The sequence below is a fragment of the Lentimicrobiaceae bacterium genome (assembly GCA_023227965.1).
GTDB lineage: Bacteria > Bacteroidota > Bacteroidia > Bacteroidales > JALOCA01 > JALOCA01.
Genome location: JALOCA010000006.1, coordinates 57672 through 115282 on the forward strand (window position 1 = coordinate 57672; position 57611 = coordinate 115282).

Genomic DNA, 57611 nt, shown 5'->3' on the forward strand with positions numbered 1-57611 from the left:
ATCATATTTCTTTGGTAAAACCGAAAAAGAACCCTGGACAGTATAATTTACTGATAAATCTTTACCACCTTTTTTTGTTTCGATGATAATTACCCCGTTAGCAGCCTTTTCTCCATAAATAGCTGTTGCAGAGGCATCTTTCAATACTGTACACAATTCGATGTCGTTCGGGTTAAGATAAACCTGGCTATTATCCAAAACCACATCATTCACAACGACTAAAGGAGAAGAAGGATGAAAAGAACCATTAATTCCGTGATTTTGAATATTATAAACATTTCCAGGTTCGCCGTTTTCAGAACTTATTAACAGACCGGGAACTTTTCCTTGTATTAACTCATGGACTGAGATAAAGAAACCTTTATTAAAATCTTCTTTATTAATTATAACAATATTCCCTGTTACATTATTTTTATCAACAGTTTGATAACCAATATTAATTTTTTGGGTTTCCTTAATTGTGAGAGAATCTGTATTTTGCTGTGTTGACGTTGTTTTCTGTCCTGATACTACTGTAACCATCATACCAAACAAAACCAGACAAATAATTCGAGAAAATAGTAAGTTTTTTATCATATTATAAATAATTTTACTGTTTTTTCTAAAAATTGCTACTCATTGCCAATGAAAAAATAGCCCTAAGAGTTGGTAAAGTTATTTAATAATTTTTAATATGACCAAAAAAACAATAAAATTCTACAATAAAATTTTACATTAGTTTGTTACTGAATGATAGAAATTAACGATACAGTTACAATAATATGCAACCGTAGAAATTTGTAAAAAGGGAAAAGGGTAATCTACATGCAAAAAATTATTCCTGTTTCAAGATTAAAAAAATAAATTTGAATTGCTTTTTTCCGTTCAGCAAAGACTGTTAATTAAATGCAAAAAATATTCTTAATGATCTAATTTATGCAATAGGAAGTTGATATCACTACCTGGTGCAAATTCCCTGGGTTCTAAGCCAAACTGGAAAAATCGTAACGGGCGTTTTCCCAACAGGGAAATGGTAGCTTTTTCCACCATAAAAGCAGTAGCTTCGCGCAATCCTACAACAGAAACGCTTGGGTTAGCGGTAAGGAATTCCATTATACGGTCTTCGCGGGTTTCGCCTCCATGTCCATCGGGATGAGCATCAAGATAATGAGGGTTTATCTGGAAAGGAACCAAATTCAGGCATGAAAAATCGGGTGGCTGCACTATCGGCATATCATTAGTAGTTTTCAGCGATGGGCAGGCAACATTGGAACCAGCACTCCAGCCTACATAGGACATGCCTTCCAGTGCACGCTTTCGAATGGCGTCCATCAGTTTTTGGCGATGCATCTGGTCAACAAGACTAAAAGTATTTCCGCCACCAACAACCACAGCCTGAGCTTTTTCAACAGCTTTTACCGGCTCAGCCTTTTCGTGAACGGATTCGAGTTCAAATCCGAGTGTTTTAAAAATAGTTCGTACCTTTTCGGTATAAGCATCATAAGTGATTGTAACACCGGCATAAGGAACAAAAAGCACTTTTTTTACTCCAAATTTATCTAAAAAGCTTTTAATAATTTCTCTCGGCCAGCCAAGATATTCTTCGCCGGCATTGGTTGAATTACTTATCAATAAAAGATTACGTAGCATAGAAAATATTTTTAACAAAGGAAAGAAAAAATGGAGTAACCATCAACAAAGATGCGATATTTTGGCAAATCCTTTTTAAAACGAAATAATTTCAAAAACATATGAAAATAAAAAAACCTCTGTAAAACAGAGGCTTCGTTATACCTTCAGTACCCAAGACAGGACTTGAACCTGCACAGCCGTACGGCCACTAGTCCCTGAAACTAGCGTGTCTACCAATTCCACCACTTGGGCGTGGCAATAATCATTGTAACCAAGATTGGTTTCTTCATTAAAAGTGCCCAGGACAAGACTCGAACTTGCACATCCGTACGGACACCAGCCCCTCAAGCTGGCGTGTCTACCAATTTCACCACCTGGGCAAATGGGAGTGCAAATGTATAAATTTTATTAATATTTAAAATTTTCGCAGACTTTTTTACAACTAAAATTTTTTATAGTTTTGGGAAGATAAAAAACCAATCCTTCAAACTATGTTTACTGATATTGATAAGCAGCAATTTGAAAAGCAGAATATCCTTTTAACAACCATCGAAAAACAAATTGTACATTTCAAAAAAGGGTTTCCTTTTATCATTCTCGACCGTCCGGCGACGGATGACGACGGGATAAAAGCCTTTACGGAAAAAGAAGTCCATTTTTTTGCCTCTTTTTTTGAAACCATAGTTAAAAAAATTGATATCGTGAAGTTTGTACCGGCTTCGGGTGCTGCAAGCCGTATGTTTAAACACCTTTTTGAGTTCAGGGATAAGTTTAAAGGCACCGAAGAAAATATCCGTACATACTTTGCAGATGCTGGATTTAATTCCGTGTTTAACTTTATTGATCAGATAGAAAATTTTGCTTTTTACCAGGATTTGGAAACCGTTATGGCTTCCGCCGGACTCGATCTGAAGAAGAATATTAAAGATGGAAATTTGGTTCCTGTAATTTCATTTTTATTAGACGACAACGGCTTGGGCTATGCGAACCTTCCTAAAGGCTTGCTGAAGTTTCACCGCTACGGAAATTATTCCCGTACTTCCCTGGAAGAACATCTTGTGGAAGGAGCTAATTATTGTAAAAACAACGACAACACCGTTAAAGTACACTTTACCGTTTCGCCTGAACACCGGAAAAAGTTTGAAGTAAAGGTTGCTGAAGTAAAAAATACCTACGAAACGATGTTTCACTGCCAACTGGAGGTATCTTTTTCCGAACAAAAAACTTCCACCGATACCATCTCTGTGGATATGAATAACGAGCCTTTCCGCGAAAGCGATGGCAGCCTGCTTTTCCGTCCAGGTGGACATGGCGCACTTATCGAAAACCTGAATGACCTTGACGGGGATCTGATTTTTATTAAAAATATTGACAATATCGTTCCCGACAGGTTAAAAGCCCCGACTTTTCTTTACAAAAAAGCACTTGCTGGCTACTTGTTACAACTGCAGGAAAAGGCTTTTGAATACCTGGAAATACTCGATGATGGAAATGTGAATGAAGACGAGCTGGTATGTATGGCCTTGTTTGCAAGGAAAGATCTGAATATTGACTTGTGTGATGCTTTCGCAGAAATGGAATTCACAGAAAAAATTGATTATCTTTACACTATGTTCAACCGTCCGATGCGTGTTTGTGGCATGGTGAAAAACGAAGGAGAACCAGGAGGCGGACCTTTCTGGGTAAAAAACAGCGCTGGAGAAGTCTCATTGCAAATTGTGGAATCGTCGCAAATTGACTTGCAAAATCCTATACAAAAACAAATTGTAGATAAAGCCACTCATTTTAACCCAGTGGATATGGTTTGCTGCATCAAAGATTTTCGGGGGAAAAAATTTAATCTCCCCGACTTTGTGGATCCGGAAACGGGCTTCATCTCCATAAAATCCAAGGATGGGCGTAACCTTAAAGCTCAGGAACTTCCAGGTTTGTGGAATGGTGCTATGGCTGATTGGGTTACCATTTTTGTGGAAACACCCATCATTACTTTTAATCCGGTAAAAACGGTAAACGACTTGTTGCGCAAAGAGCATCAGGAAATAAACTAAATGATTTCATTCCTTTTTACTTATCATTACAAAATTATTTACTAATATTGCAACTTCGTTTGGTATAAATAATGAAGTGGTTTGCTTGCATATTAAGTTTTTACGTCATATTTTCATGTACGCTCTCGTGTGTGGACGATATTGTTCCATGCAGCAAAACCAAACATGCCACCGAAAGCCAAGCAGCGCACAGCCATAACTACCATGACCAGTGTTCTCCTTTTTGCGTCTGCGCCTGCTGCGGAACCATCGTAGAAGTCAATGCTTTAGCCTCACTTCCTTCTCCGGTAGAACAAATCATCTACTCCTCTTACATACTAAAAGAGAAAACTCTTTCCCCTGTAAGCTTCTCTATTTGGCAACCGCCTAAATTTTAAGCTGATAATATTTTATTTGTTTTGCATTATTTTCAGCGAAAGCTGGAATAAGTATTTTATTTATTAGCTTAAAATAAGTTTATTATGATAAATCGTATCATTGAATTTTCCATTAAAAACAAAATAATTATTGGGCTTTTTACCTTAGCCTTGATTGGCTGGGGAATATATTCACTTACCCGGCTTCCGGTGGATGCAGTCCCCGATATTACAAATAATCAGGTGCAAATCATTACAATAACGCCAGCACTTGCCACTCAGGAAGTTGAAAAGTATGTAACCGCACCCATAGAAATTTCGGTAGCAACCATTCCGGGGATCATCGAACTGCGTTCCATCTCTCGTTTAGGACTATCCGTTGTAACCGTGGTTTTTAAAGATAACGTGGATGGGTTTAAAGCCCGTCAGCAAATCAACGAACGGCTAAAAGAAGCGGAAGAACAAATTCCGGAAGGTGCAGGCACTCCTACCCTCGCACCAGTTTCTACCGGACTTGGAGAAATTTACCAATATGTTTTAAAAGTAAAAAAAGGCTACGAAAGCAAGTATAATCCAATGGAATTGCGAAGCATACAGGATTGGATTGTAAAACGGGAACTGCTTGGCACCGTGGGCGTAGCCGAAGTGAACAGCTATGGCGGTTTTGTTAAGGAATACGAAGTAGCCGTCAATCCAGAACGGTTGAAAAGCATTAACATCACCATTCCGGAAATTTTTGATGCCCTTGAAAAAAATAACGAAAATACCGGCGGTGCTTACATTGATAAAAAGCCCAACGCCTATTTTATCCGAGGAATCGGGATGGTATCTTCTTTTGAGGATATTGAAAAAATAGTGGTAAAAGCCAACCCTGACGGGATGCCCATTCTGATTCGCGACGTGGCAACAGTACAAATTGGACATGCCAACCGTTATGGTGCTTTTGTAGTGGATACCACCGGCGAGGGTGTGGGCGGAGTCGTCATGATGCTGAAAGGCGCAAACGGTTCGCAAGTTATTAAAAATGTGAAAGAACGCTTTGAGAAAGTAAAAAAGTCCCTTCCGGAAGGCGTTTACATTGAATCGTACCTCGACCGTACCGACCTGGTAAACCGTGCCATAGGAACTGTTTCCCGCAACCTGCTGGAAGGAGGCCTGATAGTGGTTTTCATACTGGTTTTGATGCTGGGAAATTTCCGTGCAGGACTGGTAGTAGCCTCCGTTATACCACTTTCTATGCTGTTTGCCGTTTCCATGATGAATCTTTTTGGCGTAAGCGGAAACCTGATGAGCCTCGGTGCTATTGACTTCGGGTTGATTGTGGATGGAGCGGTAATCATCGTAGAAAGTGTCGTCCACCGGATTACCAAAAGTAAAACCCATCACCAGGGAATGTTAAAACTTCCTATGGCAGAAATGGACCAGCAGGTAATGCAATCGGCAAAAAGAATGATGAGTTCGGCTACTTTTGGTCAGGTGATTATTTTGATAGTTTACCTTCCGATTTTGACCCTGGTGGGCATCGAAGGAAAAATGTTCCGTCCGATGGCTCAAACGGTTTCTTTTGCCATCCTCGGTGCTTTGATACTCTCGTTGACCTACGTTCCGGTAGCATCCACCTTGTTTCTGAGCCGAAAGCCCAAAATTAAAAAAGATATTTCCGACAAGATAATGGAAGTTATCCAAAAGGTTTTCCATCCGCTTGTAAGCTTTGCTTTGCGCAAAAAACATACAGTTGTTTTCATTTCTATTGCATTGCTCATTGGCAGCGTGTTCCTGTTTAACCGTTTGGGAGGTGAATTTATTCCAGACCTGGAAGAGGGCGACCTCGCTGCAGGGGTGATGACACTACAGGGTGGCTCGCTTACCAATACCGTGGAAACCGTAGAAAAAGCCAACGCTATCCTGATGAAAAACTTCCCAGAGGTGGAGCACGCCATCTGTAAAATTGGTTCTGCCGAAATTCCTACCGATCCTACGCCCATGGAAACAGGCGATTACATAATCGTTATGAAGCCAAAAAAAGAATGGACAAGTGCCAAAACCCGCGAAGAAATGACAAAAAAAATGGAAGAAAAACTTTCTGCATTAGCAGGTGTGGATTTCTCGTTCCAACAGCCGATTCAAATGCGATTCAATGAGTTGATGACCGGATCGAAACAAGATGTAGCCGTAAAAATTTTTGGTGATAATCTCGATTCACTGGTTAACGAAGGCAAAATGATTGAAAATCTGATATATAATATAAAAGGAATCGAAGACATTCAGGTTGAACAGGTTACCGGAGCACCACAGATTCATATCACCTACAACCGGGATAAAATTGCCCAGTATGGCTTAAACATAAGTGATATCAATCAGGTGGTTCGAGCTGCTTTTGCCGGAAGTGTTGCCGGAGTAGTTTTTGAAGAAGAAAAGCGCTTCGACTTGGTTGTGCGTTTCGAAAAACCGTTTCGCGAAAGCCTGGATAATGTTAAAAATATGTATATTCCTTTGTCTTCCGGAAAACAAATTCCGTTGGAAGAAGTAGCAACGGTAGAAATAAAAAATGGTACAGCCCAGGTTTCCCGTGAGGATACCAAAAGGAGGATTACCGTAAGCTTTAATGTCCGCAACCGGGATGTGGAGTCTATTGTAGCAGATGTTCAGAATATTATTGATAAGAAAGTGAAACTTCCACCAGGATACTATATTACTATAGGCGGAGAATTCGAGAATCTTATTGCTGCAAGAGCAAGATTATTGCTTGCCGTTCCTATTGCCCTTTTACTTATTTTTATTTTATTGTTCTTTACATTTCACTCACTAAAACAAACTCTTCTGATTTATTCAGCAGTGCCGCTGGCAGCCATTGGCGGTATAGTAGCACTCTACCTCAGAGGAATGAATTTCAGCATTTCGGCAGGAGTTGGGTTCATTGCGCTCTTCGGAGTAGCAGTACTCAACGGCATTGTGTTAATTGCCGAATTCAACCGGCTGGAAAAAGAAGAGGGAATTTCAGACATTTACGAACGGGTTTGGAAGGGCATCCGGGTACGTTTGCGCCCTGTAATCATGACAGCAGCCGTTGCCTCGCTTGGTTTTTTGCCCATGTCGATCTCAACGTCTGCCGGTGCCGAAGTACAAAAACCATTGGCTACTGTAGTCATCGGAGGGCTAATTTCTTCCACACTCCTTACTATTATCGTACTCCCGGTTCTTTACATTTTGTTTTCCAACAAGAAAAGTAAAAGAAGAAATATTCCCGGAATAGCCACCTGTATTTTGCTAATTGTAGGATTTTTCTTTTTTAGCCCTTCTGCTTTTGCTCAGAAGGCTCCTAAAGCTTACACTTTACAACAAGCAATAAATCAGGCAATAAATAATAACGGGAATGCAAAGGCAGCCGGTTTGGAAGTAAAATCGCAAAAAGCACTGAAAAAGACAGCCTGGGAAATGGGAAACACGCAGATTGATTATACTTATGGGCAAACCAATTCGGCAAAAAAAGATGATGAATATTCGCTTTCGCAAAGTTTTCATTTTCCGGCAGTTTATGCCACTCAGGTTCGCCTGGCAAATACCGGGATAACTTCCGCAGAAATCAAACAGGCAGCAACCAACGCAGAAATCATTTACCAGATAAAATCAACATACTATCAATTAGCCTTTTATCATTCAAAATTACAACTTCTGCGTAATCAGGATAGTATCTTCCTTGCGTTTGAAAAAGCCGCCCGTCTGCGTTTCGAAAAAGGAGAAACCAATCTTTTGGAAAAAATGAATGCAGAAACACAGGTTTTTGAGGTGCAAAATCAAATTAAACAGGCAGAATCCGACATCGAAATTTATAGTCTGAAACTGCAAACCCTTTTGGGTGAAAATCAACAGATAACAATTTTAGAAACAGAATTGCCTCATCTTCAAATTCCAGCGTCTGCAGACAGCACTTTACTTGACCAAAATCCGGATTTAGCCTATATGAAACTGCAAATTGAAGCAAAAAAACTGCAAATCAACGCAGAACGTTTTAAGCTGTTCCCGGAAATTTCCGTTGGATATTTTAACCAGTCCAACAAGGATATTTCGTCAGGCGAACGTTTTACCGGCATACAGGCAGGTATTTCCTTCCCTTTGTTTTTCTTTTCTCAACAGGGGAAAATTCAATCGTCGGCGATTAACCGCAACATTGCAGAAATAAATTACAATCAGGCATATACGGCTTTACACAATGATTATCAGATACTTATTCGTGAATATTGTAAAAACCTCAGCAACCTGCAATTGTATGAATCCAAAGCAGTGCCACAGGCTAAACAGATTATCATTCAGGCAGAAAAAGCTTATAAATCAGGAGAAATCGGATATATGGAATACGTTCAGAACCTAAAACAGGCATCAAACATAAACTCCTCTTATTTAGAAACTTTAAATGCCTGCAACCAATCTGTCCTTAGCATTGAACTTCTAACCGGAAAAATTAATTAACACTAAATATTTTATCATATGAAAACATATTTTTTTAATATACTTATAATTGCAGCATTTATCCTCTCATTCTCCTCTTGTAAAAATTCTACCGAGAAAGAGGAAAAACATGCAGAACATGAGGAACTTCCTGCAAACATAGTGGAAATGAATGAAGAACAATATGCTACAGCCGGTATCCAACTTGGCTTGGCGGAAGAACGTTCACTAAGCAACTTACTGAAAGTGAACGGTAATATCAATGTAACCCCGCAAAGCCTTGCTACGGTATCTGCTCCATTGGGCGGTTTTATTAAAAATACCAATCTTATTCAAGGCAGTCTGGTTACCAAAGGGCAGACACTGGCACTTATCGAAAACATCGAATTTGTAAACCTTCAGCAAAGTTATTTGGAAACAAAGGCAAAGTTTTCGTATATTACATACGAATACGAACGGCAAAAAGATTTGTATAAAGAAAATGTTAGCTCTGCCAAAAATTTCCAGCAAACAGAATCTGAATATAAAACGATTAAAACACAATTAAATGCTTATCAGCAAAAGCTAAGTATGCTTGGAATAGACGCATCCAAACTTAGGGAGGACAACATTAAAAACGCCATTTCGATTTGTTCACCAATAAATGGTTATATAAAAAATGTGAATGTAAACATTGGCAAATTTGTTAATCCATCGGATATTTTATTTGAAATTGTTAACACACAAAATCTTACCCTTGAACTAATTGTTTTTGAAAAGGATGTACAAAAAATATCTAATGGTCAGAAACTTAGCTTCTTTACGCCTGGAAAACCGGACATTCGCCACGAAGCAATTATTTATCAGGTTGGTAAAGCATTGGACGACGATAAAACCGTTACTGTTTACGCATCCATCAATCAGCCTTCAAAAGACTTAATTGCAGGCATGTATGTAAATGCAGAAATTGAAGTAAAGAATAACCAGGCACTTGCACTTCCTTCGGAAACCATTGTGCAGTTTGATGAAAAATTTTATGTGTTTGCATTTAAAGGGAAACGTATCGAAAATGGCAAGCAGATAAATGATTTTGAAGTGATAGAAGTAAAGAAAGGCATGGAAAACAACGGTTTTACCGAAGTTATCCTTCCTCAGGGTTTTGATTATAAAAATCGGAAAATTGCCATAAAAGGTGCTTATAGTTTGCTCTCGAAGCTAAAAAATTCGGGTGAAATGAGTTGTTAAATTCAACAAAAAAGATTGTTCCCTGGAAAATTTTTTCAGGGAGCAAGTCTTTGCAATTCCCAGCCATCCGGAATTTTTACATAAACAATCCTGTCGTGCAACCGGTTTGCCCTCCCCTGCCAGAATTCTATTTTCTCAGAAACCAGTATAAAACCGCCCCAAAATACCGGGCGATAATATGGTGCAGAGTGCGTTGACTGAAAAGCAGTTGCAAGGTCTTCAAGGTATTTCCTGTTTGGAACCACCTGGCTCTGTGACGAAACGATAGCACTTACCTGGCTATCAGAAGGTCGTTGGGCAAAATAGTCGTCGGAAGCCGTTTCCGAGAGCTTCTCTACCCTACCATCAATGCGAACCTGCCTTTCCAAAGCAGGCCACCAAAAAAGCAGGGAGGCATAGGGATTTGCTACAATTTCTGCCCCCTTCTGACTTTGATAATTTGTAAAAAATTGAAAACCTTTTTCATCAACTTTTTTAAGTAAAATCATTCGTACAGAAGGTTTTCCATCAGATGAAGCAGTGGACAAAGCCATTGCATTCGCTTCCCTTTTTTCTGCAGTAAAGGCTTCGGCAAACCATTCCTTAAACAATTCCATTGGGGCTGCTGGCAACTTTTTTTCATCTAAAACTCCCTTATTGTATTCTTTGCGTAATGCAGATAACATCATTTTTACTATTTTTGAAAATAATAACACAAAAAACTGCTCCTGGTTTTTAAAAACCGCTTTTTTATGAAAATACCGTTATGGAACCGAAAAATGCGTACAAGACTTACTATTTGGGGTAAACTGCTTGTAATCTTAATATTATTCTTACTATTTTATATCTGGATGAGAAATATCCATCCTTTTCTTTCAAAAAATAAACCCGTGCAGGCTGATATTTTGGTAGCTGAAGGCTATATCCCTGATTATGCAATGAAAGATGTGATAAAAGAATTTAATAAAAACCATTACCACATACTTGTAGTTTCCGGAAACCCAGTTGATTATGGCTTTTATTACACCAAGTTTGGAAACACTGCAGATGCAGGAAGGGTAACCCTGATAAAATTAGGCATGGACAGCACCAAAGTTTTCAGTGCACCTGCACCTTATTCCAAACGTGATAGAACTTATGCTGCAGCGCTATCAGTAAAACATTTTATGGATTCTATCCGTGTAAAATCCAAAGCAATAAACTTGTATTCATTTGGATGCCATGCACGCCGTAGCTGGCTTTTGTACAAAAAAGCTTTTGGACATGAATATCAGGTAGGGGTACTTTGCTCTTACAAAAACACCTATGATCCAAATAGATGGTGGCGCTGGAGTGATGGTGTCCGTGAAATTACAGACGAAAGTGTAGCTTTTATTTATGCTTCTATATTTTTCAGAAAATAAAAAAAGCCACCCTGCAAGGATGGCTTTTTAAAAAATTTTGGGGGAAATTAATCTTTAACCGATTCCACGATAGCTTTGAAAGCTTCAGGGTTATTCATTGCCAGGTCGGCAAGAACTTTACGGTCAATCTGGATATTTTTTTCATTCAGCTTTCCGATAAAAACGGAGTACGATAAGCCATACTGGCGAACCCCTGCATTGATACGCGCAATCCATAAGCTACGGAATGTGCGTTTTTTGGCGCGACGGTCGCGATAGGCATACACCTGCCCTTTTTCATAAGCATTTTTGGCTACCGTCCAGACGTTTTTTCTCCTTCCGAACTGTCCTTTTACCTTCTTCAGGATTTTTTTCCTTCTTTGTCGCGAAGCGACTGCATTTACACTTCTAGGCATTTTACATCTGATTTTTTACTTCAGCGATCCCGGTTTAACGGAATACTTTCCGGCTGAGAGTAAGGTTAATACTAAAAATTTAACATTGAAGCATTGCTTTTACATTTTTCACATCGGCAGTATCTACCGTGGCAGTATGCGTAAGATTACGTTTGCGTTTGGTAGATTTTTTTGTCAAAATGTGACTTTTGTAAGCATGCTTCCGTTTGATTTTACCTGTTCCGGTAAGGGTAAACCTTTTTTTGGCACCGGACTTGGATTTCATTTTTGGCATTTCAATTAATTTAACAGGTTAATAATCTATTGGGAATTAATAATTTTTATTTTTTTGAAGTAAGTATCATAATCATTCTTTTTCCTTCGAGCTTAGGTAAGCTTTCCACCTTGGCACATTCTTCAAGTTCAGAAGCAAATTTAAGTAGGATTATTTCGCCTTTTTCCTTGTAAACAATGGAACGCCCTTTAAAAAAGACTTCTACTTTTACTTTTGCTCCTTCCTGCAGAAATTTTTCGGCATGCTTTAGCTTAAAATTAAAATCATGATCATCGGTATTGGGACCCAACCTGATCTCTTTTACAATAACCTTTGCGCTCTTGGCTTTAATTTCTTTCTGCTTACGTTTTAATTCGTAGAGAAATTTCTTATAATCAGTTACCTTACAAACAGGAGGGTTGGCATTAGGTGAAATTTCCACCAGATCAAGATCGAGGTTATGGGCTATGTCAAGTGCTTCCTTGATATTATAAATTCCCTGCTGGATGTTTTCTCCTACTACCCTAACCACAGGCCATCGGATATTTTCGTTGATTTTATAAATTTCTTCCTTCTTGCGGGAATTTCCGCCATATACGCGTAGGTTTTGAACAGGTGTTGCTATAACTTACTCCTTTCTTTTAATGAATAATTACAAGCCAAAAGTTTATTCTTCAAGCATTGCGTTAATTTGATCATTTACTATTTGCACAAAAGTTTCGATTGGGAAGGTACCCAAATCACCTTCTCCCTGACGACGGACAGAAACAGAATTGCTAAGTTCTTCTTTTTCGCCTACGATAAGCATGTAGGGAATTTTCTGTAATTCAGCATCCCGAATCTTTTTTCCGGTCTTTTCGCTTCTTTCGTCAATTTGGGTGCGAATTTCGTAATTATTTAGCAAATACAAAACTTTTTTTGCATAATCGTGATATTTTTCACTGATTGGCAGAATTATAGCCTGTTCCGGCGTTAACCAGAGCGGGAACTTCCCTGCACAATGTTCTATTAAAACAGCTACAAACCGCTCCATCGAACCAAAGGGAGCACGATGGATCATCACCGGACGATGTTTTTGGTTATCGTTGCCAATATACTCTAATTCAAATCGTTCAGGCAAATTATAGTCCACCTGGATAGTTCCAAGCTGCCATTTTCTTCCCAGGGCATCCTTCACCATGAAGTCCATCTTGGGTCCGTAAAATGCAGCTTCACCATATTCTACCACTACATTGGGAAGTTGCTTTTCTTCTGCTACTTCGAGGATGGCACGTTCGGCTTTTTCCCAGTTTTCGTCGCTTCCGATGTATTTTTCGTGGTTATTTGGGTCGCGAAGCGAAATCTGTGTGATGAATTCTTTAAAATCCAATGCTTTGAAAATATGCATCACGATATTAAGCACACCGATAAATTCTTCTTTCACTTGGTCGGGACGGCAGAAAATGTGGGCATCGTCCTGCGTAAAACTACGAACCCGGGTCAAACCGTGTAATTCGCCGCTTTGTTCGTAACGATAAACGGTACCAAACTCGGCAAGGCGAACAGGCAAATCTTTGTATGAATGGGGTTTACTATTATAAATTTCGCAATGGTGCGGGCAATTCATGGGTTTTAGCATAAATAACTCGCCTTCCACCGGCGTAGAGATAGGCTGAAATGAGTCTTTGCCGTATTTTTCATAATGTCCAGAGGTTACATACAGGTCTTTATGAGCAATGTGCGGAGTAATCACCTGTTGGTAACCTGCTTTTTTCTGTGCACGTTTTAAAAATTGTTCCAGCCGTTCGCGAAGCGCAGCACCTTTGGGCAACCAAAGTGGCAGACCTGAACCTACTTTTGCCGAAAATGTAAACAGTTCCAGTTCTTTTCCCAGTTTGCGATGGTCGCGTTTTTTGGCTTCTTCGAGCAGAAAAATGTAGTCATCAAGTTCTTTTTGTTTGGAGAACGTGATTCCATACACACGGGTCATTTGTTTGCGTTTTTCGTCGCCACGCCAATAAGCGCCTGCAACGTTCAGCAGTTTAATGGCTTTGATAGAGCCTGTATCGGGCAGATGAGGTCCACGGCAGAGGTCAGTAAAATTTCCGGAATGGTATAATGTAATGCTTCCATCTTCCAGTTCATTTATCAGTTCGAGTTTATATTCGTCACCTTTGCGGGTAAAAAATTCAATAGCATATTTTTTTGAAACTTCTTCCCGTTGAAAGGATTGTTTCTGCCGTGCAAATTCAAGCATTTTTGCCTCGATAGCCGGAAGGTCTTCCGACGATAGTATTGTGTCGCCCAAATCAATGTCATAATAAAAGCCATTTTCAATGTTTGGACCAATGCCGAATTTCACCCCCGGATAAAGGAACTCTATGGCTTCTGCCATAAGATGGGCTGAAGAGTGCCAGAGAGTAGATTTTCCTTCCTCATCATTCCATGTCAACAATTTAACCTTTGCATCCTTATGTATCGGACGGGTAGCATCCCATATTTCTTCATCCACTTTTGCCGAAAGCACATTACGGGCAAGCCCTTCGCTTATGCTTTTGGCAATATCGAGCGCTGTTACACCTTCATCGTATTGTCTCACCGAATTATCGGGCAATGTAATGTTTATCATTGCTTGTCGTTTTATAAAAATAAGCTGCAAAAGTAGTAAAAATATTTATTCCCGGAACGAAAAGCCCGGAAATGAATGGAAAGTTACAAGTAAACTTCCAATGAAACATGTACAAATTTTTACAGGCTAAACCCTTTGAAAGATACTTGTAACTGCCCATTACGTTGAATGTGTGGTTCTGGCTACAAACCGATATTGTATTAATGTGCTTTATGTTCCGGGTCGTCTGGTTTTTTGCAACAGGGAGGCAGGTTTTTGTATGCTTTGGGGTCGGCTGTTACGCCATCGGCATCGTAACCGGTTTTGGATAATGCCAGGCAGATTTTATCCGGGGTGGTTTTATCCGGCTTGTAGGTAACGGTAACAATCTTGGTTTTCAAATCAAGATTGGATTTTGTTACACCTTTTTCATACGCCAGCATGCGTTCAATTCTGTCCTTGCACTGTTCGCATTGTGCCGACGTTTTAATACGGATGGTTTCCGTCTTTTTCCCCTGGGCAGATGCAATGCTTCCGATTAAAATGGTAGCAAACAGGACTAGTACTATTCTTTTTAAAGCTTTCATATTGATTTGATTTATTTGTAAAACGATTATTTATTTATGATTATTTCAAAGTATAACGCAAACCGGCATATACGAGAGCACCTGTAACTGGTCCCCATACCATAGAACCATCGAAATGGGTATGATACGGTTTCCAGTATTCTACAATCAGATCGTCTTGAATGTAACCGGTAAAATTTTCACCACCAAGGTAAGCATCAAAGTACTTGAATTTTCGGGTAATCTGAGCCAACAGGTTGAAATATTCCGGCGAATGTGTTGTCCGTTGCAGCTTTGCAGGCATTTTGTAGGTGTCGGGCAAGCGAGCACTACCATTGAACTGTCCGGTAATATCAAACTTCCATTTATCGAAATGGGTGGCATAGGATAAGGTAATCAATCCTTTGTAGTTGTTGGTAAAAGGCTTGTCGCGAAGTCTGCCGCCAATTTCCATTTTCACATCATTTCTCCGATAAGCCATCGTTACGGAAAGGTTTTTCAGAGGCGAAAAAGTGAGTTGCGCCTGCAGGCTGTTGGAATAGGACTTCCCGTCAAGGTTATAAAAATATGCCGCATTGGGCATGCTGTCCATATCCGTAATCACCTGGTGGACAAAACTGGTACGATAGGCATCAATGCTAAACTCGGCAGTACGGGTAAACAGCTTGAACTCTCTGGTAATGTTTGTTCCGAAGTTCCAGGCTTCTTCCTGATCGAGCTTTTCCGAAAAAACAAGTTTTCGCTGGCTGATAAAGATGCCACTGTTTTCGGACAATACGTTAGCGGTACGGTAACCTTTGCCTGCCGAAGCCCGGAAAGTAGTTTTGGTATCAGGTTTGTATCTCAAATGGAACCTTGGTGTAACAAAAAACCCGTAGTCGTTGTGGTAATCGCCACGCAAGCCGGCAATCAACGTAAGTTTGTCCTTGTAGTCAAAAGTGTATTCGGCAAAGGCTCCCGGGACACGTTCCGTACGATTCAGATAGTAAGTAACCTGTTTATAATCAACGAGTGTAAACAAATCATAGTCTGTGCCTCCCCCATTAATCTCATAAAGGTAGGTAAGCTGTTTCTGCTTGTAGTTTTCGATGTAATCGTCGTACAAAAAGCTTAAACCGGCAGTAATTTTATGATTTGGATTTTTTATTTGTGTATTAAAAATCAGGTTCGCATACAGATTCTTTTCGTGCCCGTAATAATGATTGATGCCATAAAAACCTTTCTGTTCATGGTTTACACCCGATAGAACCAAACCAAGACTGGAGTTAGGATGATTGGGAAAGAAAAAACCGTTTTTCCAGAATGCTTCCACCCTCTTGGTACGGATGCTCAAGCCATAAGCCTTGGTGCCGACAGTAATTCCGGTGGTGTCGTCGGTAAAATTGCTTTTATCAAAATTAGTCTGTCCTCCATTACGGTCTTCGTCAATGTATTTTATCCCGAATTTGGAAGCCATTTTCCCAGGAAGGATGTAATCCCAGCGATTGAACAGGCTGTAAGTAGTGAGCTTTGGCAAGTCGAGAAAGCCATCGTCGTTACGGTCTATCTTATTTTGAAAATCATCGGCATGCACCAGTACCATCGTACTCAGTTTGTCGTTGAGTTTTACAGCGGAGTTTACGTTGGCTTCCAGCCGTCCGTTGCTGTTTCCATAAAGGTTTACAAACAGTTTTTCGCTGTTTTCCGGCTTCTTGTATTCCACATTTATCTGTCCGGTAATAGATTCGTAGCCATTCACTACCGAAGCAGTTCCCTTAGAAATCTGAATGGATTCCATCCACGATCCGGGAATATAATTTAAACCATAAGCTTGTGCCAAACCACGTACCGAAGGAAGGTTTTCTGTCATTATCTGGCTATAGATACCTGCCAAACCAAGCATTTGTATTTGTTTTGCCCCGGTTACAGCGTCGGAATAGCCTACGTCAACCGTAGCATTGTTTTCAAAGCTTTCTGAAAGGTTGCAGCAGGCAAGTTTTTGCAAACCGGCAGTGGTGATTACTTCTGTTTTTATGAATTTAAGTCCGGAAATGTAAGAGCCATTCACTCTTTCCCGGATTTCCACCGAGGCAAGTTCCCTGTCGGCAGTAAGTACAATATCAATTTTGGTTTGATTTTTCGAGATAAGCAAAGTATCAAACTTATATCCCACATAGCTAACTATCAGTTTTAAATCGCCAGCAGATGGTTTCCTCAGGCTGAATCGTCCGTGCTCGTCGGTAGTAGTGCCAGATTGTGTCCCCAGCCAGAAAACGTTGGCAAACAACAAGGGGGTTTTCTGATTGTTTTTGTCCAGTTCATTTACAGTTCCTTTCAGATAATTATTTTGTCCTGAAATATTAAGAACTGTAATTAAAAATATATTTGTCAACAGTATTTTTAATATCGTCTTCATTTTTTTCCAAATTAAATAAAAATAAACAATGGTTGAAACAAAGTTTCAGCGTTAATTAAAACATGGAAGAAAAGAAGAAATCACAAAAGCAATTGTGAAACAAAGGAAAGCAAGACTTTCCCCGATGGCAAAAGAAATTTGATGGGTGGTAGCTCTACCGTTGCAATTTTAATGCTGCTGAAAAGAGTTTCCGGGTGAAAAATGAATACAAGTTGTTGGAAAACGAACTTTATAACATTCAACACCTTGCTTAAAACGTATTGAAGATTAATTTTTAATGCTTTAACCGCATTGGTACAGCAATGAATAAATGGATTCGCATCCTTTGGGTTGCTTTTTACCATGTTGTTTTGAGCAACTTTTTCCGGAAGAATAGTTTCCGGTGTTTTTACATCTTTTTTGCAACAGGAGTCCTCCTTTGGAGATTCAGTAGATTCACATTGGTGCTTAAAAGCGTTGAAGCTGAATTGTGTAACATTCATCGCATTGCAACTATGCACAAACAATCTTATTCCCAAGGTGGAAAAGAGAAAATACCCGGCAAAGAATACAATTACTATTTTACCACTTACACTTTTCATGCTGCAAAAATATATGATAGAAACGAATTAAAACAATTTTTGTTTTTTTAACATAGATTTAACAAAAAAATATTTCGGAAAACGCCCATGAGTCAGGTTTTCCTTGCCGCAGTCAGTTATTCTGGAGAAGTTACATCAAAACAGCATTAATACGTAAACGTAATAAGCTAATATTCATAATTTTTATGAGGTTTGATCCGCTGGGAAATAAATATTGAATTGCTTTTTCGCTTTCCGGAGTTTGTGTGAAAATAAATTCTACCTTTGCAACCCCAAAACCCAAGCGGGAAAAAAATATTTTTCATGCAGAATATCAGAAACATTGCCATCATCGCCCATGTTGACCACGGCAAGACAACCCTTGTGGATCGCATTCTTTACCAATGTCAGCTTTTTCGTGAAAACGAACAAAAAGAAGAATTGATACTCGACAGCAACGATCTGGAACGCGAACGCGGTATCACCATCCTTTCCAAAAATGTATCCGTACGTTATAAAGATGTTAAAATAAATATCATTGATACTCCGGGACATGCCGACTTCGGCGGGGAAGTGGAAAGGGTGCTCAACATGGCTGACGGTGTTCTTTTACTTGTTGATGCTTTTGAGGGTCCTATGCCACAAACCCGTTTTGTGTTGCAAAAGGCACTTCAACTACATAAAAAGCCGATAGTTGTAATTAATAAGGTTGACAAACCCCACTGTAATCCCGACGACACGATGGAAGCGGTTTTCGACCTGATGTGCAATCTTGATGCTACCGAAGACCAGTTGAATTTTCCTATCGTTTTTGGCTCTTCCAAACAGGGCTGGATGGGTAGCGACTGGAAGACACCTACCAACGATGTTACCTATTTGCTTGATACCATTATACAACACATTCAGCCGGCACATTACGAAGAAGGAAGCACACAGATGATGATTACTTCCATTGATTATTCCTCCTACGTGGGACGCATAGCCGTGGGCAAACTTACCCGGGGAGTCCTCAGATGGGGCATGCCCGTATCGCTGGTAAAACGCGACGGTTCGGTTATTAAAACCAAAGTCCGCGAGCTCTATACTTTCGAAGGTCTTGGCAAGGAAAAGATGAAACAAGATGTACATCCGGGCGAAATAGTGGCGGTAATGGGCATAGAAAATTTTGATATTGGCGATACCCTTGCCGATTTTGAATTCCCGGTACAACTGAAACCCATCAGTGTAGATGAACCTACCATGAGTATGCTGTTTACTATCAATACATCGCCATTCTTCGGAAAAGAAGGCAAGTTTGTTACTTCGCGCCACCTGCGCGAACGCTTATACCTCGAAACGGAAAAAAATCTGGCATTGAAGGTTGAGGAAACAAGTTTGGCAGATGCCTTTACAGTATTTGGCAGAGGTGTGTTGCACCTGTCCATCCTCGTAGAAACTATGCGACGCGAAGGATACGAGTTTCAGCTTGGTCAGCCAAACGTCATCATTAAGGAAATAGAGGGCGTTAAACATGAGCCTGTGGAACTGCTTACGGTGCACGTGCCCAAAGATTTCTCGGGCAAGGTTATTGAGCAGGTAACTATGCGCAAAGGCGAAATACTGAATATTGAAACCAAAAACGACAGGGTTTACATTGAATTTTCCATCCCTTCAAGAGGTCTTATTGGGTTGCGAAACAATATCATGAACGTTACTGAAGGCGAAGCCGTGATGGCTCACCGGTTCAAAGCTTTTGAACCCTGGAAAGGCGAAATTAACCAGCGACACAACGGCGCATTGATTGCTATGGAGACAGGTATGGCTATCCCTTTTTCGCTCCACAAGCTCCAGGACAGGGGCAAATTTTTTATTGAACCGGGCGAAAATATTTATGGCGGGCAGGTGATAGGCGAATATACCCGCCAGGACGACCTCGTGGTGAATGTATGCAAGACGAAGAAACTTACCAACATGCGGGCTTCGGGTTCGGATGAAAAGATGATGATAAGCCCTGCCATTAAATTTTCGCTGGAGGAAGCTATGGAATATATCACCGAGGATGAATACCTCGAAGTTACCCCTGCCTCTATCCGGTTGCGCAAAATCCTTCTCGACGAAACTGAACGCAAACGCAAGCAGAAAACGTTATAGTTTCAGATTTTAAATTTCAGGTTTCTGGTTTTTCGTTTCAGGTTCTTTCGGTGAACATGCCTGAATAGCATCTACCCAAACAGACTTTTCTGAAAGTCAATTGGTAAAAAAACAACAGCCCCCATATTCATGCAGCAGTATTGCTAAAAAACGGAGGTTCGAAATACCTTTCAGGGTAAGATGTATCATATTTCCAAATTAAAGATAATTGTACAAACTTTACCATTACTTATATCCAAAAACCTTTTTATACAATATTTTAAAAAAATATTTGAACTTTAAAAAAAATCTAAAAAAATTATTTACATTTGTATGCCAATGTAATTATAGAGTTTTTGACATCTTGAAACAAAAAAGGGTATCCGGCTGATTGATTTAAATGTAACAAATAAAATAATAAGCGAAATTCACTCCTTCGTAAAAAAAAAGAAGTTCATGAATTCCTTTTAATGAAATTTTAAATCAACTGACATGAAAAAGTATAGTTTACATTTATTATTTTTCATTCCATTTTTTATTTCTAATGAAATCTTATCGCAAACTGATAGTCTGGATATTTATAATTTAAATCTTAATGAATTATCAAAACTGAAAATAACTTCTGCTTCCAAGGTTTCTCAGAATATTAACGAAGTTCCTTCAACTATCTATATTATTACCCAGGCAGAAATACAAGAAAACGGATATTTTACTCTTGAAGAGGCATTGTCGGTTCTTCCCGGTTTCCAATTTAGGAATATACAAGGCATAAATAGCTATGTTTTTCAGCGTGGGGTACCCAATCAAAACAACCTGACATTGGTACTAATTGATGGTGTACAGATAAACGAACTCAATTCAGGGGGATTTTATGCCGGAGGTCAGTACAACCTGTCGAATGTTGAACGCATTGAAGTAATTTATGGTCCTTCTTCTGTAGCCTATGGAACCAATGCAGTAACGGGTATTATCAATATTATTACCAAAAGTGCTTTGGAAAAGAGGGCTGTAATCAACACATTGATTGGCTCCTTCAATACTTCAGAATGTGATATTAATTATTGCCATGTGAATAAAAAAAAGACCATTGGAATATCGGTTTCGGGCATGCTAAAAAAAACAGATAAAGCTAATTTGAAAGAACAGGCAGGTGATAATAACTGGACGGGACTGATGGATAACTTTGAAAATGATTATTCTTTCGATTTGAAAGCACAGATAAAAGATTTCGTTATTGGTACCAACTATCTTTATAAACAAGCTTCTACTGCCACGTGGGTTAAGTCAGCAGGTACTGCATATAGAGACTATGGAACTTCCTGGAATATCCGGTTTATTAATAATTACCTGAAATATAATAAAAAAATATCCAAAAAACTAACTTACTCTTCCGTTTTATATAATCGAAATGCAACCGTACTTGCGAATACAATTTATTATGTTGTAGATACCGCTCAAATTGGATATTACCGTCCAAACAATTTAACCGGATTTGAAAACATATTAAACTATAATATAAACAATTTTTTTTCAGTTACCGGTGGTTTATTATTTGAATACGAGCAACTGTCAAAAAAAAATACTTCATCATACAGCGATTCGCCCGAACACAAGCCACCAAAACCTGAAAAGCCTGTAATGGTTGATAATACCCTGGCAAGTATTTTTATCGAACCACGGGTTACACTATTTAAAAATCTTTATCTTTCAGGAGGTTTGCGTTTTGATCAAAGCAGCATTTACGACCAGGTTTACACACCCCGTGCAGGTCTTATCTATCATTTTCGCAAACACATACTGCGTTTTTCGTATGCTGAGGCTTTCAGAGCTCCCAAATCGTGGGACTATACCGATGGTTTAGGCAACCCTTCCCTGTTACCAGAAAAAATGAAATCAATAGAAGCTGCATTTGTGTTCTCTATAGTTGACAATTTTAAAATTGATGTAATCGGATATAAAAATAATCTTGAAAATGCTATTGTAAAAGAGGTTTTAAACGAAGGATACAGATGGGAAAATAGTGGAAAAATAAAAACAGACGGAGTTGAAATATACATCAGGTATGTATCGAATAGGTTAAAATCATCGCTAAACTACACTTTTAATCAAAGTTATAATGAGCATGATGATTTTGTTCCTGAAATAAGTAAATACAGCGGTAGCGCAAGTGTAACGTATTCTTTCAGCGAATATATAAAGCTAAATCTTCGTGCGAATTATATCGGAGAAAGGGAAAATCCCAAATTAATTGTTTCAACCAATAGTAAAGAAATAAAACCCTGCTTGATATTCCACGGGGCATTGTCATTGGTAAATTACAAAGGTTTTACCGTTCAGCTATCAGCCAAAAATTTATTAAACCAAAAGTATTACCACACTTCAAACAGAGAGCCTGACAGGTATCGCCAACCTCAGCGTACCATCATGTTGTCTATTGGCTATGTATTAAATAACCAAACAGATAAGAGATGAAAAAAATAACTCTATTTGTCTGCATATCTATTATTTGTTGTTTTACGCTAAACCCCAACATTTGGGCACAACAAATACAGCGCCCGGTAGCTATAAGCGCTTATATCTATAATTTCGTAAAAAATGTTCGATGGCAAAACGAAGAGGCAATTAAAGAATTTCATTTTCTGGTTATTGGCGATGACAAAAATGTTTTCCGGGAATTACAAAAATTATCGAAATCCAAAACTATTCGAGACAAACCTATAATAGTATCGTACTCAAGTAAATCAGACAATATTGAAAATGTCCAGTTGATTTTTGTTACAAAAAGTAAAGAGAAAAAACTTGTTGAAATCTTCGATAAAATTGAAGGGAAAAACATACTTCTTGTTACCGACAACTATCAGGATAAAGGGCTGATAATGATTAATTTTTTTGATTCGGAAAAGGGCACACTTCAATTCGAAATAAACAAAGCCAATATTATAAATCAGCATATTAGCATTATGCCGGATATGATTTTGCTTGGAGGAACTGAAGTTGATGTTATGGCATTATATTATGAAGGACAGCAAAGTTTGCGAAGCCTTCAAAAACACAGTGAGAATCTTGAAAACAACCTGAGCCACTTAGAAAGCATTATTGCAACGAACACAAAAGAAATACGTGAACAAAAGGATAGTCTTAACAGACAAACGCAACAAATTAAAGAACAGCAAAAGACTTATTATAACCAGACACAATTGCTCAATAATAGCGAAAAAGAACTGGTAATCCAAACTCAAAAAATTACGGAACAAAAAACAATACTTGATGCCCAATTTCATGAACTGGAAAAACAAAAAGCTGACCTAAAAAAAGGCAACAAGCTATTTCTGGATCAAGAAAAAAAGATAAACCGTCAAAAGTCGGAAATCTTGTTGCAATCGAAAATACTTAAAGGACAAGGTACAACAATTCACCGGCAGCAAAACTTGGTATTCCTGCTTAGTATCATCACTATTCTTGTCGCAGTACTGGTTTTTTCAATTTATCGTGGATATAAAACCAAACAGCAACTAAACAAACAGTTAGAAAAAAGAGTAGAAGAACGAACCAATGAATTAAATATCTTAAACGAGCAGTTACAGGTTGAACTTACAGAACGTAAACAGGCAGAGGTATCTTTACGTAGAAGCGAAGAACGGTATCGGTTTTATTCGAACGCAATCCGGCATCAATGCTTATTTACGAGCGCAATAATTTTAAAATATTAGCTGTTAATGAAGCATTCCTGAGACATTATGGATATTCATCTGAAGAAATGTTATCTATGTTTCTATCCGATTTATATCCAGCAGAAGAAAAAATGCCCATTGTTGAACTGGCAAAAAGCATCCATGGACATGCTTGCGCCGGCGAATGGCATCATATTAAAAAAGACGGTTCAATTATTTCCATTATCGCTATTTCCCACGATATTGAATATATGGGACAAAAAGCCCGCATTGCTGTTGTAACTGACATAACTGATCGTAAAAAAGCAGAAGAAGAAATTCAGAAACTGAACCAAACCCTTGAGGGACGTGTCGCCGAAAGAACAGCCCAATTGGAAACTGCAAATAAAGACCTCGAATCTTTTGCCTATTCCATTTCACATGATCTTCGCGCACCCTTGCGCCATATTGATGGTTTCTCTCGTATCCTTAAAGGCAGCATCCCCAATAAAACCAGCGAAACAGAACGTTTCTTCAACAAAATAAGTGAATCTTCTTCCAGAATGTCAAAAATGATTGACGATTTATTAACCTTCTCCCGTTTGGGACGGAAGAGTATCAATAAAACGGAAGTTGATCTGAATGAATTGATAGTAAGAGTAATTAACCATTTCAAACCCGATACCGAAAATCGCAGTATAGAATGGAAAATTGAAAAGCTTCCGGTAATAAATGGGGATGCAAATCTTTTATTACTGGTGTTCGAAAACCTGATTTCAAATGCTATAAAATTTACATCCAAAAGAGAAAACGCCATCATCGAAATTGGCAGAATAAACAAAGATTCCAGGTTTGGATTTTTTATTAAGGATAATGGCGTAGGGTTTGATATGCAATATATTGATAAGCTATTTGGTGTTTTCCAACGCCTGCACACACAGGAAGAGTTTGAAGGTACCGGCATAGGCTTAGCAAATATCAAACAAATCATTCAAAAGCACGGAGGTACAATTAGTGCCGAAGGAGAATTAAATAAGGGCGCCACATTTTATATAAATCTTTAAATTTAATAATCATGAACAATATTCCCCCTATGTTAAGTAATCATTAAGATATGATGTCGTATTTTAGCTATCACTTAAATATAATTCTTTGGTTAAAACTTGTATTCGTTTTTCGTTTCCTACTATCCATACTTTATCACCCGTTTCAAATACAAGATCCGATTCTGGGTTCAGGAGACGTATCCCGTTTCTTTCTACACCGACTACCAAACCTTTGGTTAGTTCACGAATACGCGATTCACGAATATTTTTCCCGGCAAGTGGTGAATGCTTACCTACAGTAAAATGATGGAGCGATACTTTTTGCTTTGTGTTTACTATCTGTGATTCATTCATAGACGACTCAAGGTGTTTTTTAAACTTTTCGAGTTGTTCATCCGTTCCTATTACCGAAAGTTTATCGTTAGGAAACAGGTACTCGTCGCGCCCGGGAACATTAATCACGAAATCTCCACGTTCAATCACTGCAATATTTACTCCGAATTCTTCCCTTATTTTTGATTCCAATAATAATTTCCCAATGTATGGTGATAATGCATTTAATTCAAATGTAGCAATATGCGTATCCCATGGGGCTAATATTTCTTTCTTTTCAACTTCACGTTCATTAAGGTTAGTTAAAAATCGCATTTCAATTTTTCCATAAAATGTTTTTATTTTTTTTGAAAATAATAAAAGAATAATACAGGAAACGATAATACCTATAAGAGCAATCCATGGCGAAAACAAACGATCGAATAAGAACCCGATATAGAAAACAGCTAATGCAACTCTGGACGTCAGTAAAACAAGTAAAGGGCCACGGTGATACGTTTTTAACCACACATTGGCATATGCCTGGCGTTGGGTTCTGCGAAAAGCGAGTGCCCATAAAAAGGGGGACAGAACGGCAAGAGTTACAGTTACTGTAATTATCTGGCTCCACCCGTAACTTGCGAATAAGGGTGCAAGATATTGTGTGCTTAATAAAATAATTGTAATAATGACTACAGAAAATACTACCACATTAATAAAGTAGAAACGCAGCATTTTTTTCCATTCACTTATCTCTGCCATGTTTTGAGCACCAACACTATAGGTAACTAATAAATTTTTCCATTTTGGGGGCAGGATGCTTTCTATACGTTTATAAACAGGTTCGGAAAAACGTATCATATACGGCGTAGTAAATGTAGTTAACACCGAAACGGCAACAGCCACCGGGTATAGAAAATTGCTGGTTACGTTTAAAGTAAGACCCAGGGTTGCAATGATAAAAGAAAGCTCACCAATCTGTGAAAGGCTCATACCTGATTGTACCGCTATTTTGAGAGGTTGCCCGGCAGCCAACACGCCCATAGTTACAAAAAGTGGTTTACCAAGAAACAATACCAATGTAGCTGCCACAATGGGTATGGCATGTTGTACCAGCATTTGCGGATCCAGTAACATGCCTACCGATACGAAGAAAATTGCCCCGAAAAGGTTTTTCACCGATTTGGTAAGGTGTTCTATCTTTTCTGCTTTGGTTGTTTCTGCCAAGATAGAACCCATAATAAAAGCACCGAGTGCAGGAGAAAAACCGGCGTATGTTGCCAGCACTACCATTAAAAAACATAATGCCAGTGATATAATCAGCAATGTTTCTTCGTTCATAAATGAACGGATTTTTATAAAAAGTGTTGGTAGGAAAAATATTCCGGACACAAACCACAAGACTAAAAAGAAAGCCAGTTTTAAAACCGACATAACCATTTCGCCTCCGGCAAATGTTTTACTAACAGCCACTGTGGACAGTAATACCATCAGTAAAACAGCTACCAGATCTTCAATAACCAATACTCCTGTTACAATGCCTGTAAATTTTTGATTCTTTACACCTAATTCATCAAAAGTCCGTATTATAATTGTGGTTGATGCAATAGCGAGGATTCCCCCTAAGAACAGACTGTCCATGGCATTCCATCCTAACATTTTCCCCACATTGTAGCCTAAGAACATGGTTAATGTTACCTCGGTTAAAGCTGTTATAACGGCTACTGCGCCAACCTTAATTAATTTTTTAAAACTAAATTCAAGCCCAAGCCCAAATAACAGAAATATCACACCAATGTCTGCCCAAGTTCTGATACTTTCGATTTCAACAATGGTAGGAAACAATTTAAAGTTGGGTCCCACTAAAAGCCCTGCAATTATATACCCTAATACCACCGGCTGCTTTAATTTTCTAAAAAGCAGTGTTACAATGGCAGCAGCACCCAGTATAAGTGCCAAATCAACTATAAGTACAGGTAGATGTAACATTAATATTGCACCTTAATTTTATTTAAAATTTCATCATCTGTCAGCCCATCCGGAGCTTATATTGCATTCAAATTTTCAGGTAAAGAATTTTCGCAATACCTTCCTGCCGCAATATAACAAATGTGCAGCTAATTTATTAAAAATTTCTTTATATTGTAGCTGTTGTGGTATTGCAAAAAAACCGCTATTTCAGCTTTATTTGGTGATTATTTTTAAACAGAATAATATCAGGAGATTCCTGTTCGACACGATAAACATCTGTGCCGGTCTCCCGTATTAAAAGCTCGTCAGCACATAATGGCCCTTTTGCATCATCCTTCCCTTTGCTTGTTATGTAAATGTTGTCTTTGGGATCGTTTACCCTGAATTTCATTTCAAACAACGACCAGTCTCCATTTATCACTTCGCTGGATTCGGGGAAACCTACTGTTGATGTCCACTGATTTGCTACGGGGTTATATTCTTCCACAATAAAACGGAACCAAAGATTAAGTGCATCTTTATAACCATTATACATCCACAGGCTTACGGTGTATTCTTTGTCTTTTTTAAAAGTATTTGGGGCGAATTCAGCAAAAACGTTTTTGCCTTTCTTTATTCCCATGTAAGCACCTTTTTCACGGAAAGTTAACCCATTTACGGTATTTTCGTAGCCATTGTAATACAGAAATGAGGAAGAGTCGGTTACAAGAAACCCTTGCTTTTGATATAGCTTGTTTTTTATGGCAAGAAAATGTTGGTATTCGTCGTTAGCTGGATTGTAAAACAAATCATTAACTTGCAAACTGTACAAAGAAAAGTCATTGTTTTGCAATACTAATTTACACCGTTTTAGAATATCATTTTCGTAATCTGTCAGAGGTTCACGGCTTACAATTACAAGAAATGGTTTATCTGACTTAATATCTCGATGTATTGGTTTTTCATAAAATCCTGGTGACACCACCTGAACTATCTTTTTACTTTCCGGAATAGATGTTCTTGTAAGATAAGCTCCCATGATAGGCAAATTCATGTGATAGGACAAAGTCATACTTTCTTTTACGATATCGTTATTGCGTGGCCGTGAAAAGCTTTCGGAACCAGCATAATAAAATGGTAAGGGGAAAATTGCCTGGTAATCCGACGAATTTATTCCATCAGTAGCTTCTTTCCATTTTGAGGGCATAAATTCCGGAGCAAAAACATTGGAAGCTTGAGTTAGTTGAGGTTTATACTCTTTATGATAAGGTGATCCCTCACAAAAAAAAGATAAAGGCACAGCAATCATTAACAAAATAGAGGCAACTTTTTGGTTCTTGTTTCTCAGCAAAACAGACCAGTTCCATGCTGTATAGCTGCAAAATAGCGTAATAACAAAAAAGAAGACCCAGGTAAATCTTCCCGTTGACCGGAATTGTTTGAATACAGGAAACGCATCAAGCAAAGAAGGTATTTGTTTAAATGGGATTCCAAAAGCATACAGCAATACGATAGCCCCTGCTAATACCGCTATTGTAAGCTCACGGTTGGCTGCTGCTTTTAAAAAAGAATTTTCCTGTTTTTTTACCAGCTTGCGAATAAACATGCTCAGTAATGTAATCAACACCGCCGTGGTAGCAATACCCACATACGACCACGACTCCCATTTTATTTTGATTTCGAAAGGAAATATTTTGTCATATACCGGGCGCAAAGGCGAATGATGGGGCATAAAAATGTCGTCGGGCTCGGCATTATAATTTAAAAAACCCGACGGATTATCAGTTCTTCCCGGGTGGATATCGGTAAGCGAAACATAAACAACGAAGAAAATAACAGGAATGACAATGGAAATCAATAAATATACGTAATGTTGCAAGCATTTATACAGTTTTTCTTTTTTATAAAATGATGAAATCAGCCAGTAGGCAAAGTGAAATGCTATCGCCATCATTCCCAGGTAAGCGTGGATAAACAGCCAGAAAAGATTGTTAAGCATTAAAAAGATTGCCCATTTATGTTTTTTATCACTCCTTCCATAGCGAATAATAAGATACAATGTCAATGGGATACAAACGCTATAGGATAAAGCAAGATGGCCCGTAAGCCGGAAAAGTTGTGGCGCCAGAGCGGTTATGCCCAAAGCAGAGAAAAAGGAAAACCATATGGGAACGGAAAATAATCGCAGGATATGATATAAAATAATTAATGTAAAAAAAATAGAAATAATCATCAAAAAATTAACTATCCCTATACTATATAATTTTGTTGACGGGAAAATATTGCCGAGTACCATAAGCGCATTTGCCAGTACAGGATGACAATCGGTATAAAGATAATTTTCTCCGTAAGGGTAATTCATCCCGCTAAAATTAACGTAACTTGTGTCATTTTTAATATGATAAGCATAGGTGTAATAATTTTTCATTCCATCTCCACTGTTGCTGAACATATATTGATTGGGATGTAGCAATACCCTGTGATAAAATGCAAAAACGATTATTAACGCCAGCAAATAAATAATATAGTTTTTCGGATTTTGAAAAGTAGATGTAGTCATGGCTTTAAAGTTTTCGCACCAAATTTAAGAAAAAACAATAAAGAAAAAAATAACTTTGATAGTTATACTATAAAAAAATAACATAATAAATAATAATAATTACCTGATATTTTACCTACACAAATTTATTAATAAAAAATTTTTTGTGCCCCTTTGCAAAGAACCATATGATTCTCTGCGGTTTAATTTTTTTACCGCATATGACGGGAAGAATTGCGCAGAGGATTGCAAAGCCTACCTTGTTGAAAAAATAACGTATCATAATAATAATCATTAACATTTTCCTTCATAAATAATTGTTTTATACTTTTGAACAGGAAAACGGATAATCATAATATTTTTTATTAGCATGCTTATCCTTACATGTATTAAACCCACATTACATTTTAATAGTCTGGTAGAGATAATAATATGTTTCATTACTGATTAAAAACAGTAACAAACTGGTTTTAACCAGTAGAAGAAATAGTAATAAACCGTCTGGAAGTGGTTATTAGGTGTTATGCTACCGGTTATAAATAGTTCCGGACCGGTTATAAGGTGTGATGTTACTAATTGTAAATAGTTCTGAGTGAACGAAAATATATTTTGGCATAAAAAAACAATTCTGGCATTTACAGGTTTTTAGCACAATCTAACCAATCTCCCTCAATCACTTCAATCTTTTTCCGGTGATGCAAAATGTGTTTAATACTATATCTGAATGGGAGAGAATTATTTTTCCTACTTTTACACCATTACTCATTATTATCATTTAATGGTGAATGACAATATATTGCTATTTATGGATATCAGCTCCGGGGAACTAATTCTTATTTTTATGGCAATATTTCTCGTATTCGGTCCTAAAAAAATACCCGAATTCGCCAGAAAGATGGGAAAAATTATGTTCGAGTTTCGCAAGGCTGCCAATAATATTACCAAAGAGTTTAACCAGGAAACCGGAGCCATAAAAGACGAATTAAACGAAACAGAAAAAATTATCAGCGAACAGACAGAAAAAATTAAGGCTGAGATTACCAAAAGCAAACAAAAAATTATAGACAATTTAAAAACAGAGGATAACAATACCCCGACATCCTCTGACGTTAATACAATTCACTCCACTGAAAACAATAATGTGTAAAATTTGATTTACTTTGCACCTCTATACCTTGTTACTTATGAATCACAGGAAATTTATCTTTTGTATCCTCGCTCTCGTCATTCTTCCACTTGCCGGATTTTCCCAAAGCAAACTTGTTCAAAATGCCGATAACGCCTTTCGTAATCAGCGTTATACTTATGCTATCAATAAATATAAAAAGGCTTACACCAGGGTAAAACGAAACAAAGCGGAAAAAAACCGCATCTGGTTCCAGTTGGCTGAATGTTACCGCCTGACCAATGATATCAAAAAAGCCGAAGCTGCTTACCGCCGGTTAATTAAGGCAAATTACGAGGAAGAAAAACCCATCCTGTTACTTTATTATGCCGATATGCTTCGTATCAACAACAAAACAGAAGAAGCACTTTTGCAATATAAAGCTTACCAGGAAAAAGCGCCGGAAGACCCGCGTGGAGCCAATGGAGTACAGTCGTGTTTGCTTATAAACGAATGGAAAGACAAGCCCTCGAAATATGAAGTTGCCAATGTAAAAAAAATCAATACTAAAGAAGATGACTTTTCTCCCTGTTTCATGGACGATAATTTCAATACGCTGATTTTTACTTCCTCACGCGAAGGTGCAGTAGGTAAGGAAACCGATGAATGGACAGGACAAAGTTTCAGTGATCTCTTTGTTGCCCGAAAAGACCGCAAAGAAGAATGGGGCGCACCGGTTTTATTAGATAACAACGAAAATATTAATACCGAAGCCAATGAAGGTACTCCTTTTATGAATGCCCGGTATTCTTCTTTGTATTTTACCCGTTGCCTGAACGATAAAAGCCGCAAATCGGGTTGCCAGATTTATATGAGCAAACGCTCAGGACGTAGCTTTGGCAAAGCCGAACTGGTTTCCATTGGCAACGATACTGTTTCTGTTTTTGGTCATCCTACCCTTAGCGGCGACGAACTTACCATTTACTTCGCCTCCGACAAAACAGGTGGTTTCGGTGGCAGAGACATCTGGATGGCAAAACGCGAAAACAGTACGGGCGCTTTTGGCAGACCACAAAACCTGGGTGCCTCAGTAAATACCCCCGGCGATGAGGTGTTTCCATTCCTGAGAAACGATACCATGCTATACTTTGCATCCAATGGTCATTCCGGAATGGGTGGATTAGACATTTTTAAAACTACCCTTGAGGGGAAAAAGTGGAGCAAACCGGTAAACCTGAAAACTCCGGTAAATTCCAGTTTTGATGACTTTGGAATTGTATTCGAACCTGATGCCGAACAGGGATACTTTAGTTCGTGCCGACAGGGCGGAAAAGGGCTTTCCGATATCTATTCCTTCATTGAACCTCCACTGATTTTTACCCTTGCCGGAACAGTGAAAGACGACCGTACTTTGCAATTTATGCAGGGAGTTTCGGTAAAACTTATCGGAAGCAACGGTTCTTCCCTCGAAACCAAAACCGACCCCAAAGGCAATTATTCTTTCACCAAATCGCAGATTAAGCCCAATACAACCTACGAAATCACCGTTTCAAAACAAAATTATTTTACCGAAAAAGGAAAAGAAACCACCGTAGGATTGGAACGCAGCAAGGATTTTATCCACAACTTTGTTCTGAAACCCATTCCCGAAAAGCCCATTGTACTCCCCGATATCCTCTACGATCTGGCAAAATGGGACTTGAAACCACAATATCAGGATTCGTTACAGGGACTTATCAAAACACTCGACGAAAACGAAACACTGGTAGTTGAACTTGCCTCTCATACCGATAGCCGCGATACCGAAGAACGTAACGACATCCTTTCACAAAAACGCGCTCAAAGTGTTGTGGATTATCTGATACAACGCGGAATTGACCCCGATCGGCTAATTGCCAAAGGCTATGGCGAACGCGTACCGCGAATACTTGATAAAAATATTACAAAAGATGGTTTCCTGTTTAAATCCGGCACCACTCTTGATGAAACTTTTATTGAATCATTGAAAACTACCGAGGAAAAAGAAGCTGCACATGCCCTGAACCGTCGTACCGAATTCAAAGTGGTTAGCAAAGATTTTGTTCCCAAACCCAAAAATGCTCCTTTAACCACCGAACAAAAAATTGATATTATCACTCAGCCCGATGTGAATACCGTTGCTATTAATATTTTACCCAACAACAACATCGAAATCCCTTGTATTGTTGATGGTTTTAACCGGAAAATAATTTTCGAAAAAGCAGAAAAAGACTTAACTGTTTCACTCGAACAAACCTTGAAACTTCTTCAGGACGGAGCCATAGGCAAATCCGATTTCAAAGGAGATGCCGAAAAAATTCTTGCCGAAGGTAGCGTTGCCGATAAAGCTGTTTTCACGATAAAAGAAATGCGTATAGGCGATAAAACCATCAACAATATCGAAGCCATTGTTAGCCACCGATTAAAAGTTCCGATGATGTTTGGTGAAACCATATTATCTAAATTCAGCAACTTTACAATTGACGAAAAGAAAAAGCAACTGATTTTTAAATAAAACTATATTTTATTTTTTAACCATTAAGACACTAAGTTACACTAAAGTCATAAATGCAAGGAGCTCTCAAATACAACCTTCGCGGCGTTTCGGCAAGCAAGGAAGATGTGCACGAAGCCATTAAAAACCTCGATAAAGGACTATTTCCAAATGCTTTTTGCAAAATAGTTCCCGATTATCTTGCCGGCGACCCTGAATATTGTGTGGTAATGCATGCCGACGGCGCAGGCACCAAGTCATCGCTGGCATACATGTACTGGAAAGAAACCGGCGACCTTTCCGTTTGGAAAGGAATAGCTCAGGATGCAGTGGTTATGAATCTCGACGACCTTCTTTGCGTAGGCGCTACCGATAACATCCTGCTTTCGTCAACCATTGGAAGAAATAAAAACCTGATTCCCGGGGAAGTAATTTCTGCCATCATTTCTGGAACAGAAGAATTCCTGGAGAAAATGAGAAATTATGGCATAGGCATCTGGTCAACAGGAGGCGAAACAGCCGACGTTGGCGACCTGGTAAGGACGATAATTGTGGATTCCACGGTAGTTTGCCGAATGAAACGTTCAGAAGTGATTGATAACCGACATATTCAGCCGGACGATGTCATCGTTGGGCTGGCATCTGCCGGAAAAGCCGTTTACGAAAGCCAATACAATGGCGGCATGGGTAGCAATGGGCTTACTTCTGCCCGTCACGACGTATTTTCCAACGCTTTTGCAAAAAAATACCCGGAAAGTTTCGACCCCAATTTACCTTCAGAAGTGGTTTACACCGGTGGTAAAAATCTTACGGATAAAACCGAAGTGGATGGTATGGATGCCGGAAAACTGGTGCTCTCCCCCACTCGGACCTATGCGCCGGTAATCAAAGAAATGCTGGGGAATTACCGTTCGCAGATCCACGGAATGGTACATTGCAGCGGCGGTGCGCAGACCAAGGTTTTGTATTTTGTGGATAATATTCATGTGATTAAGGATAATCTTTTCCCTGTTCCTCCGCTCTTTGCGATGATTCAGCAGCAGAGTACTACCTCATGGCACGAAATGTACAAGGTTTTCAACATGGGACACAGGATGGAATTGTATGTTCCGGAAAATATTGCAGAAAGCCTGATTTGCATTTCCGAAAAATATGGTATTGCTGCTAAAATCATAGGACATTGCGAAAGCCATACAGGCAAAAAGCTGACAATAAAAAGCAAAAATGGAGTTTTTGAATATTAATTCCCATCCGAAATGGTTCCAGTCTTTCTGAGTATTCACCACATTGCTGTCATCTGTTCCGATTATCAGAAATCCAAAGAATTTTATGTCAATATATTGAAGCTGAAAATTATTGCCGAATTTTACCGTAAAGAAAGAAACTCATGGAAGCTGGATTTATGGGTAAATGATGATACTCAGATAGAATTATTCTCCTTCCCCAATCCGCCTGCACGACCAAGTTACCCGGAGGCAACCGGGCTGAGGCATCTTGCTTTTGCCGTGAAAAGCCTCGACGAATGGATTAATCATTTGAAAAATAATAATATTAACGTTGAACCACCCAGAGTTGACGAATTTACCGGTAAACGTTTTACTTTTTTTGCCGACCCTGACCAGTTGCCAATAGAGTTGTACGAGCTATAGAATCCAAAGATGGTAGAATTTATTTTATATGTTAAAAACCAGCAGTTAAGTAAAGATTTTTACCAAAAACTGCTTTCTGCCTCTCCGGTACTGGATGTGCCTGGAATGACGGAGTTTTTGCTTGAAAAAAATGTCAAACTTGGTTTGATGCCCGAGGATGGAATTCAAAAAATCCTGGCAAACCGGGTTCCTCATCCGAAAACGGGTAACGGAATCCCACGCTGCGAACTATATCTCTACGTTTCTGATCCCGGAACATATTTCAACAAAGCCATCCAGTTGGGCGCTACAGTCATCAGCGAGCTTTCGCCACGGGACTGGGGCGACGAGGTAGCTTACTGTGCCGACACTGACGGTAATATTCTGGCTTTTGCAAAAAAAATTAATCCTTAATAAATGAAAACCGACCTGGTAGTTGCCGGATATATCATTGATGATGATAAAGTTTTGCTTATTCATCATAAAAAACTGGGGAAATGGCTCCCTGTGGGTGGTCATATTGACAAAGACGAAACCCCCGACCAGGCTTTAAAACGTGAAGTAAAGGAAGAAGTAAATCTCGAAATAGAAATTCTTTGCCCATCTCCCTTGCCGTCGGTTGGAAATGTTATCGAAAACCTTGCTTTGCCATTTCATGTGAATGTACACCCTGTAAACGATCACTATCATTGCTGTTTTTATTATCTCTGTAAACCTGTTTTAGGCAATGAAGTAAAAATAAACCATGAATCGAATAGTTTCCATTGGTTTACCGTTGCCGAATTGCACGAGGAAATAGTCCCCGAAGATGTTCGCCTGCAATCACTCTTCGCATTGGAGCTTTTAAAAAAATGATTTCAAACATTTGATTAACCCAAATAAAAGCATTCGGAATAAAAATATTTAAGCAGGTATTGTTTAATTAAAAAAAAATAACGTCCTTTGCAGTCCTTTTAAAAATCAAAGAAAAATATTAAGTCATGGCAAGAATTTGTGCAATTACCGGCAAACAAATGATGGTGGGAAATAATGTTTCTCACTCCAACATAAAAACCAAACGTAGATTTTATCCCAATCTTCAAACCAAGAAGTTTTATATTCCCGAAGAAGATCAGTGGGTTGTATTGAAAGTTTCGGCTAAAGGGCTTCGTACCATTGATAAAAAAGGCATCAGTGCCGCTTTAAAAGATGCCGCCGACAAAGGATTGATTATTTATTAGTTTTTTATAATTTAGTTAGAAAAGCTGTTGCTCATGCAACGGCTTTTTTTATTTTTTACCCGTTCAGATTACATTACACTATAAATAAAAAAAAGCTACCTCAGTCAGAAGTAGCTTTTTTTATTATTAAATTTTATTGAAACTATCTGGCAATAATTACTTTTCTTGTAACCACAATTTTTTGATTTTCTATCAGCGAAATATAATAAACTCCCGAAGGAAGATTGGAAACATTCATTGTAAACAGATTGGCATTTTGTGACAATTGCGATTGTTTTACCAGGGTTCCTGTAAGATTATATAACTTCACTTCTGCCTTCGAACTGTTGATATTATACTGAAGTTTAATAACTGAAGAGGCAGGATTGGGATACAAGGAGACAATAGCCGGCATCTCCTTTTCAGCTATTCCAACATATCCGGCAACAAAAACTACATTATAGCAAACCGAATCCAAAGGATTACGTTCGTTAAAAAACACATATTGTATAGTGTCGTAGCCAGGAATAGAATAAGGATTCAAATCACCAGTAAAATAGAAAAAAGTGTCAGCAGCATTGATGGTAACAGGGTTTTCTGAAACATAAGTTGTGGTTCCATAACAAACATCCCAGCAAAAAGTGTTTTCGTGCCCTGTGGTTACATATTTCTCAACCTTTTTTACTTTAACATCAATGGCAGCACCTGAATTATTTGTAACCCAGATATATGATGACATATATTCATTTGATGGAGGCCTTAGTATCACAATAGTTGAATTATTGGCAACAACTCCACTGCTGTCGGAAAGCGACAGGCTTTGTGCAAAAACAACTGCTGAAAGCAACACAACGGTGGAAAACAAGAGTACAAATTTTTTCATAGGGAATATTAATATTAAAAATGAGAATAAATCTTTATAATTAAAACACCCTGCAAAGATATGGGAAAATCATATTTAAAAAATGAAATATATAAAATTTTTAGTGAGTGCTTTTTTTCTATAATTTTACACCGCAAAATAAGGATTTTTAACCTAAAATTTAACAAAATGAAAAAAACAATACTCGTTGTTATAGTGATAATTGGAATATTCATTATTAACACAAAACCTGTTTTTAGCCAATCGCAAAGAATGGTATTGGCTGAAGAATTTACCAGTTCTACCTGCGGACCTTGTGCCTCACAGAATCCGGCTTTTGATGCATTGCTGCAAGCAAATCCTACAAAAATTACCGCTATTAAATATCACATGAACTGGCCTTCTCCCGGCAACGACCCCATGTATCTGCAAAATACTGTTGATAATGGTTCCAGAAAATCGTATTATTCTATTAATTCTGTGCCAAATGTAAGAATTGACGGTATTTATTTAGCTGGCTCACCCAGTCAGGTTAATCAAAACACTATCAACAATGCCAATGCAGTACCTTCACCCTTTGATATTAATATCAATCAGCGTCTTTCTGCAGCTCAGGATAGTATTTATGTAACCATGTTAATAAAAGCCACTCAGGAAGTTAGTGGCACAATGGTAGCTCAGATTGCTGTTATTGAAAAACATATCCATTTCAATACTGCTCCCGGAACCAATGGAGAAAAAGATTTTTACAATGTTATGAAAAAAATGCTTCCAACTGCTTCCGGAACACAACTTCCTTCATCCTTGTTACCTGGCGATTATGTTATTATTGAAAAATCCTGGAAATTGGAAAATGTGTATAATATTGACGAACTATCGGTTGTGGGATTTGTACAAAACAATACAAACAAGGAAGTATTTCAGGCTGCAAATTCGTCAACAGACCCGATTGTTCCTTTATATGCCAATGATGTGGAAATGTTTGGAGTTAATAATGTGCTGGATAACGAATGTAATTCATTCCTGAATCCGGTAATGACATTACGGAATAACGGTAACCAGCCGCTTACTTCATTAGTCATCAAATACAGCGTTAATGATAGTGAAATTCAAGAATTTCAATGGACAGGAAATGTTCCTACCCTTGCCAAAACACAGGTTACCCTTCCTGAAATAAATTTCAATATGCAACAAGATAATGTTTTGCATGTTTATGGTGTTGAAACAAATAATATTGGGGACGGATACCCCAAAAATGACACTCTCGGTTTTGCTTTTGCACAGTCGCCAATAACCCAGGAAAAAGTTTTCCTCACATTGAAAACCGACGATTTTCCCGAAGAAACAAGTTGGGAAATTGTTGATAACAATAATACTGTAATTTTTTCAGGAGCTAATTACACAAATGCAAACTACCTGTATCGCGACACCCTCGAACTACCCGAAAATGCATGTTATAAATTCATTATTCATGATGCCGGCGGAAATGGTATCTGCTGCGACAACGGACATGGGGTTTATCAGTTGAAAACCGATGCCTCTGTCGAAATTATCGGTGGTGGTCTTTTCACAAATATTGAAATGGCTGCTTTTGAAAAAGACAATTCGACTGGTATCCCTTTTATTGAAAACAATAATTTACATCTCACCGTTTTCCCCAACCCTTTTGGAAATTCTACTAACATTAGTTTCCAGGTTCCTGAAGGTAAAAAGGCTACCATTAGTGTATCAGATGTTTTAGGGAATATGATTCACAAAATTAATATTAATCACGATACACAAAAAACTATTGAACTCAATTGCTCTGACATGAAAGCCGGTGTTTACTTCTTTGTTCTCGAGTGCGAAGGAAAAACAGTTATTACTAAAGCTATTCTGCAACCCTGATAAAGAATTTATAATGCAGATTGCAAAACAGGCACACGTTTTATCCGTAGTGCCTGTTTATTTTTTATCAAAAAAATTGAAAAAATAGTACTGAGGATTATGTTTTTCAGGTAATTATTGACGACGACAAAAAATTGAAATCATTTGTTCTTTTCCTTTTTGAATGCAAAAATAAGCATCAGCATTGCAAAAATTCCTGCTAAAACAGCTCCAAAAACATTCATCTGCTTTCCCAAAAGAATAATAAGCACACCGATCAGGCAGGCTGTTAAAAACATAATAAAACGAAATGTAAACATAACTATTTGTTGTTGTCAAAATTCACAAAGCTAATTTCTGTAATGATACAGCATAATAAAAAAGATGTCCGGATTCATGAATCCGGACATCTTTTTTAGCTGTATTATACTTAAAAACCTGATAGGAAATACACTTATCAGAGAATAATCTTTTACGAACATTCTCATTTAAAACTTTATTTTTCTTTTTTTTACATATAATTTTATATTTATTTGATATTACAAGCAATAAATTTTTGGCTTGTCGTTAAAGTAATAAAAGTAATTTACTACTTTTGAACTTTAGGTAACTTACTATGAAAAAGCATTGGTTATTAGCTTGCTTACTGATAAATATTGCAGTACAATCCTTTGCCACACACCAACGGGCAGGCGAAATTACCTATAAACAGTTGTCGGGATTAAATTATGAAGTTACCATAGTTACCTATTCATATTCACCAAGTCCTGCCGACAGAAATTATCTGGTTATTCATTACGGGGATGGTGATACGGCAATTTTGCAGCGGGTAAATGGTCCGGCGGGCATAAATCCGGCGGGAGAATACTGCCAGCATTTAGGCGAAATGGTGGGATACGAAATTAAAAAAAACATTTACATTGGATTGCACACTTATCCCTCGTTTGGAACTTTCACTCTATGGCTTGAAGACCCTAACAGAAACGGGGGTATCCTTAACGTGCCTAACTCGATAAACACACCTTTATATATTGAATCGCTTCTGGTTATTAACCCTTTTCTTGGTGCCAATACCTCACCCGAATTATTACTTCCGCCAATTGATAATGGATGTGTTGGAGTTTCCTTTCTGCATAATCCCGGGGCTTACGACAGCGAAGGTGACAGCCTTTCGTATAAATTGATGATTTGCCGGGGAGCAATGGGACAAACTATTCCCGGTTATACTTATCCCGAAGCCAGTGAATCGTTCACACTTGATTCTGTTTCGGGCGATATGCTTTGGAAAAATCCTGTCCTTGCAGGCGAATATAATGTGGCATTCCTGATTGAAGAATGGAGAGGAGGCCAACGTATAGGGTATATCACACGAGATATGCAAATAAATATTACTGCCTGCAGCAACGACCCGCCCGTAATACAAAGTATGGCTGATACCTGCATTGAAACCGGAACTACACTTAATTTTTGGGTTGTTGCTACTGATTCTCCAAACCAAAATATTACACTTACCGGAACAGGCGGTCCGCTTGAACTTACTGAAAATCCTGCCACTTTTGAACAACCCGTTGATTCGCTTGGCAAGGTTTCATCTCTTTTTTCATGGACACCAGGTTATGACCAGGTACAATATTCACCCTACACAATGTATTTCAAGGCAACGGACAATGGCTCTCCGGTAAACCTTGTGGATATAAAAACTTTTAATATTAAAGTGGTTGCCTCTGCACCTGAAGGATTGAGTGCCCTTCCACTTGGAAATACAATTAAATTAAACTGGGAAAAACCGGATTGCAATAAGGCAACAGGCTATGCAATTTACCGAAAAGACCAATATTATGGCTATTTACATGACAATTGTGTAACAGGTGTACCGGGATATACCGGTTTTATCCGTATAGCTACTTTAACATCACTGGATGATACTGTTTTTACTGATGATAACAATGGAGCAGGCTTGATACATGGGAGAGATTATTGTTATATGGTAACAATTCTTTATCCCGATAGCGCCGAAAGTTATCCCACGCCCGAAGTTTGTTCGGCATTGAAAAAAGACCTTCCTGTAATTACAAATGTAAGCATTGGGAACTCTGACCCTGAAATGGGTGGAGTGTATGTTGCCTGGTCGAAACCAACGGAAATAGATACCGTACAGGCTCCGGGACCATATAAATATGTAGTTATGCAATCCGATGGATTTTTTGGTGAAAATTTGGTCCCGGTAGATTCTACCATTAAGCTTAACGATACTATCGTTTACAAAATGTATTTGAATACAACCGACAATCCCCTGAGTTATCGTATTGATTTTTATAATAACGATCCTTCAAACTATTTTAAAATTGGAAGCTCGCAGGTAGCTTCTTCGGTATTTCTTACCGCCACGCCTTCCGACCGAACAGTACTTTTAAATTATAACTTTAATGTACCATGGACAAACAGTAGCTATATCATTTACCGATTATATTTATCAGATAGAAAATTCGACACACTTACAATTACCAATCAGACTTCGTATCTGGATACAGGTTTAATAAATGGAAACAAATATTGCTACCAGGTGAAAAGTATCGGACGATATGCAAGCCCGGGAATGGTAGTACCTATTGCAAATGTTTCGCAACATGCCTGTGCCATACCTTTGGATAATGTTGCACCCTGTGCGCCGCTTTTAGATGTTTCAACCAATTGTTCTGAAATAGCTAACACCTTAATCTGGACTTTTCCCGGACAACATTGTGCCGATGATGCAGTAAAATATTATATTTATTATTCTGCATTATCTTCATCAGAATTGCATTTGATAGATTCGATAGAGGATATGGATGATACGGTTTATGTTCATAATAATTCTACTTATGTGGGTTGTTATGCCGTGATGGTTGGCGATTCAATGGGAAATATCAGCGATACGAGCAATATTGTCTGCATAGATGAAGATGCCTGTTCGGCTTATGATTTGCCTAATGCTTTCACTCCTAATGGTGATAACTTTAATGATTTTTATAAAGCATTGAATTTTGTTAGCGCAAACCGAATTGATCTAACTATTTTCAATCGTTGGGGGAAGAAGGTATATCATACAACCGACCCGGCATTTACCTGGGATGGGAAAAGCATGGAAAATCACAGAGATTGCAGCGACGGAGTATATTTTTATGTATGCGATGTTTACCTGCAAACGCTTTCGGGTGAGAAAAAACAAACCCTGAAAGGCTCGGTAGAAATTTTGCGTTAAAAACTAATAAAGGAGTTATCATTTCAAACCTTCCAGCGTACGAAGTACCTGGAAGAGTTTTTATGGGAAGAGTTTTTTTTACAAAATATCTTTAACTCTTCCCCCCGATTAAATCGGGCTTGAAAGGTTTTAAAGCAATCCCGTCCGTTCGTTGAATTCTTCTATCATCTCATCCCATTTTTCACTCTGATGGAAAAGTGATGGCCACAGATCACGGTCGTACCAAAGCTGGTTCAGGTCTTCAATCGTCTTGCCCTGCTGTTCCACCCAGGTATAATACTTCAGGTTATGAATGGCTTTCTGATCCTGGTAGGTAAGTTCTTTCATGTGATCGGTAGCCGTTCCGTAAAGGCATTTTTCAAAATCTTTGGCTGCCTGCAACGGGGTGTAGATGCCGCGTTCTTCCTTCAGTTCCTGGATTCTGGACTGGTACATGTCGGCAGAGTCGGTGGCGATGGTAAAGATGATGTCGTCGCCGTTCATCTCGAAATATTTTGCCATCTTGATGGAAGAAATCAGGTTGGCAATGCCTGAAATGCCAATCAGATGCAGGTCATCGACCAGCTTTTTATCCACGCCGTTTTCCTTAAGATATTTCGTTCCTTCTTCTTCATTAAAAAGACGAAGAATACGCATGCAGTCTTCATCGTCAATGGCGGTAACCACATCGGTATTTTTCACATTATGAACCCAGGGAACATGCTTGTCGCCTATGCCTTCGATGCGATGCCCGCCAAAACCATTCTGTAGCAACGTAGGACATTGCAAAGCTTCGGAAGCCGCCACCTTGAGGTGCGGATGCAGGGTGCGCAGATAATCTCCGGCAGCAATAGTCCCGGCAGAACCCGTAGAAGATACGTAAGCCGCCAGATTACTATTTTTGCCTTTCAGGGAATTAAAAACTTCCTCGATGGCGTATCCGGTAACGTTGTAATGCCAAACCGGATTGCCAAACTCATCAAATTGATTAAAGATGATGCAGTCTTTTCTTGTCCGGCGTATTTCCCAGCATTTATCGTAAATCTCTTTTACGTTGGATTCACAGCCGGGAGTGGCAATCACTTCGGCATCTATCTCTTTCAGCCAGTCGAAGCGTTCGCGGCTCATCTCTTCCGGAAGGATGGCAACGGCAGTGCAACCCATCAGGTACGAATCGAAAGCGCCACCACGACAGTAGTTACCGGTGCTGGGCCAAACGGCTTTATGGAAAGAAGGATCAAATTCACCGGTGAGGATGCGCGGAGCAAGACAACCGTAGGCAGCACCAACCTTGTGAGCGCCGGTCGGAAAATATTTCCCCAGCAGAAGCACAATACGTGTATCCACGCCGCTGATGGCTTTGGGTATTTCGATATAGTTTACACCGCTATAAAGTCCGCCTTTTTCCACAGGCTCATTCTTCCAGGTGATACGGAAAAGGTTCAGCGGGTTTAGTTCCCATAAGCCTATGATTTTCTGCTATTCTTTAATCTTATCCGGAATCAGTTCCGGGTTGCGCATTTGTTTGAAGGTAGGAAGGATTATTCCTCTTTCGCGAAAGCGTTTGATGGTATTTTCCAATACCTGCGGATTGGTTACTTCGGTAGTTACGTTTATCATTTTATAACTTGTTTATAGAACACTGATGACACAGATTAAACGGATTTTAACGGATTATTTTATTATTGTTTGTAAATATTTTACGCAGAAACTCCGGCTCTTTACCAAAGTTCAGCAATAAGCCAACTTCTATTTCTGTTGCTTTTAAATAATTGATAAGTTGAAATTCATGCTCTTCGCAAATTGCTTCGGCTGCTTTAAGTTCAATAATAACTTTATTTTCAACTAATAAGTCGGCATAATAATCACCAACTTTTATTTCATTATAATAAACACTGATAGGATACTGCTTCTGACAAGTCAAACCACATGAATTTAATTCCAGATTCATCGCATTTTCATAAACTTTTTCCAGAAAACCATAGCCAAGCGTATTATACACCTTATAAAAAATGCGGATAATTTCACTTGTAAGCTCTTTATGCAACATTTCCATGTTATCTGTTTTTAATCCGTTCAATCCGTGTCATCCGTGTTCGATCTTTCTATTAATATAATTTTTCTACAGCTTTCATCAAAATAAACATCTCTGCCGCCAGTTCGGAGGAGGCTGTTACCAGACATGGAACCTTGAAAACGATATCCGAAGGTGTAAAATCCGGCAGCATAAAAGTAGCTGCCCACTCATCGGTTTCGTAACGATACTGGTTTTCGTTAAAGGTCAGCGTACGAATTTTTTGTTTTTCTTTATAGATCAACACTTTTTTATCGCTCAGTTTGCTGAGAAAATAGCCTGTTTCGGCTTCGTTAAAACTCTTTATCGTCAGGTAAAACTTCGGTTTGTCCTTGTACGGAGCGCCATTGGAAGGACAAAAAGTGTTGCAGTTTCCACATTCATTACAGAAATCACCGATGTTGAGTATCTGAAAGCGTTGCTGTACACGGAAAATCTTGTCGTCCTCCAGAGTGATTTTATCATCTTTTTTGGTAATCTTTTTCAGCATAAACGTTAACGGTTCTGTCTGGTAACCGTAATTGGCAAAGTTGGGGCAAACGCTTACGCAAACATTGCAAACCTCGTCGCAGCTAAGGCAACGGGAAGCTTCGGTTTTTGCCTGCTCAACGGTAAAAGCGGGTGGAATGGCATAAGGTTTTTCTCCGGCAGGAACGATTACCGGTTTTACCTTACGGGCTTTTTTAACCGTCAGTTGGCAAAAGTCAATGTCTTTATTTATTACCGGAGCAATTACCGGAAATTGTTTTCCTGCCTGTGCAACGATGAGCCGGGCAGTTTTTTGCCCGTCGCCGATGGCGCGGATGATGCTGGAAGCGCCACGCAGGGCATCGCCACCAATAAACACATTGGGCAGTTTAGTCAGGAACTCCGGATTGTTCACCGTAAAGTATGGATTCATAAAATCTATTACCACGTCCTGCCCTACCGCCGGGATAATCATGCTTGCTTCCAGATCAAATCCGGAACCTTCTATCCTCACCGGTTTCGGACGACCTTTCTCATCCACACCTTTCAGTTCCATCTTCTGACAATGAAGCAAAACTTTTCCCGGAACAGATTCCGTAATTTGGAGCGGAGCTGTGAGCGTAAGAATTTCCACGCCTTCGCGAAGTGCAGCCTCCACCTCTTCGTAAGCTGCAGGCATCTCGGCAAGGGTACGACGGTAAACGATGGTAACGTTACCGTTTTCACCGGCAATTTTCTTAGCCATCCGTGCGGCATCCATGGCGGTGTTGCCACCTCCAATGACGATGACATGATTGCCGGTTGATAAAACTTTTTCTTGTTTGGCAAGACTTAAAAATGCCAGTGGATCGGTTACAGCCGGAAGGTCTTCCCCGGGAATATTGAGTCTTTTCGCTTTTTTGGCTCCGGTGGCAACGAAAACATAATCGTAATCCCGTTGAAGTTTTTCAAAGGTTTCCCCGGTAACGGGTGTTTCAAAATGTATTTTTACTCCGGCATCGACTATCCTTTCGATATCTTTTTCGATACCGGCTCCGGGCATGCGGAAAGAAGGAATCACCGAGGCAACCATGCCTCCGGCATAGGCTCTTTCTTCAAAAACATCCACTTCAAAGCCGGAGAGGCGGAGAAACCAGGCACAGGACAAACCGGCAGGACCAGCGCCGAGAATAGCAGCTTTCAATCCATTGGATGGAAGTGTTGCCGGAACGGTTTTTTCCCCGGCCTGTTCGGAAACAAAACGTTTGATTTCTCTGATTTGTAAAGCTTCCTCGTAATTCATCCGGGTACACTTGGTCTGGCAGAGGTGATCGCAGGCCATACCGGTAACCGTGGGAAAAGGATTGGTGCGAAGTATCATATGGAAGGCTTCTTCAAACCTGCCTTCGGACGTAAGATACATGTATTCGGGAATATCCTGGTTAGCCGGACAGGTATCTACACAAGGCGCATGAACACAGTCGAAATAGCCGAGCGGACGCCGGGTTTTAATGTCTTTTGGTAAATGTCCTTTCCGGTAAACGGGATTGGAAAGTGCCTCAGCGGAATATTTTTCAAGGTTATGCAAAGCGGCTTCTGAAACGTCCGTAAAGGCATTTTCTGTCTTTTTCAGGATAAAATCGTCGAGACTGTTTGCCGAAAGGCGATACATCTCTTCCTTTAAGTTTTCGAGATATTGACTTAGCCGACCATAGCCGCCCGGTTTCAGGATGTCGGAACAAACGGTAACGGGTTTCAATCCGCAGGCGAGAATGTCGGCGAAGTTGAAACAATCGGCACCGGCAGAAAAGGAGATGTCGAGCTTACCGCCGAAGTCCTGTTGCAGTTTATGGGCAAGGTTGATGCTTATGGGATGCAAAGCTTTTCCGCTCATGTACATCATCTTTTCGTTTTCCGGAAAGACGTTACGGAAGTTTTGGCTTTCGAGGGTATTGGTAAGTTTGATGGCAAAATGTACGTTCTTCTTTTTTGCCGCAAGGCTAAGGTTGCGGATAATGTTTAGCGCATCGGGATATTTCAGGTCGTGTTCAAAAGCAAGGTCGGGAACGGGAGTGGAATAACCAAGGGTATCGTTCAGGATGCGGCGCAGCCTATCCGGACCAAGCAGGGTGGGATTCAGCTTGATGGTGGTGTGCAAACCTTTTTCTTCAATAAGATATAAACCGATCTTCTCAATCTCCTGCGGCGGGCAGCCGTGCATGGTGCTCAGGGTAACATTATTTGAAATGCAATCGGGAATGGCTATTTCATCAATCAGGGGATAAATCTTGCGAATGGCGTTAATCTTTTCCTGCTTTTCGGCATGGCAATCTCTCATCTTATCGAAAAACCATTGCACATTTTCGTTAAGGATGCCTTCGTAATTGTAGCCGACGCTCATGTTGAATACCCCCCTTTGTCCCCCCGAAGGGGGGAAAGCCTCCCCTTCGGGGAGGTTTGGAGGGGTGAGAGTGTGTATGATAATCCAGGCATTCAGGTATTGGTCGAAGCTTTCTTTGATTTTGAGTTCCTGCGACCATTCGCAGTTGTAGCCTTCGTCGTACATATCGATGCAGGGCTTGGAAACGTCAAGTTCGTCGAGGGTTTGGATGGTTTTCAGTTCGATGAAACGTGCGCCGCAAAGCCATGCCCCGATGATGTTTTGTGCCATCTGGGTATGTGGTCCGGCGGCTACGCCCAGCGGAGTTTCGAGCAGCTGACCGAAACGCTTACTTTGAAAAGCAGGTTCGGAACCGGTATAAAACAAACCTTTATCCAATCCAAAATACTGGACATTCTTTAATTGTTCGAGAATAAGATGGAGCAAATGCTCAAGGGGTACGACGGAAAATTTATCCTGCTTCATTCTTCTAAATTCAGTAAAACTATTATTTTCAGGCAAAAGTATGAATAAAAATTCAGAACTTTGTTTTGCCAATATTTTTGAAATCAATTATGAAAGAAGATTGTCAGGCAGTGGTTCTTGCTGCCGGAAATTCAGGGAGGATGGGTGTGCCAAAAGCTTTCCTGACTTACGACGAGCAACATACGTTTATCGAACACATTGTTTCGGTGTATGCTGAATGGCATTGCAGGCAGATAGTGGTGGTGGTTAATCCCGAAATATATCCCGTAGCGGTCGATCTTACGGGCAGGTTTGGCAATATCTGTACGCTTGTTGTAAATCCCAATCCTGAACAGGGAAGGCTTGTTTCGGTGAGGCTGGGAATGGCAAAGGTGGATACGGGATTCTGTTTCCTGCATAATATTGACAATCCTTTTACCGACGCCGACTTATTGACCCGACTCTATTTGTGTAAGGACAGAGGCGATGTGATTATCCCCTCGTGGAATGGCAAGGGCGGGCATCCGGTGTTGCTTTCCTGGAAAGTAGTTGATGGGATACGAAATGCGACCACCGGCGACCAGAACTTACACAAACTGCTTGACGATTACAATAAATATTACCTTCTCTGCAACAACGAAATGATTCTTCGAAATATCAATACGCAGGAGGAATTCCGAAAATGGAGAAATGAAAAGTGAAAGTTCATTTATTTGCGCAAAACCTCATCCCGAACTCAGGTTATTAATTATATTTGCATAGTAATTGCAGATATAAATTACCATCCATAAAAATTAAATATTAAAGGAGAAAAAGCATGAAAAAAGAAATGCAGGGGAATGCTCCTTCAAGTGCAGTGTATGGCTTGGGATTTATTGGAGCGGCAGTATATTTTATAGCGCATGCCACCGGTTTCTGGGTTGGCGTATTGGGATTTTTAAAAGCCATGGTTTGGCCTGCTTTTTTGGTTTACGAGGCATTTAAACATTTTGGGATGTAAACCCGCTGCGGATGGTTGTAAAGGATACGCAACCGATGAAGTACTCGAAAACATCCTTGTTTTTTTTAATCCGGTAGCATTAAATGATTTCCTGATGTTTTACCTAAATATTTTGTTAATAACCTGGGCTCGGGATAAAATATGTTTCCTGTCTGCCTGATAATAAAGCTATCGGGGTTTCGACATCCATAGAAAGGATGTTTTATATTTTTCAAAAACTCTCAAGGGTTTTAAAACCTTGAAGGTTTTCATCGGCTACGGCAACATGCTGAAATATTCCAGGAATGGTTTGTAACCTTATGCCAGACTCATGTTGATAGCAAAAATTTTTACTTGCTTTTCCCTCAAAAAAGTAGTATAATTGCAAAGTTAAAGTTTTGCCAGTCTCTGTGTTAAAGTTCCAACCATTTTTGCCGGCTCCTGTTCTTTTTTATTATTTTTAACTTTCAGAAAAATACCTGTCCGCCCTTTTATCAGCTATGCCACCTTGTGGCAATGCCATATAGGTATAAAAAAGCTGAAGTATCGGCTATGGCAGTGCCATACAAGTATAGAAAAATTAATATATAGGCAATGGCAGCGCCATACGAGTATAGAAAAGCTGAAGTATCGGCTATGGCAGTGCCATACAAGTATAGAAAAGTTGAAGTATCGGCTATGGCAATGCCATATAGATATAGAAAAATTGAAGTATCGGCTACGGCAGTGCCATACGAGTATAGAAAAATTAATATATAGGCAATGGCAATGCCATACAGATATAGAAAAATTGAAGTACCGGCTACGGCAGTGCCATACGAGTATAGAAAAATTAATATATAGGCAATGGCAATGCCATACAGATATAGAAAAATTGAAGTACCGGCTATGGCGACGCCATACGAGTATAGAAAAATTAATACATAGGCAATGGCAGTGCCATATAGGTATAGAAAAATTGAAGTATCGGCTATGGCAGCGCCATACGAGTATAGAAAAATTAATATATAGGCAATGGCAATGCCATACAGATATAGAAAAATTGAAATAGCGGCAATGGCAGCGCCATATTTCATTCCGGAACAAATATTTACATCCTTATAACTTGGGTTCGGGATAAAATATGTTTTTCATCTGCCTGATAATAAAGCTATCGGGGTTTCAACATCCATAGAAAGGATGTTTTATATTTTTCAAAAACCCTCAAGGTTTTAAAAACCTTGAGGGTTTTCATCAACTACGGCAACAGGCTGAAATATACCAGGAATGTTGTAACCTTATGCCAAACTCAGGTTGATAAGTATTTATTTATAATTTTAGGCGAAAAACGTTTAGCCATAAACGGATAGCCATATTAAATTATTATTGGCAAGCAATTCAGGTTGTTTGAGTAATTTGGATACAATTTATTTAATATATTTTTATCCGTGTTTTGTCATACTGCGATAATAAAAATTAATACCTTTGTTTAACCATATACAATGGAATACGCAATAGTATTGATAAAAACATATTTATTAATCCCAATTTTACTTATAACTATATCCAACATAAAATTTTACTAATGAAAAAGATATTTACTACACTAAGTCTGTTGTTATTCGTTTTTTTCGCTTTCAGCCAAATCACAATCAATGCCGATGATATGCCCAATGTGGGCGATACTATTCGCACAAGTATATCCTATACGGTTACCGGTAACTATAGTCTTTCCGGTGCTAACCAAACCTGGGATTTTTCCGATTTGTATGCTTTTACGCAAAACGTTGACACTTTTGCAAGCGTTTCATCCACCCCTTTTATTTACCAATTGGTTTTTGTGTATCCATTGTATGCCACTATTGCGAAAAAACGTCCGGGAATGGATACTATTTCGGGTGTTACCATCACCGATGTCTATGATTTCTATAAAGAAGCATCCTCTTCTTTCGGACTTGCCGGTTATGCCGGATCATTGAATGGTATTCCCATTCCTTTGAAATTTGACACACCGGAAATATTGTATAAATTTCCTTTGACTTACGGTACAAAAGATTCTACCATTTCCACGGCCTCTCAGGGATTAACCGGCATGGGTTCCTACACCAGCATACATAAAAGGGTGAACGAAGTGGACGGATGGGGAAATTTAATCACTCCTTTTGGAACCTATCCCGTCATCAGGGTAAAATCGGAAGTGTTTACCTACGATTCGGCGTATATTGATTCGTTGCAAATGGGTTACCCGCTTAACCGGCATTATTTCGAATACAAATGGATGGCAGACAGCAGGGGCATCCCCATTTTGCAGATTACCCAGGAAGGCTTCGTGGTAAGCGCAACGTATATTGATTCCGTACGCAGCCTGCTGAGTGTTCCCGCAGTGGTAAGCAGTGAAATGACCCGGTTCTCGGTAAGCCCTAATCCTGCAAAAGATATGCTGGCATTGAACTTTTACATCCCGGAGGCACCTCTTACCTCCGAAGTGGTTTTATTTTCGCTCAACGGGGTTAAAGCCGCCACTTTATTTTCAGGGAAATTGAACCCTGGACAGTTTCGCCAAAACGTACCACTTCCCCGCGAAAGAATTAATCCCGGTATGTACCTTATCATTGCCCGTATCGGGTCAGAATATCGGATTGAGAAACTCCTTATTGAATAAAAGCGGATGAATTTTACCGTTTACAGGTCTTCCGCCGGTTCGGGAAAAACATTTACGCTTGTAAAAGAGTATCTGACATTGGTGCTAAAGCATCCTGCCGATTTCAGGCATGTGCTGGCAATCACTTTTACCAATAAGGCGGCATCGGAAATGAAAAACCGCATCCTCCGCAGTTTGCACGAATTGGCAGAACCCGAAAAATATGCCCGCTCGGCTACTCAGCAATATTTAATGCCGATGCTACAAAAAGAAACCAGGTTACCGCAAGCGGTGCTCAGCAAAAATGCAGGCAAAACTCTTACACTCATACTACATAATTATTCCGACTTTGCAGTTTCTACCATTGACAGTTTTGTACACCGGATAATCCGTACATTCGCCCACGACCTAAAACTCTCGGTAAGTTTTGAAGTGGAAATGGATGTGGAAAAACGCATTGCCCAGGCAGTTGACATGCTGATTGCCCGGGTTGGTCAGGATGAAAAACTTACCCGGATATTGGTAACCTTCCTCGAAACAAAAACCGAAAACGACCAAGGTTGGAATATTGAAAGAGACCTGAATACATTTGCAAAAACCTTGTTGCGTGAAGACAGCCTGTTTTCGCTGGAAAAACTTAAACTGCTTACTATTGATGATTTTATTGAAATAAGCAGCACCTTACACCGCCAAACCCGCAGCATGGAAAACAAAATGGCTGCAAGTGCCCGGCATGCGCTAACGCTTATTCAGGATAACGGACTGCAGTCCTCCGATTTTTACCAGGGTGATAAAGGCATTGCAGCATATTTTAATTACATTGCTCAGCATCGCTTCGATAAATGCAATCCGAATACCAATGTATTGAAAACCATTAAAAACGACAATTGGTATTCCGGAAAAGCCGACCAAAGTAGCCGTAGGGCTATTGACGGTATAAAAAACATCCTTACGCAGGCACTCCATTCCATTGTAGAAATTTCAAAAGAGTATCCCCTGTTTCGTCTGGTCGGGAGAAATATTTACTCCCTTGCCGTTTTAAACGAAATTGACAAAGAATTGGATGAGATAAAACTTAAAAATAACATCTTACCCGTTTCGGAGTTTAATAAACGTATAGCTGCCATAGTAATGAATGAACCGGTGCCGTTTTTATATGAAAGGCTTGGTGAAAAATACCGTCATTTTTTGTTGGATGAATTTCAGGATACTTCGATACTGCAATGGCAAAACCTGCTTCCCCTGCTCGAAAACTCTCTTGCTTCGGGTTTTCTGAGCCTGGTGGTAGGCGACGGGAAACAAGCTATTTACCGTTGGAGAAACGGCGAAGTAGAACAGTTTATGCGCCTCCCGGCAATTTTTCACAAAGAGATGAGTACTTTCAACGAAGCCCGCGAACGCCTGTTGCAACAAAATTTCAGAGAAGAGAAACTGGCAACCAATTTTCGCTCCAAAGCAGAAATTGTTGATTTTAATAATCGCTTTTTCAGTTTTATTTCGCAATCCCTCCCCGATAAATACCAATCCATTTACAGGGAAGTTGTTCAGGAATACCAATCTGAAAATACCGGGGGCAGGGTAGAATTGCATTTTCTTCCCAAAGAAGACTTTAAAAATAATAACCTGAATACCCTTCGTGATGTCATCCTGCAGTGCAGGGAAGATGGTTTTTCTTACGGCGATATAGCTATATTGTGCAGAAGCAACGATTCTGCTTCACAAATTGCCCGTTTTCTGATTGAAAACAGCATAAATGTCATTTCTTCCGAGTCGCTGCTGCTGGATGCATCCCACGACGTAAATTTTATCATCGCTTTTTTAAAACACCTGCTGCTACCTTCCGATAAAATAGCACAACGTGCAATAAAAGAACATCTTGTTGCAAAAGGGTTGCTCAACCATGAAAAGCTGTCAGCTGCACTGCGATTAACAGATTTCAACATCTCCCACAGCAAGCTTTCAAGGTTGAGCGTGTACGATTGCTGCGAAGAACTCATCCGGACATTTGGTCTCAACAAAAAAAGCAGTCCACATATTTTGTTTTTTTTGAATGCAATACAACAGTTTACATTAACAGGAAAACATACTATCAGCGATTTTCTTTTATGGTGGGAGGAAAAGAAAACTAAATTATCCGTTGTGGTACCCGAAGGTCCCGATGCCGTAAGCGTAATGACTATACATAAAGCAAAGGGACTTGAATTCCCGGTTGTTATCTATCCATTTGCAAAAGAATCCCGGAAAATAGCCCTATCCTCCTTTTGGGCTGACAATCCCATTGAATCGCAACCACAACTTTCAGTAGCAAATATTGCGATGGTAAAAGAACTGGAAGAAACCCGCTACGAAGCCATTTACAAAGAAGAAAAGGAAAAATCGCAACTCGACCTCGTTAACCTTGTTTATGTAGCATTTACCCGTCCTACGCACCGATTGTATGTGCTTACGCAATTACCTTCCCAAAATGACAATACAATCGAATCGGTACCCAATATGCTGTACAGGTTTTTAAAAAACAGCGAATTGTGGAATGAAAACCTTACCTCCTACTTTTTTGGGAACGCTGTGGAAAACGACAGAATGGAACGCAAAATTTCTATAGAAAATATTGACATATCTTCGTTTATTTCAGAAGCATGGCAGCAAAAAGTTGTAATTAGCCAATCGGCTGCCACAGCCTGGGATGTAGAAGACCCAGAGAAAAATAGCCATTGGGGAAGTCTCGTGCATTACGTATTATCCCAATTGCAAAATACAGAAACTATAGGGGAAACCCTCGATACATTGTTGTCGGCTGGAATCATTGATACCGCTGAACGCCAGTGGCTGCTCGAAAAAATAGGAAAAATTGTCAGTCATCCTGGTCTGGCACAATTTTTTGCAGAGAAAACTGTTCATAAAATCGAAGCAGCCATTCTTACACGGAAAGGAAAGGTGATCCGACCCGACAGAATTGCCATTTCAGGAGAAACAACTGCCTTACTCGACTATAAAACCGGGGAGCCTTCCGAAACGCATAGGACACAAATTATTGAATATGCCGAAGCTTTGCAGGAAATGGGGTATAAAAATATAAAGAAATACCTGGTGTATTTGAACGATGAAATAAAAGTAGAATTAGTAAACGATTAAATATGGTAAGTTACGGAAAATGGATAGGCGGAGGCTTAGGATGGGTTTTCGGCGGTCCTATTGGTGGAATTCTTGGATTTATTTTTGGCTCGATGTATGATGGCATGCAAAGCGGTGCATTCGAATACAAAAAAGTTACCAGTGAACGTCCCCGTTATGGCTCCACACAGCAAGGTGATTTCAGTATAAGCTTGCTCATTCTGTCGGCGGCAGTAATGCGAGCCGATGAAAAAGTAAAAAAAGCCGAACTTGATTATGTAAAACGGTTCTTTTTGCAGCAATTTGGTCAGGAAGATGCTGAGCAAAAAATTTTAATGCTCCGCCAAATTCTGAAACAGGACTTTGATTTGTTTGCGGTGTGCTCGCAAATCAGGCAGTACATGGAGTACCCTTCACGCCTGCAACTTATGCACTATCTGTTTGGTATTATTGCCGCCGATGGTTCGTTTCCCCCCCGTGAAATAGAAGTTACCGAAATGATTGCCGTTTACCTGGGTGTTAAACCTAACGACTTGTCATCCATCAAAGCTATGTTCGTTCGCGATACAAACAGCCCTTACCGTATTCTTGAAATTTCTCCAGATGCACCCGACGAAGAAGTAAAAAAAGCCTATCGTCGCATGGCTGTTAAATTCCACCCTGATAAAGTCAGCCACCTGGGTGAGGATATTCAAAAAGCTGCTAAAGAAAAGTTTCAGCAACTGAATAGTGCTTATCAGGAAATTAAAAAACAAAGGAATTTAAATTAAGGAATTTACGTTTGAATCGTTACTTTTACAAGAAGCTGTACATTCTTTCATCCTTTCTATTGTTATCGGTAAAATATTGCCTTCAGACTTGCATGATTTCATTAAACAAAATCCGAAATACACATTGCTTTTTCCCTTAACTTTGAAAACTTTTTTTTATTAAAGTATTACTTTACACATTTAAAATCCAACCGCCATGAATACAAAAAATAAATCCGGAATATTTTGGGGAATCGCCCTGATAGTAATCGGACTACTTTTCCTCATAAAGATTTCATTTCATATCGAAATTCCTATTGTACGCCTTTTGATGGCATCTGCGCTTGTTTTGTTGGGGATTCGTATGCTTACCGATAGGAATGCTTTTCTGAAAGCAAAGAGTAGCAGCATTTTCGGGGAAAATCATTTTGTGTATTCCCAGGGAGTTCGCAATTACAGTACTGTGATGGGAGAAGGAAGGCTGACTATTACCACTGCCGACCTTATAAATGACACTTACCTTGAAATTTCCTGTGTAATGGGGTCATTTATCATCCTGGTTTCGCCAGATATCCCTCTTACCATCCATTCAACATCAGTGCTTGCATCGTTTACCAATCCCAAAGGACATACAAGTACCATAGGTTCATCGGAATATATTGGTAAAAAACAAACTCCCTCACAACCTGCGCTTACTATCCATGCAAGTGTGGTGTTAGGGAATATGGAAGTAAAGTATTTATAGAAAACTATCTAATAATCAGTTTTCGAGTGCTTTTCTGCCCACCGGCATCAAAACACACAACATAGATACCCGGATTAATACCCGAAAGGACAAAAGAATGATTTCCCTGAGTCTGTTCTTCATCAACAGGGATTGATATAAGTTGCCCAGCGATAGAATACACCTTAATTTTCACAAGATTACGTGAAGAAATAGTATAGCTGATTACTGTATTGCCTGAAGATGGATTGGGATACATGCTAAATGTTCCGGAATTATTTTCTTTTATGCCTGTAGTATTTTTTTCATTAACAGCAAGTGTGGAAAGTTTTGTAACGGATTTGCTAACGGTAAAGGCTCCGTAAAAGGTAACATCACCGGTACCTACAGCAGGAGCAGTCCATTGAAATGTCCACACTTTGGGGTTAGATGAACTGGCGCTGCTTTGAGTAACATATTTACCGCTACCTACCAATTTATTTCCCGAGCCGGCAATAAGAGTTCCCAATAAAGCACCGGAAGCATTCTGTGGAGACACTTCAAAGCCTTTTTGCCCATTACCCGAAACTGTAACTGTTATCGTATAAGTTGTACCCGGTGTATAGCCTTCGGCAGGTATATCCGATGTTATCCAACCAGCAACACTGGTTGCGCTCCCATTATGGCATGAAACACAATTTTGTCCGTCGCCCGGCGAACCAGTATATCCGGCAGGAGATCCCCCAAGATATTTACTGTTATTTCCGCTGTAACTTTCCAGTAATACAATACTAAACACAGCAAGTATGGCATATACATAATAACTTTTTTTCATAACAAAGTGTATTTATATGTAATTTTTTTACAAAAATTTTTACAAAAATAAGTATAAAAACCTACATTTCTATTATTTAACAAAATTTAGAATTTCCATAAACAAGTATTCATCTGGTTGATTGCAAATTCACAATTATCATCCATTTAGCGCCATTTTATGTATTTTTGCCAACACAACTTCAAAACGCATTCATTAATGTATTGCAACAGTATTTCCGGTTATTCGCGGTTATTAACCCGAGAGGTACCGATTGGCGACGTACCTGTAGGTGGAGACAATCCCATTCGCGTGCAGAGCATGACCAACACTCCGACCCTCGATACCCGAGCCACGGTAAACCAGGCAATACGTATGATAGAAACCGGTTGTGAGTACGTCAGGATAACTGTACCGGGAATAAAAGAAGCTGAAAACCTTGCCTTTATAAAGAAGGAGTTGTTAAAAAAAGGCTATCACACACCACTTATTGCCGATATTCATTTTAATCCTGCTGTTGCAGAAATAGCCGCCCGGCTTGTAGAAAAAGTACGTATTAACCCCGGTAACTATGCCGATAAAAAGCAGTTTCACGAAATTGCATTTACCGATAGCGAATACACTGCCGAACTGGAAAGAATACGGGAAAGATTACATCCACTGATACGCATTTGCAAAGAATATGGTACAGCGCTTCGTATTGGTAGTAACCACGGTTCGCTTTCCGACCGCATCCTTAGTCGCTTTGGAGATACTCCTGAAGGCATGGCAGAATCGGCAATGGAATTTATACGAATCTGTGAAGATTTGGAATTTCATAACATAGTCCTTTCGATGAAATCGAGCAATGTACGGGTGATGGTACAAGCTACCCGACTACTGGTAAGCAAAATGCAACAGGGGAACACGGTGTACCCTTTGCATCTCGGTGTAACCGAAGCTGGCGATGCCGAAGAAGGAAGAATAAAATCGGCAGCCGGTATTTGTACACTTTTAACCGACGGTATAGGTGATACAATTCGTGTTTCGTTGACCGAAGAGCCCGAAAAGGAAATCCCGGTAGCCAAAGCCCTCGTAAAATATATTGAAAAGTTCAAAAATACTCCTCATTTTACGAAAAATGAGGCATTACCATTTAACCCTTTTGCATATGCAAGACGAAAAACAAAGCCGATTGTAAATATCGGAGGGGCACTCCCTCCCGTTGTGATCAGCCACACAAAGAAAATACCTGAAGGAGTCCATGTTTTTGACAACGATAGCGTCAATATTGTAGCCGCTTTCCGGAATTTTATTTCCCAAAAGGATGCTGAAAAAGATACTTCTCCGGTAATTATAAAAAGGAAATATTCCGGTTTGGGGTTACCGGATTTTATAATAACTGCCGCCGCCGATTGTACACCCCTGTTTATTGATGGGCTTGCCGACGGATTATGTTTACAGGCAGA

The 57611-nt window shown here is 39.4% G+C and carries 44 protein-coding genes and 2 tRNA genes (1 of these 46 only partly in view); 24 read left to right on the forward strand and 22 right to left on the reverse strand.

The genetic code is table 11. The features are described from left to right. From M0R21_03395 to M0R21_03410, 4 genes are all read right to left on the reverse strand, one after another. Positions 1-576 carry the start of a TonB-dependent receptor plug domain-containing protein gene (locus tag M0R21_03395; protein ID MCK9616860.1) on the reverse strand. It extends 2094 nt beyond the left edge of the window, so only the first 576 of its 2670 coding nucleotides appear in the window; its start codon is at positions 574-576; its stop codon lies off the left edge, out of view. Between the two features lie 324 nt (positions 577-900). After that, positions 901-1629 carry a dipeptidase PepE gene (pepE, locus tag M0R21_03400; protein MCK9616861.1) on the reverse strand — a complete coding sequence of 243 codons (729 nt, stop codon included), beginning with the start codon at positions 1627-1629 and terminating at the stop codon, positions 901-903. A gap of 150 nt (positions 1630-1779) precedes the next feature. Further along, a tRNA-Leu gene (locus tag M0R21_03405) sits at positions 1780-1863 on the reverse strand. A gap of 44 nt (positions 1864-1907) precedes the next feature. Continuing rightward, positions 1908-1991: transfer RNA gene (locus tag M0R21_03410), tRNA-Leu, on the reverse strand. A gap of 111 nt (positions 1992-2102) precedes the next feature. Between M0R21_03410 and M0R21_03415 the strand changes: the two genes are divergently transcribed. The 3 genes from M0R21_03415 (at position 2103) to M0R21_03425 (ending at position 9685) form a co-directional block, all read left to right on the forward strand. After that, the gene (locus M0R21_03415; GenBank protein MCK9616862.1) at positions 2103-3659 is read left to right on the forward strand and encodes a DUF4301 family protein; all 1557 of its coding nucleotides are present in this window, start codon (positions 2103-2105) and stop codon (positions 3657-3659) included. A gap of 461 nt (positions 3660-4120) precedes the next feature. Next, the gene (locus M0R21_03420; GenBank protein ID MCK9616863.1) at positions 4121-8482 is read left to right on the forward strand and encodes a CusA/CzcA family heavy metal efflux RND transporter; all 4362 of its coding nucleotides are present in this window, start codon (positions 4121-4123) and stop codon (positions 8480-8482) included. 18 nt (positions 8483-8500) lie between these two features. Further along, positions 8501-9685 carry an efflux RND transporter periplasmic adaptor subunit gene (locus M0R21_03425; protein MCK9616864.1) on the forward strand — a complete coding sequence of 395 codons (1185 nt, stop codon included), beginning with the start codon at positions 8501-8503 and terminating at the stop codon, positions 9683-9685. Between the two features lie 35 nt (positions 9686-9720). Here M0R21_03425 and pdxH read toward each other — a convergent pair whose 3' ends face one another. After that, a complete protein-coding gene (gene pdxH / locus M0R21_03430; protein ID MCK9616865.1) occupies positions 9721-10353 on the reverse strand; it encodes a pyridoxamine 5'-phosphate oxidase in 633 nt (210 codons plus the stop codon). Between the two features lie 63 nt (positions 10354-10416). Here pdxH and M0R21_03435 point away from each other — a divergent pair, with 63 nt between their 5' ends. Continuing rightward, positions 10417-11067, forward strand: a complete 651-nt coding sequence (locus M0R21_03435; GenBank protein ID MCK9616866.1) for a hypothetical protein — start codon at positions 10417-10419, stop codon at positions 11065-11067. 47 nt (positions 11068-11114) lie between these two features. On the opposite strand, the gene rplT is transcribed toward M0R21_03435, so the two are convergent. The 7 genes from rplT to M0R21_03470 form a co-directional block, all read right to left on the reverse strand. Continuing rightward, complete coding sequence (gene rplT / locus M0R21_03440) at positions 11115-11462, reverse strand: 50S ribosomal protein L20 (GenBank protein ID MCK9616867.1); 348 nt, start codon at positions 11460-11462, stop codon at positions 11115-11117. 79 nt (positions 11463-11541) lie between these two features. Then, on the reverse strand, positions 11542-11736 hold the full coding sequence (rpmI, locus tag M0R21_03445; protein ID MCK9616868.1) for a 50S ribosomal protein L35: 195 nt from the start codon (positions 11734-11736) through the stop codon (positions 11542-11544). A gap of 46 nt (positions 11737-11782) precedes the next feature. Then, entirely contained in the window at positions 11783-12280 is a 498-nt protein-coding gene (infC, locus tag M0R21_03450) for a translation initiation factor IF-3 (protein MCK9616869.1), read from the reverse strand. A 102-nt stretch (positions 12281-12382) separates the two neighbouring features. Continuing rightward, positions 12383-14323, reverse strand: a complete 1941-nt coding sequence (gene thrS, locus M0R21_03455; protein ID MCK9616870.1) for a threonine--tRNA ligase — start codon at positions 14321-14323, stop codon at positions 12383-12385. A gap of 200 nt (positions 14324-14523) precedes the next feature. Beyond that, a complete protein-coding gene (locus M0R21_03460; GenBank protein MCK9616871.1) occupies positions 14524-14889 on the reverse strand; it encodes a heavy-metal-associated domain-containing protein in 366 nt (121 codons plus the stop codon). 40 nt (positions 14890-14929) lie between these two features. Further along, positions 14930-17263 carry a TonB-dependent receptor gene (locus M0R21_03465; GenBank protein ID MCK9616872.1) on the reverse strand — a complete coding sequence of 778 codons (2334 nt, stop codon included), beginning with the start codon at positions 17261-17263 and terminating at the stop codon, positions 14930-14932. Positions 17264-17343: 80 nt separating this feature from the next. Beyond that, positions 17344-17844: a hypothetical protein gene (locus M0R21_03470; protein MCK9616873.1), complete on the reverse strand. Its 501-nt coding sequence runs from the start codon at positions 17842-17844 to the stop codon at positions 17344-17346. A 303-nt stretch (positions 17845-18147) separates the two neighbouring features. Here M0R21_03470 and typA point away from each other — a divergent pair, with 303 nt between their 5' ends. From typA to M0R21_03490, 4 genes are all read left to right on the forward strand, one after another. After that, entirely contained in the window at positions 18148-19953 is a 1806-nt protein-coding gene (typA, locus tag M0R21_03475; protein ID MCK9616874.1) for a translational GTPase TypA, read from the forward strand. A gap of 471 nt (positions 19954-20424) precedes the next feature. After that, positions 20425-22404, forward strand: coding sequence for a TonB-dependent receptor (locus M0R21_03480; protein MCK9616875.1), 1980 nt, complete (start codon positions 20425-20427; stop codon positions 22402-22404). Further along, positions 22401-23642 (forward strand): YfiR/HmsC family protein, encoded by a 1242-nt coding sequence (locus M0R21_03485; GenBank protein MCK9616876.1) that lies wholly within the window; start codon positions 22401-22403, stop codon positions 23640-23642. Before M0R21_03480 ends, M0R21_03485 begins: the two co-directional genes overlap by 4 nt. Beyond that, entirely contained in the window at positions 23606-24646 is a 1041-nt protein-coding gene (locus tag M0R21_03490) for an ATP-binding protein (protein ID MCK9616877.1), read from the forward strand. The genes M0R21_03485 and M0R21_03490 overlap by 37 nt, the downstream gene beginning before the upstream one ends. Before the next feature lie 63 nt (positions 24647-24709). On the opposite strand, the gene M0R21_03495 is transcribed toward M0R21_03490, so the two are convergent. Together M0R21_03495 and M0R21_03500 are read right to left on the reverse strand one after the other, a co-directional pair. Next, complete coding sequence (locus tag M0R21_03495; protein MCK9616878.1) at positions 24710-26929, reverse strand: cation:proton antiporter; 2220 nt, start codon at positions 26927-26929, stop codon at positions 24710-24712. A gap of 184 nt (positions 26930-27113) precedes the next feature. Next, complete coding sequence (locus M0R21_03500; protein MCK9616879.1) at positions 27114-29450, reverse strand: hypothetical protein; 2337 nt, start codon at positions 29448-29450, stop codon at positions 27114-27116. Positions 29451-30270: 820 nt separating this feature from the next. Here M0R21_03500 and M0R21_03505 point away from each other — a divergent pair. The 7 genes from M0R21_03505 to rpmB all read left to right on the forward strand — a co-directional run bounded on the left by M0R21_03505 (position 30271) and on the right by rpmB (position 35894). Beyond that, complete coding sequence (locus M0R21_03505) at positions 30271-30576, forward strand: twin-arginine translocase TatA/TatE family subunit (GenBank protein ID MCK9616880.1); 306 nt, start codon at positions 30271-30273, stop codon at positions 30574-30576. A gap of 37 nt (positions 30577-30613) precedes the next feature. Continuing rightward, positions 30614-33067 carry an OmpA family protein gene (locus M0R21_03510; protein ID MCK9616881.1) on the forward strand — a complete coding sequence of 818 codons (2454 nt, stop codon included), beginning with the start codon at positions 30614-30616 and terminating at the stop codon, positions 33065-33067. 53 nt (positions 33068-33120) lie between these two features. Next, positions 33121-34290, forward strand: a complete 1170-nt coding sequence (locus M0R21_03515) for an AIR synthase-related protein (GenBank protein MCK9616882.1) — start codon at positions 33121-33123, stop codon at positions 34288-34290. A gap of 12 nt (positions 34291-34302) precedes the next feature. Beyond that, on the forward strand, positions 34303-34695 hold the full coding sequence (locus M0R21_03520; GenBank protein MCK9616883.1) for a VOC family protein: 393 nt from the start codon (positions 34303-34305) through the stop codon (positions 34693-34695). Between the two features lie 9 nt (positions 34696-34704). Beyond that, positions 34705-35088, forward strand: coding sequence for a VOC family protein (locus M0R21_03525; GenBank protein MCK9616884.1), 384 nt, complete (start codon positions 34705-34707; stop codon positions 35086-35088). A gap of 3 nt (positions 35089-35091) precedes the next feature. Next, positions 35092-35529, forward strand: coding sequence for an NUDIX domain-containing protein (locus M0R21_03530; protein MCK9616885.1), 438 nt, complete (start codon positions 35092-35094; stop codon positions 35527-35529). A 125-nt stretch (positions 35530-35654) separates the two neighbouring features. Continuing rightward, positions 35655-35894 carry a 50S ribosomal protein L28 gene (gene rpmB, locus M0R21_03535; GenBank protein MCK9616886.1) on the forward strand — a complete coding sequence of 80 codons (240 nt, stop codon included), beginning with the start codon at positions 35655-35657 and terminating at the stop codon, positions 35892-35894. 142 nt (positions 35895-36036) lie between these two features. Here rpmB and M0R21_03540 read toward each other — a convergent pair whose 3' ends face one another. Beyond that, positions 36037-36756 carry a T9SS type A sorting domain-containing protein gene (locus M0R21_03540; protein ID MCK9616887.1) on the reverse strand — a complete coding sequence of 240 codons (720 nt, stop codon included), beginning with the start codon at positions 36754-36756 and terminating at the stop codon, positions 36037-36039. A 168-nt stretch (positions 36757-36924) separates the two neighbouring features. On the opposite strand from M0R21_03540, the gene M0R21_03545 reads away from it, so the two are divergent. After that, complete coding sequence (locus tag M0R21_03545; GenBank protein ID MCK9616888.1) at positions 36925-38622, forward strand: Omp28-related outer membrane protein; 1698 nt, start codon at positions 36925-36927, stop codon at positions 38620-38622. Between the two features lie 140 nt (positions 38623-38762). Here the strand turns inward: M0R21_03545 and M0R21_03550 are convergent, their stop codons facing one another. After that, positions 38763-38921, reverse strand: a complete 159-nt coding sequence (locus tag M0R21_03550) for a hypothetical protein (GenBank protein ID MCK9616889.1) — start codon at positions 38919-38921, stop codon at positions 38763-38765. 296 nt (positions 38922-39217) lie between these two features. On the opposite strand from M0R21_03550, the gene M0R21_03555 reads away from it, so the two are divergent. Continuing rightward, positions 39218-41842: a gliding motility-associated C-terminal domain-containing protein gene (locus tag M0R21_03555; protein MCK9616890.1), complete on the forward strand. Its 2625-nt coding sequence runs from the start codon at positions 39218-39220 to the stop codon at positions 41840-41842. 129 nt (positions 41843-41971) lie between these two features. Here the strand turns inward: M0R21_03555 and M0R21_03560 are convergent, their stop codons facing one another. The 4 genes from M0R21_03560 to ygfK all read right to left on the reverse strand — a co-directional run bounded on the left by M0R21_03560 (position 41972) and on the right by ygfK (position 47208). Beyond that, on the reverse strand, positions 41972-43231 hold the full coding sequence (locus M0R21_03560) for a pyridoxal-phosphate dependent enzyme (GenBank protein ID MCK9616891.1): 1260 nt from the start codon (positions 43229-43231) through the stop codon (positions 41972-41974). A gap of 69 nt (positions 43232-43300) precedes the next feature. Next, the gene (locus M0R21_03565; GenBank protein MCK9616892.1) at positions 43301-43441 is read right to left on the reverse strand and encodes a hypothetical protein; all 141 of its coding nucleotides are present in this window, start codon (positions 43439-43441) and stop codon (positions 43301-43303) included. 46 nt (positions 43442-43487) lie between these two features. Then, positions 43488-43871 (reverse strand): GxxExxY protein, encoded by a 384-nt coding sequence (locus M0R21_03570; GenBank protein MCK9616893.1) that lies wholly within the window; start codon positions 43869-43871, stop codon positions 43488-43490. A gap of 58 nt (positions 43872-43929) precedes the next feature. Next, complete coding sequence (gene ygfK, locus M0R21_03575; GenBank protein MCK9616894.1) at positions 43930-47208, reverse strand: putative selenate reductase subunit YgfK; 3279 nt, start codon at positions 47206-47208, stop codon at positions 43930-43932. 89 nt (positions 47209-47297) lie between these two features. Here ygfK and M0R21_03580 point away from each other — a divergent pair, with 89 nt between their 5' ends. Further along, a complete protein-coding gene (locus tag M0R21_03580) occupies positions 47298-47888 on the forward strand; it encodes an NTP transferase domain-containing protein (protein ID MCK9616895.1) in 591 nt (196 codons plus the stop codon). A gap of 116 nt (positions 47889-48004) precedes the next feature. Continuing rightward, the gene (locus M0R21_03585; GenBank protein ID MCK9616896.1) at positions 48005-48187 is read left to right on the forward strand and encodes a hypothetical protein; all 183 of its coding nucleotides are present in this window, start codon (positions 48005-48007) and stop codon (positions 48185-48187) included. Between the two features lie 473 nt (positions 48188-48660). Here M0R21_03585 and M0R21_03590 read toward each other — a convergent pair whose 3' ends face one another. Next, entirely contained in the window at positions 48661-49242 is a 582-nt protein-coding gene (locus M0R21_03590) for a hypothetical protein (protein MCK9616897.1), read from the reverse strand. A gap of 488 nt (positions 49243-49730) precedes the next feature. On the opposite strand from M0R21_03590, the gene M0R21_03595 reads away from it, so the two are divergent. The 4 genes from M0R21_03595 to M0R21_03610 all read left to right on the forward strand — a co-directional run bounded on the left by M0R21_03595 (position 49731) and on the right by M0R21_03610 (position 55391). After that, positions 49731-50807, forward strand: a complete 1077-nt coding sequence (locus M0R21_03595) for a hypothetical protein (protein ID MCK9616898.1) — start codon at positions 49731-49733, stop codon at positions 50805-50807. Between the two features lie 6 nt (positions 50808-50813). After that, positions 50814-53918, forward strand: coding sequence for a UvrD-helicase domain-containing protein (locus M0R21_03600; protein ID MCK9616899.1), 3105 nt, complete (start codon positions 50814-50816; stop codon positions 53916-53918). Between the two features lie 2 nt (positions 53919-53920). Further along, on the forward strand, positions 53921-54667 hold the full coding sequence (locus tag M0R21_03605; GenBank protein MCK9616900.1) for a TerB family tellurite resistance protein: 747 nt from the start codon (positions 53921-53923) through the stop codon (positions 54665-54667). 196 nt (positions 54668-54863) lie between these two features. Next, positions 54864-55391 carry a hypothetical protein gene (locus tag M0R21_03610; GenBank protein ID MCK9616901.1) on the forward strand — a complete coding sequence of 176 codons (528 nt, stop codon included), beginning with the start codon at positions 54864-54866 and terminating at the stop codon, positions 55389-55391. Between the two features lie 4 nt (positions 55392-55395). On the opposite strand, the gene M0R21_03615 is transcribed toward M0R21_03610, so the two are convergent. Then, the gene (locus M0R21_03615; GenBank protein MCK9616902.1) at positions 55396-56184 is read right to left on the reverse strand and encodes a T9SS type A sorting domain-containing protein; all 789 of its coding nucleotides are present in this window, start codon (positions 56182-56184) and stop codon (positions 55396-55398) included. Positions 56185-56382: 198 nt separating this feature from the next. On the opposite strand from M0R21_03615, the gene ispG reads away from it, so the two are divergent. Then, positions 56383-57611, forward strand: a 1229-nt coding sequence (gene ispG / locus M0R21_03620) for a (E)-4-hydroxy-3-methylbut-2-enyl-diphosphate synthase (protein ID MCK9616903.1), incomplete at its 3' end; no start/stop codon positions are given.

Excerpts from the sequence above, each read along its gene's own strand:
- M0R21_03515 (MCK9616882.1), top strand. The coding sequence starts at position 33,121 with ATGCAAGGAGCTCTCAAATACAACCTTCGCGGCGTTTCGGCAAGCAAG.
- M0R21_03420 (MCK9616863.1), top strand. The coding sequence starts at position 4,121 with ATGATAAATCGTATCATTGAATTTTCCATTAAAAACAAAATAATTATT.
- ygfK (MCK9616894.1), bottom strand. The coding sequence starts at position 47,208 with ATGAAGCAGGATAAATTTTCCGTCGTACCCCTTGAGCATTTGCTCCAT.
- M0R21_03480 (MCK9616875.1), top strand. The coding sequence starts at position 20,425 with ATGAAAAAGTATAGTTTACATTTATTATTTTTCATTCCATTTTTTATT.
- typA (MCK9616874.1), top strand. The coding sequence starts at position 18,148 with ATGCAGAATATCAGAAACATTGCCATCATCGCCCATGTTGACCACGGC.
- rpmI (MCK9616868.1), bottom strand. The coding sequence starts at position 11,736 with ATGCCAAAAATGAAATCCAAGTCCGGTGCCAAAAAAAGGTTTACCCTT.
- M0R21_03600 (MCK9616899.1), top strand. The coding sequence starts at position 50,814 with ATGAATTTTACCGTTTACAGGTCTTCCGCCGGTTCGGGAAAAACATTT.
- M0R21_03510 (MCK9616881.1), top strand. The coding sequence starts at position 30,614 with ATGAATCACAGGAAATTTATCTTTTGTATCCTCGCTCTCGTCATTCTT.
- M0R21_03615 (MCK9616902.1), bottom strand. The coding sequence starts at position 56,184 with ATGAAAAAAAGTTATTATGTATATGCCATACTTGCTGTGTTTAGTATT.
- rpmB (MCK9616886.1), top strand. The coding sequence starts at position 35,655 with ATGGCAAGAATTTGTGCAATTACCGGCAAACAAATGATGGTGGGAAAT.
- M0R21_03550 (MCK9616889.1), bottom strand. The coding sequence starts at position 38,921 with ATGTTTACATTTCGTTTTATTATGTTTTTAACAGCCTGCCTGATCGGT.
- pdxH (MCK9616865.1), bottom strand. The coding sequence starts at position 10,353 with ATGATGTTATCTGCATTACGCAAAGAATACAATAAGGGAGTTTTAGAT.
- M0R21_03425 (MCK9616864.1), top strand. The coding sequence starts at position 8,501 with ATGAAAACATATTTTTTTAATATACTTATAATTGCAGCATTTATCCTC.
- M0R21_03540 (MCK9616887.1), bottom strand. The coding sequence starts at position 36,756 with ATGAAAAAATTTGTACTCTTGTTTTCCACCGTTGTGTTGCTTTCAGCA.
- M0R21_03485 (MCK9616876.1), top strand. The coding sequence starts at position 22,401 with ATGAAAAAAATAACTCTATTTGTCTGCATATCTATTATTTGTTGTTTT.
- M0R21_03460 (MCK9616871.1), bottom strand. The coding sequence starts at position 14,889 with ATGAAAGCTTTAAAAAGAATAGTACTAGTCCTGTTTGCTACCATTTTA.
- M0R21_03490 (MCK9616877.1), top strand. The coding sequence starts at position 23,606 with ATGCTTATTTACGAGCGCAATAATTTTAAAATATTAGCTGTTAATGAA.
- M0R21_03525 (MCK9616884.1), top strand. The coding sequence starts at position 34,705 with ATGGTAGAATTTATTTTATATGTTAAAAACCAGCAGTTAAGTAAAGAT.
- M0R21_03570 (MCK9616893.1), bottom strand. The coding sequence starts at position 43,871 with ATGTTGCATAAAGAGCTTACAAGTGAAATTATCCGCATTTTTTATAAG.
- M0R21_03505 (MCK9616880.1), top strand. The coding sequence starts at position 30,271 with ATGGCAATATTTCTCGTATTCGGTCCTAAAAAAATACCCGAATTCGCC.
- M0R21_03415 (MCK9616862.1), top strand. The coding sequence starts at position 2,103 with ATGTTTACTGATATTGATAAGCAGCAATTTGAAAAGCAGAATATCCTT.
- M0R21_03595 (MCK9616898.1), top strand. The coding sequence starts at position 49,731 with ATGAAAAAGATATTTACTACACTAAGTCTGTTGTTATTCGTTTTTTTC.
- M0R21_03530 (MCK9616885.1), top strand. The coding sequence starts at position 35,092 with ATGAAAACCGACCTGGTAGTTGCCGGATATATCATTGATGATGATAAA.
- M0R21_03470 (MCK9616873.1), bottom strand. The coding sequence starts at position 17,844 with ATGAAAAGTGTAAGTGGTAAAATAGTAATTGTATTCTTTGCCGGGTAT.
- M0R21_03435 (MCK9616866.1), top strand. The coding sequence starts at position 10,417 with ATGAAAATACCGTTATGGAACCGAAAAATGCGTACAAGACTTACTATT.
- M0R21_03545 (MCK9616888.1), top strand. The coding sequence starts at position 36,925 with ATGAAAAAAACAATACTCGTTGTTATAGTGATAATTGGAATATTCATT.
- M0R21_03590 (MCK9616897.1), bottom strand. The coding sequence starts at position 49,242 with ATGAAATATGGCGCTGCCATTGCCGCTATTTCAATTTTTCTATATCTG.
- M0R21_03495 (MCK9616878.1), bottom strand. The coding sequence starts at position 26,929 with ATGTTACATCTACCTGTACTTATAGTTGATTTGGCACTTATACTGGGT.
- M0R21_03500 (MCK9616879.1), bottom strand. The coding sequence starts at position 29,450 with ATGACTACATCTACTTTTCAAAATCCGAAAAACTATATTATTTATTTG.
- pepE (MCK9616861.1), bottom strand. The coding sequence starts at position 1,629 with ATGCTACGTAATCTTTTATTGATAAGTAATTCAACCAATGCCGGCGAA.
- rplT (MCK9616867.1), bottom strand. The coding sequence starts at position 11,462 with ATGCCTAGAAGTGTAAATGCAGTCGCTTCGCGACAAAGAAGGAAAAAA.
- M0R21_03610 (MCK9616901.1), top strand. The coding sequence starts at position 54,864 with ATGAATACAAAAAATAAATCCGGAATATTTTGGGGAATCGCCCTGATA.
- M0R21_03605 (MCK9616900.1), top strand. The coding sequence starts at position 53,921 with ATGGTAAGTTACGGAAAATGGATAGGCGGAGGCTTAGGATGGGTTTTC.
- M0R21_03585 (MCK9616896.1), top strand. The coding sequence starts at position 48,005 with ATGAAAAAAGAAATGCAGGGGAATGCTCCTTCAAGTGCAGTGTATGGC.
- M0R21_03555 (MCK9616890.1), top strand. The coding sequence starts at position 39,218 with ATGAAAAAGCATTGGTTATTAGCTTGCTTACTGATAAATATTGCAGTA.
- M0R21_03580 (MCK9616895.1), top strand. The coding sequence starts at position 47,298 with ATGAAAGAAGATTGTCAGGCAGTGGTTCTTGCTGCCGGAAATTCAGGG.
- M0R21_03465 (MCK9616872.1), bottom strand. The coding sequence starts at position 17,263 with ATGAAGACGATATTAAAAATACTGTTGACAAATATATTTTTAATTACA.
- M0R21_03565 (MCK9616892.1), bottom strand. The coding sequence starts at position 43,441 with ATGATAAACGTAACTACCGAAGTAACCAATCCGCAGGTATTGGAAAAT.
- thrS (MCK9616870.1), bottom strand. The coding sequence starts at position 14,323 with ATGATAAACATTACATTGCCCGATAATTCGGTGAGACAATACGATGAA.
- M0R21_03520 (MCK9616883.1), top strand. The coding sequence starts at position 34,303 with ATGGTTCCAGTCTTTCTGAGTATTCACCACATTGCTGTCATCTGTTCC.